This window comes from Marinobacter sp. F4218, assembly GCF_019443085.1.
Taxonomy (GTDB): Bacteria; Pseudomonadota; Gammaproteobacteria; order Pseudomonadales; family Oleiphilaceae; genus Marinobacter; species Marinobacter albus.
Map to the genome: position 1 here is coordinate 230,686 of NZ_JAHZIL010000004.1, position 56,519 is coordinate 287,204.

A 56,519-nucleotide genomic window follows, 5' to 3' on the forward strand; every position below is an offset into this window, starting at 1 on the left:
GCGCGCCGAATCCCATCCGGGCCAGTTCTTCCCCAACCACCACAGAAAACTGGAAAGGCGCACCGATTCCACCCCACTCCTCGGGCACATCCACACACAGCATTCCGGCGTTGCCCAGGGTGTTCCACAGCTCTCGGGGCACCAGCCCGGACTTTTCCCAGGTCTCGTAATGCGGCGTTACTTCCTTTTCCAGGACCTTGACTACCGAATCCCGGAACATCGCCAGTTCTTCTTTATCAACAGACACGGTCATGTATGTCTCCTGCAATTGAATGCTTCACTTGGGCGCCATGCGAAGCGCGCAGTCCAGACGAATCACTTCGCCATTCAGAATCGGATTACGCACCATCTGGTCCACCATCATGCCGAATTCCTCCGGCTTGCCGAGGCGTTTCGGAAACGGCAGGGTGGCAGCCAGGCTTTCCTGAACTTCCTCAGGCATACCTGCCATCATGGGGGTCATGAACAGGCCCGGTGCAATCGTATTTACACGGATGCCCTCTCGAGCCAGCTCGCGCGCCGACTGCAGGGTCAGCGAAACCACCCCGCCCTTGGATGCACTGTAGGCCGCCTGGCCGATCTGGCCTTCGTAGGCCGCCACTGACGCGGTATTGATGATCACGCCCCGCTCGCCGTCGGCGTTGGGTTCACGCTGGGCCATATCGGCCGCCACCAGTCTCAGGATGTTGAAGGTACCAATCAGATTGACCTGGATAACCTTGCTGAAGTTCTCCAGCGGCATAACGCCCTCACGACCCAGGATCTTGGAAGCCGGGGCGATGCCGGCGCAACTTACCGCCACACCGCAGCGGCCATGGGCTTCCCGCGCGGCATTAACCGCAGCTTCGGCACTGTCTGCGGAGGTTACGTCACAATGCAGGAAGATACCGCCAATCTCTGCGGCCACTTTTTCACCCTGCTCCTTCTGTACGTCAAGGATCGCCACTTTGCAGCCTGCTGCTGCCAGTGCACGGGCCGCACCTTCGCCCAGCCCCGATGCACCACCTGTTACTATGGCCGCCACATTTTTGAATTCCATCGTTTACTCCTGCTCTAAAGACACTTTTTGTTCGAAATCTGACCGTAAAAGCACTTTACGTTTACGTAAACTTTATCTAACCTAAGTCTAAAAAGGAAATCGCCATGGTGAAAAAAGAAACATACAGCATCAGCGAACTCGCCAAGGAGTTCGACGTGACGACCCGGAGCATCCGATTCTACGAGGATCAGGAGCTGCTCAAGCCGACACGGCGTGGGCAAACACGCATATTCAGTTCCAAGGATCGCGTTCGGCTGAAGCTGATCCTTCGGGGCAAACGCATGGGGTTCTCACTGGCAGAAACCAAAGAACTCTTCGACCTGTGGGACGAAACCCTCAGTGGCAACGAAAAACAGTTGCTGCTCATGCTGGAAACCCTGAGCCGGAAACGGGCCCAGCTGGAACAGCAGAAGAACGACATCGCACAGGCAGAGATGGAAATGGACACCGCCGAAGCGCGGTGCCGTGAAGCACTGGCAGACCTGCAGAAGAAAAAACGAGAACAGCAGATGCGGGCGAACAAAGAACCAACGACAACCGCCGAACAGCGCTAAGCCACAAGGGCACTCAACGTCGCCCTGCGCCATGGCTGTCCGGTTATGAATCCTCGTAAGTCAGAGAGCAAAATAAAAGGTAACCGACATGAAATCACAGTACTCAGAGCTCAACTTCGGCCTTGGTGAAACCCTCGATATGCTGCGTGAGCAAATCAACGGCTTCGCCGCGGCCGAAATCGCTCCGCGCGCCGAAGAGATTGATCGCAACAACGAGTTCCCCATGGATCTCTGGCGCAAAATGGGCGACATGGGCCTGCTGGGCATCACCGTTGCCGAGGAATACGGTGGCTCCGATATGGGTTACCTCGCCCACGTGATTGCCATGGAAGAAATCAGCCGCGCCTCGGCCTCCGTCGGTCTGTCCTACGGGGCCCACTCCAACCTGTGCGTGAACCAGATCCACCGCAACGGTACCGAAGAGCAGAAGCAGAAGTACCTGCCCAAGCTGGTAAGCGGTGAACACGTTGGCGCCCTGGCCATGTCCGAGCCCAACGCCGGCTCCGACGTCATCTCCATGAAGCTCTCTGCCCGGGACGAAGGCGACCACTTCGTTCTCAACGGCAGCAAGATGTGGATCACCAACGGCCCCGACGCCCACACCTACGTGATCTACGCCAAGACTGACACCCAGGCCGGCTCCAGAGGCGTAACCGCGTTCATCGTTGAGCGCGACTACCCGGGCTTCAGCCGTCACCAGAAGCTCGACAAACTCGGCATGCGCGGCTCCAACACCTGTGAGCTGGTGTTCGAGGACTGCAAGGTGCCCCGCGAAAACATCCTGGGCGGTGAAGGCAACGGCGCCAAGGTGCTGATGAGCGGCCTGGACTACGAGCGTCTGGTTCTGTCCGGTGGCCCGCTGGGCATCATGCAGGCGGCCCTCGACGTCACCGTGCCCTACATCCGTGAACGCAAGCAGTTCGGCCAGGCCATCGGCGAGTTCGAACTGGTCCAGGGCAAAGTGGCCGACATGTATACCTGGATGAACTCCGCCAAATCCTACGTCTACATGGTGGCCATGTCCGCCGACCGTGGGGAGACCACCCGTAAAGACGCCGCCGGCGCCATCCTCTACTCCGCGGAAATGGCCACCAAACTGGCCCTGGATGCCATCCAGCTGCTGGGCGGTAACGGCTACATCAACGAATACCCGACAGGTCGCCTGCTGCGCGACGCCAAGCTGTATGAGATCGGCGCGGGTACTTCAGAGATTCGACGCATGCTGATCGGTCGCGAGCTGTTCCTGAACAAATAACAAACACCCGACACGAACACGCGCGGGTAAAAGTACCAAGCACAACGCGGGGATGGCGGCCTGGCTTTCCGGGAATGTCGGAGGCCAGGGACGGCCGGAGACAAGCGCACAAGGATGTGCTCGTAGCGGTTCCCGGAAAGCCAGGCCGCCAGCCCCGATGCACGGACCCAAAAGCTATGACCATACTCCAGAGCAAAATCAATCCAAGGTCTGACGAATTCCAGGCCAACCAGGAATCCATGGCGCAAGCCGTCGCGGACCTGCGGGACAAAGTTTCCACCATCCAGCAAGGCGGCGGCCCCTCCTACCAGGAACGCCACATCGCCCGTGGCAAGCTGCTGCCCAGAGAGCGGATCAACCGCCTGCTGGACGACGGCTCCCCCTTTCTGGAAATCGGCCAGTTTGCCGCCTACAACGTCTACGGCGAAGAAGTCCCGGCCGCGGGCCTGATCGCCGGCGTGGGCCGGGTCTCCGGCACCGAGTGCATGATCATCGCCAACGACGCTACCGTTAAAGGCGGCAGTTACTACCCGCTGACCGTGAAAAAGCACCTGCGGGCCCAGGAAATTGCCCTGGAAAACCGTCTCCCGTGCATCTACCTGGTGGACTCCGGCGGCGCGAACCTGCCCCGCCAGGACGAAGTCTTCCCGGACCGGGACCACTTCGGCCGCATCTTCTACAACCAGGCGCGCATGTCCGCCGACGACATCCCGCAGATTGCGGTGGTGATGGGCCTGTGTACCGCCGGTGGCGCCTACGTGCCGGCCATGGCCGACGAATCCATCATCGTCCGAAACCAGGGCACCATCTTCCTGGCCGGCCCGCCGCTGGTTAAAGCCGCCACCGGTGAAGTGGTCAGCGCCGAAGACCTGGGCGGTGCCGACGTGCACTGCAAAATCTCCGGTGTTGCCGACCACTACGCGGAAAACGACGCCCACGCCCTGGAAATCGCCCGGCGCAGCATCTCCAACCTCAACCGCCGCAAGCCGGCCGATGTGGAGATCCGCAAGCCCAGGGCACCGCTGTACGACGCCGAAGAGATCTACGGCATCGTCGGCACCGACCTGCGCAAACAGTTCGATGTGCGTGACGTGATCGCCCGCATCGTCGACGGTTCCGAGTTCGACGAATTCAAACGCTATTACGGCCAGACCCTGGTAACCGGCTTTGCCCACATCCACGGCTACCCGGTCGGGATCATCGCCAACAACGGCATCCTGTTCAGTGAAGCCGCCCAGAAAGGCGCGCACTTCATCGAACTGTGCTGCCAGCGCAACATCCCGCTGCTGTTCCTGCAGAACATCACCGGCTTCATGGTCGGCCAGAAGTACGAGGCCGAGGGCATCGCCAAACACGGCGCCAAGATGGTCATGGCCGTGGCCTGCGCCAACGTGCCCAAGATTACCGTACTGATCGGCGGCAGCTTCGGCGCCGGCAACTACGGCATGTGTGGCCGAGCCTACAGCCCGGACTTCCTGTGGATGTGGCCGAACGCGCGCATCTCGGTGATGGGCGGTGAACAGGCCGCCGGCGTGCTGGCCCAGGTCAAACGCGAAGGCATGGAGCGCAAAGGCGAGGAGTGGAGTGCCGAGGAAGAGGCCGAGTTCAAGCAACCGGTGATCGACAAATACGAGGAACAGGGCCACCCCTACTACGCCAGCGCCCGGCTCTGGGACGACGGCGTAATCGACCCGGCCCAGACCCGGGAAGTGGTTGCCCTGAGCCTGTCCGCCACGCTCAACCGACCCGCGAAGCCCACGCGCTTCGGCGTGTTCCGCATGTAATCGGGAGACTATGCCATGACAGAACAAGAAAATGCGGTTCTGCTCAAGCGCCGCGCCGAGGGCATAACCGAAGTGGTGCTGAACCGCCCGGACAAACGCAACGCCTTTGACGACGTGATCATCCAGCAGCTGATCAACGCGCTGACCGAAGTCAACGACGACGCGAACACCAAGGTGGTGATCCTTCGCTCCGAAGGCAAGCACTTCTCCGCCGGCGCGGACCTTGGCTGGATGCGCCGCATGGCGGACAACACCCGCCAGGAAAATCTCGATGACTCCCGGGAACTGGCGCGGCTGATGAACGTGCTGAATCACCTCTCCAAGCCGGTCATCGGCCTGGTGCAGGGCGCGGCCTTCGGCGGTGCGGTGGGCCTTGCCGCCTGCTGCGACATTGTTATCGCCACCGAGAAATCCAGCTTCTGCCTGAGCGAAGTGAAGCTCGGGCTGATCCCGGCTGTAATCAGCCCCTATGTCGTGCGCGCCATTGGCGAACGCCAGGCCCGCCGGTACTTCATCTCCGCCGAGGTGTTCACTGCCCGGCAGGCCGAAGAATACGGCCTGGTGCACATCGTTTGCGACGATGTCGAGGCCATGGAGGCCCGTTGCAACGAGATGCTTGAGCAGCTCGCCCTGAACGGTCCGGAAGCCATGAAAGCTGCCAAGGATCTGGTGTTCGCGGTCAGCCACAAACCCATTGAAGACGCCGTGATTGACGACACCGCACACCGCATCGCCGACATTCGCGTGGGCGAAGAAGGGCAGGAAGGTTTGAGTGCCTTCCTGAACAAGCGCCGCGCCAACTGGATTCCGGAGAACAAGTGACATGTTCAGCAAAATACTGATCGCCAACCGGGGCGAAATCGCCTGCCGGATCATACAGACCGCCCACCGCATGGGCATCCGTTGCGTTGCGGTGTATTCCGACGCCGACGCCAACGCCCGCCATGTCGCCATGGCCGACGAGGCGTTTCACATTGGCCCCGCCCCCAGCTCCGAGAGCTACCTGCGGGCCGAGAAAATCATCGAGATCGCCAAGGAGAGCGGCGCCCAGGCCATCCACCCGGGCTACGGTTTCCTGTCCGAGAACACCGGATTTTCCGAGGCCTGCGAGGCCAACGACCTGGTCTTTATCGGACCGCCCTCCTCCGCCATCGCGGCCATGGGTTCCAAGTCCGCCGCCAAAGCGATCATGGAGAAGGCCGGCGTGCCGCTGGTGCCCGGCTATCACGGCGACGACCAGTCGCCGGAAACCCTGCGCGCCGAAGCGGAGAAATGCGGCTTCCCACTACTGCTGAAAGCCGTGGCCGGTGGCGGCGGCAAAGGCATGCGCGTAGTCGAGAACATGGGCGAATTTGACGACGCCCTGGCCGCGGCCAAGCGCGAAGCCAAGAATGCCTTCGGCAACCCGGACATGCTCATCGAACGCTACCTGACCCAGCCGCGCCATGTGGAAATCCAGGTCTTCTGCGATCAGGACGGCAAAGGCGTGTATCTGGCCGAGCGCGACTGTTCCGTGCAGCGCCGTCACCAGAAGGTGCTGGAAGAGGCACCGGCCCCCGGCCTGAGCGAGGATACCCGCAAGGCCATGGGTGAGGCCGCGGTGCGGGCTGCCCAGGCCATCGACTACGTGGGCGCCGGCACCGTCGAGTTCCTGTACGACGTGGACGGCTCGTTCTTCTTCATGGAGATGAACACCCGTCTGCAGGTGGAGCACCCGGTCACCGAAATGGTCACCGGCCAGGACCTGGTGGAATGGCAGCTGAAGATCGCCTGGGGCGAGCCACTGCCGCTGGCCCAGTCCGAGGTAAAAACCCGGGGCCACGCCCTGGAAGCCCGTATCTATGCGGAAGATCCGGATCACGATTTTCTGCCGGCCACCGGCCACCTGCGTTACCTGAGCACCCCCGATGAGAGCGCCCATGTGCGCGTCGACACCGGCGTGACCGAGGGTGACGATATCAGCATCCATTACGACCCCATGATCGCCAAGCTGATCGTGTGGGACGAGACCCGGGACCAGGCCATCAACCGCATGGTGCAGGCGCTGGAGAACTACCGCATTGCCGGGGTGAAGACCAACATCCGTTTCCTGCACGCGCTGGCCGATGCCCAGCCGTTCCGGGAGGAGGACCTGACCACCGGCTTTATCGACACCCATCGGGACCTGCTGTTCCCGAAATCCAAGCTGGATACCCACAAGGCCCTGGTTCTGGCCGCCGGCTTTGTGCTGGAAGAGCGCAAATCCAGCGAGCCGGCCTCCACCGATCCCTGGTCCCCGTTCGGCCGCCGCAACAGCTGGCGCATGAACTCGGAATACGCCCAGCCGCTGCAACTGCAGGTGGGCGAGGAGATTCACGACCTCAAGATTCTCGAGCGGGATGACCGGTATCAGGTGTTCGTCGGCGACAGTGTCTACAACCTGACCGCCCGGCTGGACGACGATTACCTCCAGGCCGTGATCAACGGCCACCGGATCAGCGTGCACGGCAACCTGTACAAAGACCAGCTGGTGCTGTTCTACGAAGGCGACACCTTCCAGTGCAGCGTCTACCGCGAGACCTACGGTTTCGAGGACATGTCCGGCGAAGGCAGCCTGGAAGCGCCAATGAACGGCGCCATCGTCGCGGTGCAGGCCAAGGTGGGTGACAAGGTCACCGCCGGCCAGACCCTGGTGATCATGGAAGCCATGAAGATGGAACACGCCATCAAGGCCCCGGCCGACGGCGTGGTGAGCGAGATCTTCTTCGGCGAAGGTGACCAGGTCTCCGAAGGTGCCGAGCTGATCGCCATCGAGGTGAGCGAAGAGGAGGCAGAGTAATGGCCTTTCCCAAGCAGGTTCGCCTGGTCGAGATGAGCCCGCGGGACGGGCTGCAGAACGAGCCGGGCCCGGTCATCGCGACCCGCATCAAGACCGGACTGATCGACCGGCTGGCCGACTGCGGCCTGACCCACATCGAGTCCGCCAGCTTCGTGTCACCCAAGTGGGTGCCCCAGATGGGCGACGCCGCCAAGGTCATGGCCGGCATCAACCGCAAGGCCGGCGTACGCTATTCGGTGCTGACGCCGAACCTCCGGGGCTTCGAGAACGCCCTGGAAGCCGGGGTGGACGAAGTCGCGGTGTTCGGTGCCGCCTCCGAGTCGTTCAGCCAGAAGAACATCAACTGCTCCATCGCCGAAAGCCTTGAGCGCTTCCTGCCGGTGATGGAAGCGGCGAACAAGCACAACATTCCCGTGCGGGGGTATGTCTCGACGGTTCTGGGCTGCCCCTACGAGGGCGACATCGCCCCGGAACAGGTGGCCAAAGTCGCCAAAGACCTGGCCGACATGGGCTGCTACGAGATCTCCCTGGGCGACACCATCGGCGTGGGTACGCCGCTGAAAGCCAAGCGCATGCTGGAGGCGGTCGCCAAGCACGTTCCGGTTGAACGCCTGGCCGCCCACTTCCACGACACCTACGGCCAGGCCCTGGCCAACCTCTACGCGGTACTGGAGGAAGGTGTCGCGGTGATTGACGCCTCGGTCGCCGGCCTCGGGGGTTGCCCGTACGCCAAGGGCGCCTCCGGCAACGTTGCCACGGAAGACGTGCTATACCTGCTTAACGGCCTCGGCATCGACACCGGCGTGGACCTGAACCGGCTCGTCGCCACCGGCGACTGGATCAGCGGCCAGCTCAAACGTCACAACGGCTCCAAAGTGGGCCAGGCTCTCGGCGGCAACTGCTGAAACGAAAAGGATTCGACATGAACCAGAACAAGAACGTCGTTGCCCTGGATCTTCCGATCCCCGGGATTTCCGACATGCCGGAAGATACCAAGAAGTACTTCCAGATCTGTCAGGAAAAGCTGGGCATGATCCCGAACGTGCTCACGGCTTACAGCCAGAACCTGAAACAACTCGAAGGCTTCACCCGCCTGTACAACGAGCTGATGCTGGGCGAAGGCGAGCTCAGCAAGCTGGAGCGGGAAATGGTCGCCGTGGTGGTCTCGTCCGAGAACAAGTGCTTCTACTGCCTGGTGGCGCACGGTGCCGCCGTGCGGGTACTCAGCGGCGATCCAACACTGGGCGAGCACATGGTGATGAACTACCGCAGCGCCAAACTGGACAAGCGCCAGCGCGCGATGCTGGATTTCGCATCCCACCTCACCCGCTCACCGGCAACGGTCACGGAAGAGGACATCCAGGCCCTGCGCGACGCCGGTCTCAGTGACCGCGCGATCTGGGACCTGAGCAACCTGGTCGGGTTCTACAACATGTCCAATCGCGTCGCGATTGCCAGCGATATGCAACCAAACCCTGAATATCACAGCCAGAGTCGCTAGCGGGGTTAGCCCTGCTTGCCCTCGACTACAAAAACAATGGAGGCAGAGACAATGAGCATGACTCTTCCAAGCTACACCAGCGGCACTTCAGAGACACCGCTGCTGGGCATGACCATCGGCGAGATGCTGGACCGCACCGCCGAGAAGTACCCGGACACCGAAGCCCTGGTGTGTCTGCACCAGGACATTCGCTGGACGTACAAGGAATTCGTCGAGAAAGTGAACGAAGCTGCCCGTGCCTTCATGGCCATTGGCGTGAAGCGTGGCGACCGGGTCGGCATCTGGTCCCCGAACCGCTATGAGTGGACGGTGACCCAGTTCGCCACCGCCAAAGTCGGCGCCATCCTGGTGAACATCAACCCGGCCTACGGCATGCACGAACTCGAATACGCCATGAATCTGGCGGGCATCAGCGTGCTGGTGACCGCGGACAGCTTCAAGGCGTCTGATTACCGCCAGACCCTCTACGACCTGGCGCCGGAACTGAAAGCCAGCCAGCCCGGCGAACTCAAGGCCCGGCGCCTGCAGGACCTGCGTGCGGTGATCAACCTGGATACCGAAAAACACGACGGCATGTGGACCTGGAACGAGTTCGTCAAATTCGGCAGCGACGTCAGCCAGGACGAACTGGACAAGATTCAGGCCAAACTGCAGTTCGATGACCCAATCAACATCCAGTTCACCTCAGGCACTACCGGCAACCCCAAGGGCGCCACCCTCACCCACCACAACATCCTGAACAACGGGTATTTTGTGGCCGAGAGCCAGCTTTTCACCGAGAAAGATCGCCTGGTGATTCCGGTGCCGCTGTACCACTGCTTCGGCATGGTGATGGGCAACCTGGGCTGCATCACCCACGGCTCCACCATGATCTATCCGGATGAAGGGTTTGAGCCCAAGTCTGTGCTGAAGGCGGTTCACCAGGAGAAGGCGACGGCGCTGTATGGCGTACCCACCATGTTCATTGCCGAACTGTCGGACCCGGAATTCGAAACCTACGACCTTTCGACCCTGCGCACCGGCATCATGGCCGGCTCCATCTGCCCGGCCGAGGTGATGAAGCAGGTTAACGGCAAGATGAACATGAAAGAGGTCCAGATCGCCTACGGCATGACCGAGACCAGCCCGGTGTCCACCCAGACCAGCTCCCTCGACCCGTTCGAGAAACAGGTCACCACCGTGGGCCGCACCCAGCCGCACCTGGAAACCAAGATCGTCGAGCCGGGTTCCGGAAATGTAGTGCCACGCGGCGAGATCGGCGAACTCTGCACCCGGGGCTACAGCGTGATGCTGAAGTACTGGAACAACGAAGAGAAAACCCGTGAGGCCATCGACGACGCCGGCTGGATGCACACCGGCGACCTGGCCACCATGGACGAGGACGGCTACATCCAGATCGTTGGCCGCATCAAGGACATGGTGATCCGGGGCGGTGAGAACATCTACCCGAAAGAGATCGAAGAGTTCCTGTACACCCACCCCTCCATCGAGGAAGTCCAGGTCACCGGCATTCCCGATGAGAAGTACGGCGAGGAACTGATCGCCTGGGTGAAACTGCGCCCGGACGCCGATCCGGTCGATGCCGACGATCTGATCGCCTTCTGCCAAGGCCAGATCGCCCACTTCAAGATCCCGAAGAACTACAAGTTCGTGGATGAATTCCCGATGACCGTCACCGGGAAAATCCAGAAGTTCAAGATGCGGGAGATCTCGATTGAGGAGATGGGGCTGAAGAAGTAAGCCCTGCCCTTTCCTCGTGAAACCCTCAAACCCCGGCAACTTGCCGGGGTTTGTTCTTTGTGTACGCGACGCACTCGACAAACATTATCGTACAAGACGAGGCATCACCCAGGACAATACCCCGGAATCAAACGACAGCCTGTCAGCACCCCGTCGCCATGCTTCACTCTCGGGAACCGCACCCACCGCTACCGGAGTCTACTTCATGCCCAACCCTGTCCGCCCAGGCGATCGGCTCGCTGGAGAACGAGCTGGTGGGTATCCGCCAGGACATGGATGAGCTGATCCGCAATATGGAGCAGTCAATCGCGGAGTCCGAAGCCTTTATTCGGCGCTTTCGTGAAGGCGGGTAACGTCTGGCCACACAGGGCCAAGAGGGCTACAGTCAAATCGAAGGTCGAATCAGTAGCCGGACCATCCGGGGCAAACAGGGAGTAAAAGCTATGGAGCACCAATACGCCGACCCTGAACTTGGGCCAGCCGTGATGCAGTTTGATGCGGCGCTGGCCGATTTCGCCCGCGCCCGTCGCTCAGATCCCCAGTCATCCAGCCTCGCCCTGCTTGAGCGGGCCCGGATGCTGATGACACTGCCGGATGGATTTGACGCCTTGTACAGACGAGTTCGCGGGCTGGAATCCGCCGGTATTTTCGGCACCAGTGATTGGTCAAAGCCGGCGATTCTGCAGCCGGCACTGGCGAAGCGCTCGCTGCGCGAAGCCGGCGCCGTGACAACGGTGGTTGAAGCCATCAGCGAGCTCCGGATGCTTGCGGTCACTCGCGGGGATTACTTCCATCCGGGCATTTCCGCGGAACAGGCCAGGCACTTCCTGACCCAGGTGATGGCGCTGAACCTGGACTTGCTGTCCGGTCAACTGACGGAAGCAGACCGGGAACGCCCCAAGCAACTCGGTGTCATCGTACACCAGCTGTACCAGTACCTGATTTCTCATCTGGGTTACGAAAGCCTGCTCGACAGCCTGGTTGCAGAAGTCTGGCGATTACTGGATCAGGGGCCGGTCCAGGTAGACAGCATCTGCGAGATGATTGGCCAGATTGCAAAGTGCCTCTATGACCCGGAAACGGTAACCATAGACAACGCCGACGCCGCCCGCCTTGTGCACTCGTTGTTCGCGCCCACCCCAGGCAGCATCGAAGACCCGGGCTTGGAGCTGTATGGCCAACGGCTGGCTCAGATGGACGATGCCGGCCTCAAATCCGAGGCGACTCATTTCGCCCGGAGCATGCATGACACCGGTCTTGCCTCGCCCTACCACGCGGTTATGCTGAGGTTCCTGCGCAAAACTGGCAAGGACGACCTGATCCCAACCACGCTTGGGCTCACCATGACGGGATTGGACGACCTTTACTGCTATACCGAGCTGGTCCACGCCCTGATCGACGAGGCCATCTACCCGGAAAGCTGCCAGGCCGTTTTCGGGCTTACCATGATGCTGGAGCGGGGTTCGCTGTTCACTCCGTCGGTTGCACAGGCACTGTGGCGTCATATCAAACTTGAGCTGTCGGAAGAGACGACATCGGCGCTCGAAGGCACGTTTGGAAATGCCCAGCCAGCCAAGGTGTTCCTGCTGGCCGGCGTTCTCAACCTCCTGGGCCAGCCGCTGGGTGTCGGCCAGGGCAATAACCCCAGCTGTCAGTCGGCCATTGGTCTGTCGATGTGGGCTGCGAACGAGGCCGACTACTTGCTTCAGGTTCTGGCCTGGGCCGCCCGGGATAACGAGGTTCTGGGGCGCTTCGAGGGTGCAGAAGTCTCGTCCAGGAATCTGGAACCGGGATTGGTCAAGGAGGCACCGGTGGATGTGGATCCGGTATCACTGATTCTGATTCCGCACCTGGACCGGATCTATGGTGAGATGTGGCGGCGCTGCCAAGGCCGGGATGATGACGCCCACCGCTGGATAAATCCGGAATTTTACGGGTGGTGGGTCAGCCACGGCTTTCGGGTGGTGGCCGACATTCATACCGGAGAGGTACACGACTACGACGGCTTCGTTCGCCATTTTTACGCCAGCTACCACCCGTTCTACAATGGCCAGATGCCCGTCATACATGCGCAGCCCGCTGGCATCGCCGTCACCGACAGCGCCGCCCGTTTTGTCGGCCGCCACGCCATCAACATCCTCAGGGTCGGGCTCAGCCCCGAAAACGAGACGCGGGTCTACTTTTTTAATCCCAACAATGACAGTGGCCAGGACTGGGGGCAGGGCATTACCTGTTCCACCCGCGACCACGGCGAATTCCGGGGGGAAGCCTCCTTACCCATTGCCGAGTTTGCCTCGCGACTGTACGCGTTCCATTACGACACGCTGGAACTCGGTGACGTGAATGAAGTACCGGATGAGGAAGTCGCCCGGGTCATGGAACTCGGCCACACTAGCTGGGCGGCCCCCCCAGACACGTCAACCCGCTCAGGAAATTAACCGAGGCCACTTTCCCGGCCTTAATTCCCGATGACCGTCACCGGGAAGATCCAGAAGTTCAAGATGCGGGAGATTTCGATTGAGGAGATGGGGCTGAAGAAATAAGCCCTGCCCTTTCCTCGAGGAAACCAACAAACCCCGGCAACTTGCCGGGGTTTGTTGTTTGTGTACTGTGTGGCTGCGCTCCAAGGGCGATGGAATCGTGAAGCGCGCTTCGTTATTGCGCAGTGATATTACAAAGATATCGAATGTCGGGACCTCAAGACTCTGATTCTTATATTCTTTTTATCGCCGAGTTTGGAGACTTAATCAGAGGTTACCTAAAACTACAAATTTCATGAAAACATTTAACCTATTTGAATCTTTTAAGCGCATAGTACCTGCCTCTCCTACCGTCTAAGGCCCGGTTCCAGACGGAATATTTTCAGTTTCAAAACCCTAATCATAATTTAGACGGCGATCTATCTTGTGACTCCACCGTAAGCCCCATGCAATAAAAAAGAACCCTCCGGTCAGAGCAAACCTCTTACCGCCATTAATCGCAGTATGTATTGATCTGCGGTTAAAACATGTAATGGATACAATAATGAATACGATAAAAAACTATGCAAGTCGAAGCGTATGGATCAGTGCGATCATGTTCACTGCTTTATTGGCAGGATGTGGTAGTGATAGCAACAACAGCAGCGACAACGGCTCCGTGGCAGCCGCGCTGACGGTTACGTCTACCGCCCCGGCCAAAGCTGCCGACCTGGTGCCACTCAACAGCAAAGTAGTCGCCTACTTTAGTGAAACGATGGACGCGGCAGCCATCGACGGCTTCAGTTTTACTTTGGCTGGTGACACCGGACCCGCACTCACAGGTGCTGTGTCTACCGACGCCAACAGCAGTAGCGTAACGTTTACACCCTCTGCTCCCGGTTTCACCGCCGATACGCCTTACACCGCCACCATTACCGCAGCGGCAAAAAGCCTATCCGGTAAGTCACTGGCAAACGACTATGTCTGGCAGTTCAGAAGCGGGATCACGGCTGACACTGACGCTCCCACGGTAGTCTCCACAGACCCGACTGATGCAGCGACAGGCTTTGCACTCAACCGAAACATCGATGCGGTGTTTAGCGAAACACTGGATCCTGCCAGCGTTAATTCAGAAAGCTTCACTCTGACCATGGGTGGAACAGCCGTACAAGGTAGCGTCAGTTACTCGAACAAGCTGGTGACCTTTAACCCTCTAAACAATCTTGCTGCCAGCACCACCTATACCGCGACATTGACAACGGCGGTAACGGATCTCGCAACCAATGCGCTTACAGCCGATTACAGCTGGACATTTGAGACCGGAGACACCATCGCGACTGGCCCGGAACCCGTCAATCTCAGAACCGCCGGAGATTTTGTCATACTGACTAAAACCGGTATTACCAATGTGTTTCAATCCGCTATCACTGGGAACATCGGTGCCAGCCCAATCACCGCGACGGCCATGAACAATGTTTCTTGCGATGAAATGACTGGCATCATCTACGGCGCTGATGACGCCTATGTCGCCAGTGCTGGTGGCAGAGCGTGCTTTGCCGGCACAGCACCAGACAACACGCTGGTTGCCAACGCGGTACTCGACATGGGAACGGCCTACAATGACGCAGCAGGCAGAACCACCCCTGACTTTACCGAACTGCACGCAGGTGATGTCAGCGGCAAGACACTGGTCCCAGGTCTTTATAAATGGGGTACCAACGTGTTGATCAATACGGATGTGACGCTTGCAGGCAGCGCCAACGATGTCTGGATCTTCCAGATAGCCGGCGATGTACTTCAGGCAAGTAATACCCAAGTGCTTTTATCAGGCGGGGCGGTGGCGGAGAATGTCTTCTGGCAGGTTGGCGGCGGCACCGGTGTGGTACTTGATACAGGTGCAAGTTTCAAAGGCATTGTGATCGCCGAGAAAGGCGTTACCGTTAAAACAGGCGCAACGGTTAACGGCAGGCTGCTATCACAGACTGCTGTGACCCTGGAAATGAACACCGTTACAGCGCCATAGAGTCAGGTATTGCCCGTTGCGGGCACTCATCAGCAGACAACTCGATCGACAGAAGGCAGCTCCGGCTGCCTTTTTTTATGGTTCATCGCGCAAGACAAAGAAACACGGCGATATCCAGCGGGAGCGCCGGCCTCTGCGGGCGGATCATCGGGCCGAATAACGTCGCCGTCGCGGAACGACTCCGGGAGTCGGGACTCCCGGCGCTCCAAAGCGTTGGCTCACCTTGTCATCAGGACAGAATCACCAGGTGATCGGGCAGTTCATTGCGCTCGTGGGTGGCGGGCACATGCTCTTTCAGCAATTTGCCGCAAGCGGCAATGCAGTCAAGAAACCCCTGCCGGGTCTGGCCCTGATGCACCTTTGCGGTGAAGTCTGCGACGATGCTTTCCCATACCGAGTTGTCCAGCACATCGGCAATGCCCTGATCCACCAGAATCTCCACATAGCGCTCCGCTTCCGAGACGAAGATCAGCATGCCGGTGGAGCCTTCGGTATGGTGCAGGTTCCGCTCCAGGAACTGCCGCCGCGCGAGGTTGGAAGCCCGCCAGTAACGCACCTGCTGGGGAATCAGGCGGGTGTTGATGCCGGGCACCCGGAACAGCAGGCTGAGCAGGATGAACGTACCCCACTGCGCCAGCATCAGCATGTCGGCACCGAACCAGTTACCGAAGTAATTGGCAATGCCCGGCACCAGCAACGCCAGGATGCCGGCCCAGAGCAGTGGAATATAGCTGTAGTTATCGGACTGGGCCGTCAGTACGGTGACCAGTTCGGCGTCGGTTTCCCGTTCCACGTCGTTGATGGCGGCGGTAACGGCTTCCTGATCGCTTTTGCTTAATAATGTCATGATTCTTTCATTCTCATTGTCAGGTGAAGGGATTCAGCGCGCTCGGCTATCGGTGCGGAGCTACCAGCCACCAGAGGCACCGCCGCCGCCGAAGCCGCCTCCACCGCCGCCAAAGCCACCACCGCCGAAGCCACCGCCCCGGCCGCCCATGGCGCCACCCAGCAAAGCCGCGCCTAACAGGGCTGCGCCACCGCGACCACCGCGGCCACCGCGACTGCCGATAAAGAACACCACGGCCATCATGATGAAGAAGACCAGCGCCACCATGCCGGCTTTGGGCTTTTCCTGGACGGCACCGGACTGCTGGCCCTGGGCAACTGCCATGGGCTCGCCGCCGAGCACCTGGATCATGGCCGCGGCGCCGTTAACAATGCCGGCCTGAAAATCCCCCTGACGGAACGCCGGGGAAATAATGCGATTGATGATGACCGAGGAGTCAGCATCCGTGAGCCGGCCTTCAAGGCCATAGCCCACCTCAATGCGGATTTTGCGTTCTTCCTTCGCCACGATCAGCAGGGCGCCGTTATCCTCGCCCTCCTGACCGATACCCCAGTGCCTGCCCAGCTGGTAGCCAAAATCCTCAATCGGGAACCCCTGAAGGTCCGGCAAGGTAACCACCACCACCTGTTCGGTGCTGGCCTGCTCGTGAGCCTGGAGCATCTGGCTCAGGCGCGTTTCCACCTCAGGAGACAGCATCTCCGCGCGGTCCACCACCCGGCCAGTCAGCTCGGGAAATTCCGGCGTGGACTGGGCCCAGACGGTGGCCGGCAGCAAGACCAGTAACACCAACAGCATGCTTTTGTGGAACTGAGCAACCATCAGAATTCCACCGCGGGCGCTTCATCCGCATTTTCCGTGGTGGCTTCAAAGTTGGCGCGGGGCTCCAGATCGCTGTACAGGATGCTGTGCCAGATCTTGCCCGGGAAGGTTCGCAGTTCGGTGTTGTAGCGCTCCACCGCCTGAATGAAATCCCGGCGCGCGACGGCAATACGGTTTTCCGTGCCTTCAAGCTGAGACTGCAAGGCCAGGAAGTTCTGATTCGACTTCAGATCCGGATACCGTTCCGACACCGCCATCAGCCGGCTCAGGGCACTGCTAAGCTCCCCCTGGGCCTGCTGGAACTGCTGTAGCTTCTTGGGGTTGTCGAGAATGCTCTCGTCCACCTGAATTGATGTGGCCTTGGAACGCGCCTCAATCACCGCGGTCAGGGTTTCCTGCTCCTGGGCCGCGAAGCCCTTGACGGTTTCCACCAGGTTGGGAATCAGATCGGCCCGGCGCTGGTACTGGTTTTCCACCTGGGACCAGGCAGCGGTGACTTTCTCATCGTAAGTGGGAATGTTGTTGATCCCACAGCCACTCAATAACAGAACCAGTGCCATCAGCGGTGCCAGCTTCCAGACAGTCCACTGTTGAAAGGGTTTATGAACGATTCCCATAGTGCGTTTCCCGGTGGTGAATGCATGAAAAAGGGAGGATGCCTGACCCTCAGGCCGAGGCATCGAACTAACCTCTAAGTGGGGACAAAGCCAGTGTTTTCAAGGTGGCCAGGGTATTCCGGCCCCACATCCTTTATGGAACAGGGCCGTTCCCGAGCGTTAAAAATCCGAAGGCGCGGTGCCCGGTCAAACCCCCGCAGCCTGTTGGTAACCCCGGAGCTAAACGAACGCGTTCGCAAAACTCCCCAAAATCCCATGGGAAATGGAGGTAACCATCTGATAGGGTTGGAAAGTTGGAGTACGAAGGGCGGAGTTTTAAGCCCATAGCTGGGACCGGGAGTGGCTCGGGAGCGGGCGTGTAACTTCGGCGGCAGCCATGAAAGCTGGTGCTCAAGGTACTCTTTTAAAAGAAGAATCAGGCTCCTGTTTGGGAAAACTGGGCGGAGTTTTAAGAACGGGTGATATACGAACGCGTTCGCATAATTGGCTGTTAGCCATTAGATATTAGGACTCTAGGAATGAACGAGATTCTAAATAATATTAGCTCCATCTCATGGTGGTTTGGGGTAGTATTTGTTGGGGTTATTGTTAGCTTAACTGCTAGTTATATAAAACCACGTTTGGATACTTGGCTGGCGAATTTTTCGAAAGCTAAGAGAGAGAAAAATGAAAGAGCAAAGAGAGCCTGGGCTGCTGAAATTGGAAGGCTGCAATCAGACGAATTGTATCGAGCCTTCTTTGCCTCAAGAATTAGCCATGAGCATGCTAAGGCCACCTTTATAACGGTTTTGGGGGTGGCAATGTTCCTGATGAGTGGCGCATTTTCGCTGATCTTTCAATTTCCTGAGGTTGCAGATCCAAATAGTGAGAAAGCAATTAGTGAATTTTTAACAAATCTGCCTAAAGAAGAGATAATATTTGTAATAAAACTATTCCTTTCCTTTGTTGGTAGCATCAGCCTGTTGTTAGGAATGGCGTTTTTTAAAAGTGCGGAAAAACTACAAGCCCAATTCGAGGAATCTGTTGAAGAATTGGCTAACAAGCAAAAGCAGCCGGACGCATAAATGCGCCGCTGTTTTGGGCGTTAGACGAAAGAGCTAAATTGAGAATGTATGGAATTATTCAGACCTAGATTAACTGACTATCACGGAATTCATAAATCTCAATCAGATTTGGATTTTGCCATTCAATTTTTTGATGAGGATATCCCCCTATACATTGACCCATTTCTTTTATGGAAGTCACCATCACAACAAGATCAAGCGTTACACACAGCTATTACAAATTCATTTAATCATTTAAACTTTCTTGTTAAAAAAAACCGCGAAGATGATGCTGTTGAAACGCTTATCAATCTATCTGAATGTTCAGAGGTAGGTCTCGGTTTATCAAAAACGAGAAAGGGGGTAAAGATTGGTGCAAAACAGGCCAATGAAATACTCAGTCTCTTTAAAGATATACCTGAATATAGTCAGTTTGGTTTTACACATTTTGAAATCATACAGCTATATGTTTCTGGAATTTCTAAAGACAGAATCAGTGATATAGCTTGCAACTACATAAAATCCTTCTTAATCGATTACACAGTTGAGCAGTGTGAACTAAATAACATTCCAATAGAAGGTGTAATTCTTGATTCTGTGTATAACTATCAAAAAAATTCACTTGATTTTAACCAGAAATTGTATTTGCCTGTCAACCCAGTAACGAAGGAACCAATAATATTTACACCCAAACGCTGGTTAAGATTCAATCCCTGGATTAATTTTGAAGATTACTTTAAATCTCATTGCCCTAGGGACGAAATATTCAACCCAGAAGAGCCAGAAGAACGAGTGAAGGTTCTAAATTTCAATAGAGAAAATTACGGAGTTATCGAAGAATACGTAAAGTATAAAGATAAGAATTCAAAGGATTGCAAAAATGATCCGCTATTCAGTCAAATTCCAGTTTTGTCTGCAAAACGAAAGCTGAATGAAATACTAAAGCTAGGTACAGGAAAGGAAGACGGCGCTGACATGAAGTATGAAGATCTATCTGCTGACCTTTTAGCTTCTCTTTTCTATCCCCATCTAGATTTTGCTCAGACACAAAGTAGGACCGATTCTGGAAGGCACATCAGAGATTTAATATTCTATAACAATCGTGACGTAGATTTCTTAGATGAAATATTCACTGATTATGATAACCGCCAACTTGTTATTGAGATGAAGAATGTAAATAAAATAGATCGAGATCATATTAATCAGCTCAATAGATACCTTCAAGCCAATATAGGTAGATTCGGGGTATTCCTGACGCGAAACCCCCTGCCTAAGGCAATGTTTACAAACACTATTAATTTATGGTCTTCTCAGAGGAAGTGCATAATCGCAATTACCGATGAAGATTTAAAGTTAATGGTTGATGTTTATGAGAGTAAGCAACGCGCGCCGATAGAGGTATTAAAGAAGAAGTATATTGAGTTTAGACGAGCCTGCCCGTCCTAATGGAGAAAACATGAACAGAAGTAACGTAGATATATTTGAGAAGGTGTCAGGTCAACTATTGAGCCTTTATGAAGAGATATCACTGCTCTCAAAGAAAAGCCCAAATGATGCCGTTAACAAGTTCAAGCTTAATTTTGTGAACAAACTGCTAGCGCAAAGTAATGATTATTTAGCTGACAAATACAAGCCATTCGATGACTTTGAAGCGTTTGATGAAGATGATATCCCCCAAAATAGTGATGTTGTATTTATTCTATCCCAATATTTACAATGCTTTGAGAAGTTAAGATCGGATAATGTGGTTATTAGAAATGGAGCTTGGTTTTGGCGTGTCGAAGGTGGCGAAAATGACAAAGTGGATGATGACGGCATGATTTTAATTCGAACAGTTAAGCCTAAGAAGTTAAAGGATTAAAATGAGTACTAATAAGACAACTATAGATCGTGCAAATACACATGACACTACTATGCCACTATTGAATTCAATGTATACCGAATTCAAAGAGCTATCTAAGAAGAAGCCTGAAGCAGTCATAAGTAAAAATAAGATTAAAATCGTCAACAGGCTACTTGAAAAGGTAAGGGAAGTTTTAGTTGAAGAGGAGTCAATTGAGTTCTTGGATCTACTAGATGAAGATGACGTCCCTCAAACAAGTGATGTAACTCTTATACTTTCACAGTATGTGGCTGCCATGAATGGCTTTCATTCTAAATACTATGGCTATGTATCCGGAGAAGGACATATATGGCATGTTTAATGTCAAAAAATTTCGGGTCGGGCAATACGTCTAACAAAGCACTGCTGTCGGACAAATTTTCCGCTGCGCTCCAAATTTGCCGCAGAGCGCAGCGTTATTATGTGTTACTGCCAAGGAGCAAGTTCTTTTGCCTGAATTGAAAACCGTTGGCCTTTTCCTCGTTACCGCGTTGGCGGAAATTGTCGGCTGTTATTTACCTTACCTTTGGCTTCGCGAGGGCAAAACGATCTGGCTTCTGGTGCCTGGTGCGCTCAGTCTCGCGGCGTTTGCGTGGTTGCTGTCACTGCACCCTACCGCTGCCGGCAGGGTCTATGCTGCGTATGGTGGCGTGTATATCTTCATGGCAATACTCTGGCTATGGGCAGTCGACGGTATTCGCCCAACCGCCTGGGACTTGATTGGCTCAGCCGTCGCTTTGGTGGGCATGGCCATCATCATGTTTGCCCCGCGCACCACATAACCAGGGCTTTTTCTCCGCATAGCTATGTAAAAGTCGCCGTTTATGCGGGCGTCATGTGTACCTGCAGGATCCCTGGCGGTAATGGCTTACTGGTGGCTGAGTAACCTGACAGGTTAGGAGCTATAAAAATGCTCTACCCGCCTCAGAATCTGGTGATATATTAATCAAATCCAGCCAAATCCCATTCTGGTGGTGGTGAGACCAAGCGTGCCGACAGGATGCGTGTTTCCTGCTGTCAGCCCCGCCTGCCACTTGTGATCTCCTTTGCGTTAGCCCGATGGGCGATGGTTCCCGAACCATGCCGGCCGTCGATGTGTGCGAACGGCAACCGTTATTGAGGAGAGATGCCATGAAACCTGCCCTTATTCCGTTCCGCCCTGCCGGTTCCATCGGCTTGTCGGCACTGCTGGTTCTTTCGGGCGTAGCGATCGCCGCCGAACCCCAGGTTTTTACGGGGGAACCCGTGGTGGTCGGAAACGGCTCCGCGCGCGTGGTGATGGCGCTAAACGCCGAGAACGAGCCTGAATCCGTATCGGTGCTAATGACCAGGGACGCCCTGGAAGGACTGCCGGAAGCCAGCGCCGAGCAAGAGTTTTGGGAGTTCTCATTGCCCATGCCGGATGGCGCCCCGGTGACGGGATACGACCATGTCGTTCTTGACTGGAATCCAGTCGGGCACCCTCCCGAGGGTGTTTATGACCTTCCCCATTTTGATGTGCATTTTTACCTGATCGGAACGGACGAGCAGGAGGCGATCACGTTCCACGGCGAGGGCCGTGAACTGGCGATGGCGGCACCGGATCCTCAACTCGTGCCCGAGGGCTATGTGATCCCGCCTGATGCCGCTGTCGAGAGAATGGGGATGCACGGCCTGGATCCGGCCGGTGCCGAATTCCAGGGGGAACTGTTCAGCCACAACTTCATTTATGGTTACTACAAGGGTGAGTTGATGTTTGTGGAACCGATGGTGTCCCTGGCTTACCTCCAGTCACTGCCGGAGATGTCGTCACCGGTTAAAAAGCCACAGCGGTACAGCTATCCGGGCTGGTATCCGGGGACTTACCAGATCGGTTACGACGCCGGCAAAGGCGAGTACCGGATCGCGATCCGGGATTTGCAGAGGTATGACTGAAGCAAAGCGCATTAACGAAGGAGGAGATGGGGCTGAAGAAGTAAGCCCGGCACTTTGCGAGTGGAATCCAACAAACCCCGGCCTAATGCAGGGGTTTGTTGGTTATGTACCGCGCCTCTGCGCACCGTGCGGTGACACATCCTCGATACCGGGTGGAACTTAACGTGCTTTTGAGATGTCTGAATATTGTAAGCCCACGGCGCGTGGGCGTCGGTTAGTAGTCCGACTTTGCTTGATTGATCAGAGAGGGCTACAAGATGAAAAGAATAATGAATGTACTGCTTCTGGCTGCCGTCGTTAATGGGCTGGCAGCCTGCGCGGCGTTTCGCGAACCGACCTACGGTGAGCAGATTGAGGACGAAGGCATGGCGTTGAGGGAAGTTGGAGCGCAGTGGTCAAAGGGCGAGTCGTTGGTGGAAAAGGGCGAGGAGCGGATCAGGAGTGGTCAGGAACGGATTCGTGAGGGCGAACGTATGGTCGAGGAAGGACGCGAGATGACCCGCGAGGGTACCGAGCTCATGCGCGCTTCCAAACTTCGCTACGAAGAGGGCGGTGGCGATTCCGCGTACTGATTCTTGTTTCCTAGACCAAGGTTATGCCGGGGTATGAGTGAAGCGAAGCGCATTAACGACGATTAAAAGCAAAAACCCCGGTCTAGGCCGGGGTTTTTGCTTTGCGTTACGAGTCGGGCACCAATCAGGCCTTCCTACGCAACCGCCGCCAGATGACCAACGGGGCCAGCAATCCCAGGACAACCCCGAAGGAGCCACCGCCGCCACTTCCGCTGCCACTGCCACTGCCACTGCCACTGCCACTGCCACTGCCACTGCCAGAAGAACTTTCCGCTACCTTGAGCGCAAACGTTGTGCTCGCAGAGGCTCCATAGGTGTCTGACGCGGTGACGGTGATCGCGTAGTCACCCACAACCTCTACGGAACCGGAAATGACACCACTGGTCGCATCAATAACGACACCCTCCGGCTCACCATCGATCGCGTAACTTAGCTGGTAGCCCTCCGGATCGCTGAAGGCCTCGCTCGCATCCACAGAGAAAGGCACACCAGCGGCTACTTCAAGAGCGTCTATAGCGGAGGCAACCGGCGACCGATTCCCCGACTCCACAGCACCAATATCGATTACGCCATTGAGAACACGGGCACTGCCTCGCTGATCCGTTTCTGGCTCACCGATGATATTAGGGTTACCCGCCTCTAGCAGCGGGGAATCGGCCATGGGGAAACGGGTCTTTGTTAGACCACCGTTGTCAGCCAACTCTCCCAGCCCCGGGTTCACTTCATCCAGGATGTTGGAGGTATCAGCAACCGGAGGGGTACAGCTGGTATCGTAATTGGTCGTGTTGTCCCAAAAGCTGTAATCTAGGACCGCCTGAACCGCCGTTGAAGATTCCCCGACACATATATTGCCAGTGCCTTCTCCACCTTGGGTATTACCGGCAATGACCGTGTGACTTATTTCAATACTGGCCGCACCGTCCGCGTTCAAAGCACCCGCGCTATAACCGGCTGGCCCCGCCGACTGATTGTCTGTAATGGTGCTATGGTTGATGGCAATATCGGGAGAGGAGGCGGACCCGATGACAAAAATGCCGCCCGCAGTAGTCTGAGCCGCATTCCCATGAACTGTAGAGCTTTCAACGACCAATCCGGGTTGCGGTATACTCGCGTACACCCCACCGCCGGAGGCACCAGCGCTGTTGTTAGCAAACGTAGTCTTACTCAGAGACACGGGCGAGCCGAGGCTGCCATTGCTGACGTAGACTGCGCCTCCGTTCGCGTCAGCCTGGTTCTGCTCGAACACGCTGTCTTGAATATCCAAATCAACAGAGGAGCTTTGAGAAATGGCTCCGCCTGACCCGGTCGACTGGTTACCCCGAAATTCACTTCGCAAGACAGCCAAGGTTCCGGAACTCTCTCCCACCTGATTGATTGCGCCTCCTGAGCCCACCTGCGACTGGTTGCCATCAAACACAGAGTCTTCGATGGTCAGCTCAACCGTATTGCCGCTAATAGCACCGCCGCTTGAAGCTGCGACGTTGCCACGGAATTCACTACCAGTAATGGTCACCTGACCAGTTGGCGCCGATATCGCGCCCCCAGCGCCGGCAGACGAGTTGGCCTCAAAAACACTGTCTGCAATGTTCAATGTTCCTGATGAGCTAATGACGCCTCCAGACGGACTGCTGGCATCAAATCCCACAAACTCCGCACGATCAAGGGAAAGTGAACTGGCACTATCCACAAAGACCAAGGTGCTTACTCGAAGGCTGTCGGGGTTCGGTACGAATTTCAGGTCGGAGATGGCGAGCGACGAATTCTCTGAAAATGCTGAGACTGTTGGACTGACCGCAATGGTTGCTGCCCCAACCGAAGGGCCAGTGATCGTTACCGTCCTTCCGCTCAGGCCAAGGCTAGTACTTGCCCAATCTAACGTCTGCCCAGCCAGCGAGTTATCAATACTAATCGAGCCACAGTTTTCCGGATCGGCAAGTACGGTGCCAATCGCCTCATCGAAGGTAACCGTCTGGTCTGTATCGCTCGATGCGGTAGCCGCCGTCACCACCACATCCGCACACCCAAACGCCATCTGCGCATTCGCCAATGCAATCATTGCGACCAGCGGCTTCAGTACCGGCTTGGCCTTGCTGAGGTCAGTCATTGCTTGTCCCTAATGCTATTGGTTTATCGTCCTGATTCCTGACCAGCCGCTTCGGTAAATCGCCTGTTCCACTGGCAATCGTAAGAAAGGTAGGCTTAGAATCCTTTATTCGCTGGGCAAATATTACCCCGCTTCTTTATTCCTATCTTGTAAATTAATGTGAAATAGTCATGAAAGCTGAGAACCGTCACCATTTCGGTGTCCCCATTCTTGAAGTCCAGCTTCCCGAAGTTCGGGCCCGGTCCGAAGAGATTCGACAGTATTTGGAGAAAATGCGGGACGAAGATACCGATGGCATCCAGCGGTCAAACCAGCGCGGATGGCATTCCGGCGACTCGCTGCATCAATCGAAAGACTCAGTCATGCAATGGCTTACGGAGCAGATCTTTCAGGTGGGCAGCCGGCTGGCACTGCACGCCGAGCGTAAGCCACCGGAAACCGAGATTTACCTGTCGTCACTCTGGGCAAACATCAACGATTTCGGTGCCTGGAACGCGCCCCACGCCCACCTGCCCTGCGAGTGGAGCGGCTGTCTGTATATTGATGTTGATGAGAACCCGACCGAAGAAAATGCGGGCATATGCCCGGGCGATATCATGTTCTTTGACCCGATCCCGGTGGGTGCGCCCTACCGCCCGGCACCCACGGTGAGCTATACCCCGAAGATCGGCACCATGTATGTGTTTCCGGGTTACCTGCTGCACATGGTCGCGCCCCACTACAACGAACGCTCCCGCATCAGCATGGCGTTCAACTTTCGGTTCGGAGAAAACCTGACCCAAATTGCCCGCTGACCCGGGACCAGAGAACAGCCACCAGTGCCCCCATAATGAAGCCAAGATGGTGGGCCTGGTGGACCACCCGGAAGTCATGCATCGGCTCGCTGCCCACAACGGGCCACCCCGACGCATCGCCCACCAGTTTGATCACCACGAGCGCCAGCCCAGCGAGAGCGAGCCAACGGTGAGTGCTGATCATAAACACCGAACCGGCCGCAAACAGGCCATACAAAACGCCGGAAAAGCCTTTGTACCAGAGGATATTGGGGTAAAAGAGAAACAGCCCGCCGGTCACGGCCAGGCCACAAGCCAGCGTCACCACCAGCCACTTGAGTTGAGACAGCGCACTGCCGAACCACCAGGCCATCAGCCACAGCCCGGCCAGATTAAATAGCAGGTGGGAGCCGTCAATGTGAGCCAGGTTGGCAGTCAGTAGCCGCCACAACTGCCCCTGCCCGATAAGCGCCCGGTGGTATTCAAGCCACTGATCAACAGGCAACAGCCAGACCAGCACGATCAAGGCACTGATTGAGATGGGAACCAGAGGCAGGTTTCGAAACATGGACAGCAAGAACAGCACCCTTGAATTCATTCAGATGCCATCATATATCGATCACCCGCCGCCGGTCAGGCTTACCGTGAGTGCAATTCAAGAAGTGTGTACCAGCGCCGCATCAAAACCGTTTTGAGCAAGCCGTTGAGCCTGATTGTCCGTCATGCCCAAATCCTTCCGCAATGCCTCGAAGTTTTCCGTCATGTAGCCCCCGAAGTAGGCAGGGTCGTCGGAATTGACGGTCACCTTCAGCCCGCCCTCCAGCAGGTCCAGGATCGGGTGCTGCTTGAGGCTGTCGTATACCTTCAGGCGGATGTTGGACAGCGGACAAACTGTGAGCGGAATCTGGTCTTTGCGCAGGCGTTCGATCAGGGCCGGGTCTTCGGTTGCGCGAACACCATGATCGACCCGCACGACACCGAGTTCGTCCAGCGCCTGCCAGATGTACTCGGGCGGGCCTTCCTCACCGGCGTGGGCCACGGGAAGCAGGCCCAGTTCACGAGCCCGGGCGAACACGTGCTTGAACTTGGAGGGCGGGTGGCCCATTTCACTGCTGTCGAGCCCCACCCCGATAAAGTGGTCCCGGAATGGCAGCGCCGCATCCAGGGTTCGCTCGGCCTCATCCTCGCTGAGGTGCCGCAGAAAGCACAGGATCAGTCCATAACTCAGCCCCCACTCGGCATTCGCCTCTTTCAGGGCCCGGGTGATTCCGATTACCACCGTCGCCATATCAACGTCCCTGTCCGTGTGGGTCTGGGGATCGAAGAATGGCTCAACATGGGTCACGCTCTGTTCGCGGCACTTCTCAAGGTAGGCACGGGTCAGGTCGTAGAAGTCCTCTTCCCGCAGTAGCACCTGCGCGCCACTGTAATACAGGTCCAGGAAGTCCTGAAGGTTGCCAAAATCATAGGCCTTGCGCAGAGCCTCGACACTGCCATAGCGAAGCTTGATGCCATTGCGTTCAGCAAGACGGAACATCAGCTCCGGCTCGAGGCTGCCTTCCAGATGAATATGCAGTTCGGCTTTTTTCAGGGCGTTAAGGTCAAGAAACATAGCGGTCACTGTCACTTTCGGAGGGTGTGATTTCACCTTAGCTGATTATCCTTCCCGCAGCCTCGAACGTAACGAAGAAAATATGGGTATTGACACCCAACATCCCTTCGTGATGTTATCGCTGTTAACATTGTTATCAGCGTTAACTCTATGAACGAGACAAACACAACCCGGCCAGCGCCTTACCACCACGGCGACCTTCGGCAAGAGGCCCATCAACAGGCCTTGGAGATCGTTCGTGAGCATGGCGATACCGCCATCAGTCTCCGCGCCCTCGCCAAGCAGCTGGGGGTCAGCGCACCGGCCCTCTACCGGCATTTCATTGATCGCGAAAGTCTGCTCGCCGAGCTCGCGGTCACCGGTTTCGAGGCGCTGCGCGAGCGACTGCTGGCGATAGACTCATCCAACCCGCGGCAGGCATTGATTGATATCGGCCTGGTGTACGTATCCTTTGCCCAGGACGAACCCAACCTGTATCGGCTGATGTTTGGCGGGCGGGTATTGCCCCGGGGCGTTCATCCGCGCCTGGACGCAGCCGGAAAGGGCGCGTTCCAGGTACTGGAAGACACCATCGCCCGGGCTCAGCACGTCGGTTACCTGAAGCCTATGCCGCTGGCACTGATGACGGCCGCGGCCTGGTCGCTGGTGCATGGGCTGTCCCAACTCACGATCGATGGCCATTTACCGGTGGCCGAGGCGGAACCGCAATTGGCTGAGGGGGTCCTCACCCTCCTGCTGGACGGTTCCAGAAACAGCGCCCAACAATAAACACGCAAGGACCCGCACTATGAGCAGCCCCAAACCCAGCACCATCCGAGTCGGTCGCCGTTATCGCGCCAATCGCCTCGATGGCCCCTACGACGCCATTGTCATCGGCTCAGGCATTGGCGGCCTCACCGCCGCAGCCTGCATGAGCAAGCTCGGCAAGAAAGTGGTGGTGTTCGAGCAGCACTACACGGCCGGCGGATTCACCCACAGTTACGATCGCAATGGCTACGAATGGGATGTGGGCGTGCACTACATCGGCGACATGGGCGCGGACCACACCCTAAGCAAGCGGCTGTTCGACCACATCACCGATGGCCAGCTCAAATGGGCCCCGATGGACGACCATTACGACCGGATCTTTCTCGGCGACCGCCACGTCGATCTGGTGGCCGGGCCGGACGCTTTCAAGGCGGAACTGAAGCAGGCGTTCCCCGGCGAGGAACAGGCCATCGACACCTACCTGGATTATCTGCGCCAGGTTGCCAAGGCCATGCCCGGCTTGGTGGTGGGCAAGGTGTTACCGGACCTTGCCGCCGGCCCCTTACGGAAACTGGTCGGCAAGGCCGCACCGGATTTTCTCAACAAGCCGACCCGGGAAGTTCTGGAAAGCCTGACCAGCAACCAGGAACTGATTGCCGTGCTGGCCGGCCAGTGGGGCGACAACGGCCTGCCACCGGCTGAATCCAGCTTCATCATCCACGCCCTGATCGCCCGGCACTACCTGTATGGCGGTTACTACCCCATTGGTGGGGCGTCGGAGATGGCGAAGACCATCATTCCGGTCATCCAGCACGGTGGCGGGGAAGTGTTCACCTACGCGGATGTCACGGAAATCCTGATCGACAAGGGCAAGGCCGTGGGCGTTCGCATGGCGGATGGCGAAGAGGTGCGGGCGCCACTGGTGATCAGCAACGCCGGCGTGTTCAATACCTTCGGAAAGCTGCTGCCGGACTCGGCGCCGGAGAAAGACTACTACCAGCAGAAGCTGCAAACGGTCGAGCGCTCCATGGCCAGCAATTGCCTGTACATCGGCCTGAAGGATACGGCGGAGAACCTGAAACTGCCCAGGACCAACTACTGGATTTACCCCGGCCCGGACTACGAGAAAAACCTCAGCGACTTCATGGCCTCACCCGAGACCGCCGACATTCCGCTGACCTACATCTCGTTCCCCTCGGCCAAGGACCCGAGCTTTGAAGAGCGCTATCCCGGACGCGCGACCATCGAAATCGTCGCTCCCGGACCCTACGAGTGGTACGCACAATGGGCCGACAAACCCTGGGGCAAGCGGGGTGAGGATTACGAGGCCGAGAAAGAGGCCTATGCCCAGCGTCTGCTGAAGAAACTGTACGAGAAATTCCCGCACCTGGAAGGCAAGGTGGATTACTACGAGTTGTCGACGCCCCTGTCCACCGACTACTTCTGCCGCTACAGCGCGGGCGAGATCTATGGTCTCAACCACACTCCGGACCGTTTCGAGCAGGACTGGCTGAAGCCGAAGACCCGCATTCCCGGCCTCTACCTGACTGGTCAGGATGTGATGACCTGCGGCGTGGTAGGCGCCATGATCGGCGGCCTGCTGACCACCATTGCCGTCAGTGGCCTGAAAGGGCTGCCACTGGCCAAGAGGATGTTTGTCGGCTAGGAGGCTCGTGACCGCCGGTCCCGCAACGACTGGATCCATTTGTAGAAAACCGGGACAAGGAGTGTACCGAGGATGGTCGCCATCACCATGCCGCTCAGCACGGTAATACCGAGGCTGATGCGGCTGGCCGCCCCTGCCCCGCTGGCCAGCACCAGCGGCAGCACGCCGAGCACGAAAGACAACGCCGTCATCAGCACCGCCCGGAAACGCAGGACGGCGGCCTTGTTGGCGGCTTCTTCGGCACTCAGCCCCGACTGCCTGAGCTGCATGGCGAATTCCACGATCAGGATCGCGGTCTTGGTCGACAGCCCCACCAGCAGGACCAGCCCGACCTGGGCGTAGATGTTGTTGGCAAGTCCCACCAGCCAGAGCCCCGCCAGGGCGCCAAAGATGGCCATGGGCACGGCGCCGATGACCGCGATCGGTAGACTCCAGCTTTCATACTGGGCCACCAGGAACAGGTAGACGAAGACGATGGCCAGCAGGAAGATGACCAGGGCCAGGTTCCCGGCCTGGATTTCCTGCAGACTCTGCCCGGCCCAGCTGAACTCGTACCCCTGTGGCAGGCTCGACGCGAGCGCCTCCATGGTGCCGATGGCATCGCCACTGGCAAAGCCGGCGGCGGCCTCACCGGATATCGTTACCGACCGTTTCAGGTTGAAATGCTGGATGCTGGAAGGCCCGAGTACCGGCCGCAGCGACGCCAGCGTGGTCAGGGGCACCATATCTCCGTCACGGTTGCGAACGTAATAGAAGGACAGGTCCTCAGGCCGCTGCCGGAACTCCCCCTCCGCCTGCAACAGCACCCGGTAGTTCTTGCCGAAGCGGGTAAAGTCGTTCACATACAGCGACCCCAATTGGGTCTGCAGGGTCGAGAAAATATCCGACAACTGGATGCCCAGCGCCTTGGCCTTGTTGCGGTCCACTTCCAACAGGTACTGGGGAATATTCGCGCGATAGGTGCTGTAAACCCGCGAAAGCTCATTGCGCTGGTTGGCCTCGAAGATCAGCCCGTTCATCACCTGCGCCAGTTCAGACACATCCCGCCCAAGGTTATCCTGCAGCCGGAAATCGAAGCCCGATGAGGTTCCCAGACCTGGGATCGGGGGCGGATTGAATACCATGACCTGGGCCTCGGAGACCGCCCAGAGCCCCGAATACAGACGGGGCACGATCGCCCGGAGCCCGAGCTCCGGGGCCTCACGTTCTTCCCAGTCCTTGAGCATCGCGATGCCGAGACCGTTGTTGGAGCCGCTGCCACCCAGCAGAGAAAACCCGGAGACCGAAATGAAATCGGTGACGGCGGGATCCTCCAGCACCATGTCGGTTACCTTGGCCAGCACCGCATCGGTCCGCTCCAGGGACGATGCATCCGGCAGCTGCACGTCGACAAACAGGAAGCCCTGATCCTCCGGCGGCACGAACGCCGATGGTACCGACTTGAACAGGCCCACCGTGCCCGCAAGAACCACAACCAGCGCGACACCCACCAGGGCACTCTTGCGCAGCAGGCGGCCGACCACCTTCGAATAGCCCCGCGTGCCCAGCGTAATCGCCTGTTCAAAAGGCCGGAGCCAGCGAATGGACTGATTGCCCCCGCCCAGCAGCGAGACACAGAGCGCGGGGCTCAGCGTCAGGGCATTCACGGACGAGATGATCACAGCCACGGAAATGGTCACCGAGAACTGCTGGTATAGCTTGCCGGTAATGCCAGGCATAAAGCCCACGGGCACGAACACCGCCAGCAGCACCAGAGTGGTTGCGATCACCGGCCCGGTTACTTCCTCCATGGCCTTGGTGACCGCGTCCCGTATCGGCAACTGCTCTTCCTGCAGAATGCGCTCGACATTCTCAATGACCACGATGGCGTCGTCGACCACGATACCGATCGCCAGCACCAGGCCGAACAGAGTGATGGTGTTGATGGAGTAGCCGAACACCGCCATCACGGCGAAGGTACCAATCAGGGAGACGGGAATCGCGATGGATGGGATGAGCGTGGCCCTCCAGTTCTGCAGAAACAGGAAGACCACCAGGATCACCAGGCCGACTGCCTGAAAGAGCGTGACGATGACTTCGTCAATGGACCGGGTAATGAATTCCGTGGTGTCGTACAGGATGGCGTGGGAGACACCGTCCGGGAAGGTGGTGGCCGCCTCATTCACCACCTGCTTCACCTGCTCCGCGACATCCAGGGCATTAGCGTCCGGTAGCTGGTAGATCACCACGAAGGCGGTATCCTGATTGTTCAGTTTCGCAGTGGATGTGTAGGAGCGGGACCCCAGCTCTATTCGCCCGACATCCCGCAGCCGCAGGAAACCGCCACCCGGCCTCGCCCGGATAATCATCTGGCCGAATTCCTCGGGGTCCGACAGCCGCTCCTTGCTCTGGATGGTGTAGACAAACTGCTGCCCCTCGGGCACCGGCGCCTGCCCCAGCTTGCCCGCCGCCACGATCTGGTTCTGCTCCTGGATCGCAGCGGCCACCTCGGTCACCGTGACATCCAGTGAGGCCATGCGCCGGGGATCAAGCCAGATCCGCATGCTGTAGTCCTTGGCGCCCATGACCTCCGCTGACGCCACGCCGGGTACTCGTCCCAGGGTTTCCACCAGGTTATTGGAGGCGTAGTTGCTGAGGAAAATGCCGTCCAGGTCCGGCCGCTCGGACGTCAGGTTTATCCCCAGCAACATGTTGCCGGACTGCTTGCTGACCACGACGCCCTGTCGCCGGACCTCATCGGGCAGAAAGGGTTCCGCCAGCGCGACCCGGTTCTGCACGTTGACCTGGGCGATATCCGTGTCGGTGCCGCTCTCGAAGGTCAGCGTGATGGTCGCCGCGCCTTCGCTCGAGGCCGTGGACTCGATGTAGATCATGTCCTCCACGCCGTTGAGCTGCTGCTCGATGGGGCGGGTCACGGCCTCTTCCACCACTTGGGCACTGGCGCCCGGCAACGTGGCGGTCACCTGGATCTGCGGCGGCGCCATGTCCGGGTACATATTGACGGGGAGTAGCCGCAGCGCCAGCAAGCCTGCCAGGGTAATGAGAATCGAGATGACAAACGCGAATTTCGGACGCTGGATGAAGACGCTGCTGATCATTGTTCAGCCTCTTCGGTCTCCCTGAGCGCGCCGGTTTGCGGATCGATCCATTTCTGGACCGGATTCACGGTGATTCCCGACCGGACCTTCTGCAGTCCCTCCACGATCACCCGGTCTCCGGCCTCCAGGCCACTTTCCACCACCATCATCGCGCCCCGCCGGGGGCCGGTTGTCACAAAGCGCTGGGCAACCTGCTGCTCGTCGCTCACCAACAGCACGAACTTGCCCTCAATGGTCTCCTGGATCGCCATCTGGGGGACGAGAGCCTGAACTTCACCAGACTGGCCTTCAATCAACAGGGTCACATACAAACCGGGGAGCAGGATCGCGCCCGGATTCGGGAAAACGGCGCGCATGGCTACCGTGCCGGTGCTGTTGTCGGTCCGGACATCGGCAAAATCCAGAACCCCGTTCTGGCCATAGCTTTCACCATCAGGCAGTGTGAGTGACAACGACAACTGACTGGCAATGTCCCGCGTCGAGCCGGAGTTGGCCCGGCGGTACGAGACATAATCCGCCTCATTAACCTCGAACTGAACGTAGATGGGATCGGTGACCAACACTTCGGTGATCGGCCCGCTCGAGGGATTCACCACCGCACCCACGTCAAAGTTGAGCTTGCCGATCCAGCCATCAAAAGGCGCGCGGATTTCTGCGTAATCGAGATTGGTTCTGGCTTTGTCTACCGCAGCTTCCGCCGACTGAAGCTGGCTCTGGGCGGCATTGAACCGATCCTTCAGCTTATCCAGGTCCGCATCGGACAGAAATCCCTTGCCGGCCACCTCCTCGCCGCGCCGGAGGTTCTTGGTGGCCGATTCCACCTCTGCCCTGGCGGCAGCCAACTCCGCCTCCGCCTGCTTGAGACTGGCGCTGGCCGTGGTGTCCTCGAGACGGAACAGCACCTGGCCCCGACTGACCCTGGCGCCCTCCTCAAACAGAATCTCGCGGATTTCGGCTTCAATACGAGCGGTGATGTCGGCTTTCGCGGAGGCGGCGGTTCTCGCCACGAATTCACGGGAAGGCCGCACTTCCGAATCCTCGACCACCACCACGGATACTGACGGCGGCTCGGCCTGCGGTGGCTCGGAGGGCTCAGAGCATCCCACAATCAGGCTCAAGGCCAGGACAAAAACCGGAAGATGCTGAACGTGTTCCTTTCGAGCAAAAGAGCTGGACATCGATTCCCTTCCCTCTTTGATGCAGTCACATGCCGCGAGAACTCACAGAATTACCCCTAGATTAGTCGATAGGCCCGAAAAAGCGTGGATGTTGGGATAAGACGCCAGTTTTATCTGGCCTGAGGAAACATCGTCCAGTTCACTTCCGGCTTTCATCCATGTTTTTCAGGTACCACCTGCCCTCGTCATTCCGGCAAATCTGCAGATCCTGGTGCCTTAGCAGTTCACCTTTCCTGAAACTATTGAGCGCGACCATCCGGCAGGATTCGCCGCCCTCGAACGAATCCGAAACCAATTCAAATCGACCGGTGATCGAACCATCGGAGGTCACAAACTCCTCCGAATTGCCAACCTCTGCCGTATTCAGAAAGGTCTGCAGCCGACTCTCAAGCCTGGCGCGATCTTCGTCCGACAGCCTGACGTCCGAAGGTACCAACATCTGGGCCGCATTTCCGAGCAGGTTGATCGGTGCCTTGATTATGCCGGTAATGACGTTGGTAAACGTTTTTTCGCCGGCACTGGAGGCAATCTCGTTCGCATCCGCCACTATCTTTTCGACCCGGTCGAGGGTCGGGGGAATGGTCCGGCGGATATTCTGGCTTTCCTCCAGCACGGACGGAATGATGGCCCTGTAGGCTTCGAGTTCCGCGAGGACTTGGGGCATGAGGGACCTAACTGCGGCCACCTCAGAGCGAATATTTATCGATTCCTGCCTCAACAGGTCTGCCTGTTGGATAACCTGGGGCAGAGTGTTCCGGATCGCCTCGGATTCCTTCAACACGGAGGGCACCAGCAATCGAACCGCCTCCGTTTCTTTGAGGGCATCCCGGGCCAGGAATCTCAATTGTTCCGACTCGTTGAGAAATTCCGGCGCCAGCTCAACCGCGGGCTTAAGCGACTCGGCAATCCCGGATGCCTTTTGAAGGCCCTCGGATATCCGGTCGGCGCTTCGGAGCACGGCGTAGCCAAAATAGAAAATAGACGCCGCCAGCACCAGTATGCTCAGCGTTCGAAAGGATTCGGATAACGTCTTCACGGAGCGGCCTCCCCGACCCTGGGGCCCCACAAGAGGTATGAAAAGATTAGACCAGCCGTTGCCGGGCGTCCACGACCTGAAAACGCCCCCAAACTTGGCCTGCCGGCTGATCAAAGATGACTATACTCATTGGAATCGGCAGGGAGCGGACAAAAAATGAGCTACCAGGCATGGTTGGACTCACTTTCAATCGGGGAAATCTTTATCGTTTTCGTGCTGGGTGGCGCCGTGATTGCCGAGTGCGGCTACCGGATCGGTCGCTGGTGGCAGTTTCGTACTCCCGGAAACAAGGAGGGCCCCACCCAAATGCTCGTCGGTTCGCTCCTTGGCCTGCTTGCCTTCCTGCTTGCGGTCACCATGGGCATGGCCTCGGATCGTTTCGACACCCGCCGGGGCATGATTGTTACCGAAGCGAACATGATCGGAACCGCCTATCTGCGGGCCGGCTTCCTGCCTGACGCGGAGGCTGCGAAAAGCCGGAGCCTGCTTCGTGAATACGCCCCACTCCGGGTCCTTGCGGACCACCCGCAGGATGTTCCGCAAAGGATCGCGCGGTCACTGGAACTGCACGAGGAACTCTGGACCATTGCCGAGACACTTGCCCATTCAATGCCCGAATCCGTGGTTCTGTCACTCTATATTGATGCGCTGAACGAGATGATAGACATACATGAATCACGGGTGACAGCCGGTATCTACGGGCGGCTCCCCGCGACTATCTTTATACTCCTGCTGATCAGTTCGGTGCTGACCCTCAGCATGGTCGGTTACAGTGCCGGCCTGACCGGTCGCCGCAGCCCACCCACCGCTGTCGTGATGATTGTTGTGCTGGGCGCCGTTATTACCCTGCTCCTCGATCTAGACCGCGGCCGTGGCGGTTTGATCACCATAAACCAGCAACCACTGATTGATCTGCAGCAGAGCATGGATGCCGATTTCGAGAGGAATACACTCCAGGACGACTGACAGGCACCGGAATTCCCATAAAAAAAGCCGCTACGAATAGCGGCTTTCTCGGTGGTCGGAGCCCAGCTCCTAGCCCAGATTCTTCTTCACGAACTTCTGGATCTCGCCAACGATACCACTGCGGAACGCGAGCACCGTAAGAATGAAGATTCCGCCGAGGATCGGATCAACCCAATCCCTCAACGCGCCTTGGGACAGCTGGTACTCGACGTTCACCACAAAGGTGGCGCCAACCACAGGCCCGAGCAATGTTCCCATACCACCGACCAGGGTCATCAGGATCACTTCACCCGACATGTGCCAATGGGCATCGTTCAGCGACGCCAACTGGAACACCACCGATTTCATTGACCCGGCCAGGCCCGCCAGGGCGGCAGAGATCACAAAGGCCAGCACCTTGTAACGGTTCACGTTGTAGCCCAGAGATATGGCGCGGGGCTCGTTCTGCTTGATCGACTTGAGTACCTGACCGTAAGGACTGCTGACAATGCGTTGAACCAGCAGGTAACACCCGAGGAAAACCGCCAGCACGAAGTAGTACATGTTCAGGTTGTTCTCGAGGTTGATCAGGCCGAACAGGTGGCCACGGGGGATGCCGTGCATGCCATCCTCGCCGCCGGTGAACTCCGACTGCACGAAGAAGAAGAACACCAGTTGGGCCAGCGCCAGGGTGACCATGGCGAAGTAGATGCCCTGACGACGGATCGACAGCAGGGCAAACGCCAGGCCCAGCAAGGTGGCAAGGGCCGTACCCGCGAGAATCCCCATTTCTGTGGTCAGACCGGAAAAGTTACTCAGCAGGTACCCGGTGGTGTACCCCCCGGTTGCCAGGAACGCCGCGTGGCCGAAGGACAGCAGGCCAGTGAAGCCGAATAGAAGGTTGAAGGCCACCGCGAACAGCGCGAAGCACAGGATCTTCATCAGGAAGACCGGGTACATGACAAACGGCGCCGCCACCAGAAGCAGGACCAGTACGCCATTGAGCATCATTTTCTTGCGATCTTCGATCTTCTGCTGTTCCAGAATAGCTTTTTGAATGTCGGCCGGATTGAATGACTGGCTCATGGTTACGCCTCCTTACCAAACAGGCCTGCAGGCCGGAACATCAGAACCACCACCATGACCAGGAAGATCACCGCGGACGAGGCAGGCGGATAGAAGGTTTTCGTGAGCCCTTCGATAACCCCCATCAGGATACCGGTAATGATCGCGCCCCCGATGGAGCCCATGCCGCCGATGACGACAACCGCAAACACGGTAATCAGGATGTGGGAGCCCATTACTGGCGTGACCGAGTAGATCGGTGCCGCCAGAACCCCGGCGAACGCAGCCAGCATGACGCCAAAGCCGTATGTGAGGCTCACCAGCAGCGGCACGTTGATCCCGAAGCCCTGCATGAGCTGGGCGTCTTCGGTGCCCGCACGCAGGTAGGCACCAAGCTTGGTCTTTTCAATCATGAACCAGGTGCCAAAGCAGACCAGCAGGGCAATCACGATGACCCAGGCCCGATAATACGGCAGGAACATGAAGCCGAGGTTCATCCCGCCCTTGAACAGGTCCGGCATAGAGTAGCGCATGCCGGACACGCCATAGATGTTGGTCAGCACGCCCTGAATCAGCAGGGCAATACCGAAGGTCAGCAACAGACTGTAGATATGATCCTGGCCCGCTATGCGGCGGAGCAGGAAATACTCGATGATCACCCCGACCACACCAACCAATAGTGGCGCCAGGAGCAGCGCGACCCAGTAGTTGACCCCCAGAACGTCGAACAGGATGACGGTGGCCATTGCACCGAGCATGTACATCGCCCCGTGGGCAAAGTTAATAATCTTGAGCAGACCGAAAATAACCGCCAACCCGAGACTCAACAGCGCGTAGAAAGCGCCGTTAATGACCCCGATCAGAAGCTGACCAGACAGCACCGCAAGGGGGACATCGAAAATCATGGACATGTTGCTAACTCCAAAAGCAGCGCGGACGGTTTACCTGACACCGTCGTTGCAGATTCCTGGGGCTAGCCCGGCCAAAACGGCCGGGTAGCTCCCTGGGGTTACGCTCTTACTTGCTGGTTACCAGCGGGCACTTGCTCTCGGAGAGCGGACGGTAGGCTTCATCTGCGGGAATGGTGCGCAGAATCTTGTACAGGTCCCACTCGTTCTCGGACTCGTCCGGAGTTTTCACCTCGGCCAGGTACATGTCGTGCACCATCCGGCCGTCTTCGCGGATCTGGCCGTTGGTCGCGAACATGTCGTTGATCGGCGTATCCATCATCTGCTTGCGCACGGTCTGTGCATCGTCAGAACCGGTTGCTTCAACAGCTTTCAGGTACTGCATGGTGCTGGAGTAGACGCCGGCGTGAACCATGGTCGGACGCACGCCGGTCTCTTCCATGAAGCGGTCGGACCACTCACGGGTGTCGTCGTTCATGTCCCAGTACCAGCCGGTGGTGAGCTGGATACCCTGTGCGGCCTCAACACCCAGTGCGTTTACATCGGTCAGGAACAGCAGCAGTGCGGCAAGGGTCTGGCCGGACTGGGTCACACCAAACTCACTGGCGGTGTTGATCGCGTTGGTGGTGTCGGCACCGGCGTTTGCCAGGGCGACCACGTCAGCACCAGACGCCTGGGCCTGCAGGATGAATGAAGAGAAATCAGGTGTCGGGAACGGGTGACGCAGTGTGCCGATCACTTCCCCACCGTTTTCCTCGACCACGCGGGAGACATCGCCCTCAAGGGCATGGCCGAAGGCGTAGTCGGCAGTCAGGATGTACCAGGTCTTGCCACCCTCTTTTACCACGGCGCTCGCCGTACCGTTGGCCAGCGGATAGGTGTCATACACGTAGTGGATATGGTTCGGCGTGCAGTGTTCGTTGGTGATGCTGGAGGCGGCGGAACCGGAAATGATACCCAGCTTGTCGTTCTCTTCGAGAATGTCACTGACGGCAATCGAAACCGACGAGGCAACAAGCCCGGCTACCAGATCAACGTCTTCGTTCTCGACCCAGCGACGCACGGTGGAAGAGGCTACGTCTGCACTGTTGCGGTCGTCGGCGCTGACGACTTCGATCTTGGCGCCATTCACTTTGCCGCCGAAGTCGGCGATCGCCATTTCCATCGCTTTCAGGCCGTTTGGACCTGCCAGATCCCGGTAGGTACCAGACATATCCGCCAGATAGCCGATCTTGACGGTATCGTTTGAAATGGCGGCCTGGGCACCGCTGGCCATCATGGCTGAGGCAACGGCTGTGGTCAGAAGCTTTTTCATCATTGTCATTGTTGTATCTCCGCTACTGTGTTGCGTTGGTTCGGGTTTATTTTTGCTTTTGTTGCTTTCGCTCTTACCTATCCGGGATCACACACCCAAATAGCGATCCAGCACCGACTGTTTGGCACTCAACTCATCGGCACCGATTTCTTCCACAATCTGCCCATGCTCAACCACGTAATGGCGATCGGCCAGGGGCGCTGCGAAGTGGAAATTCTGTTCGACCAATACAATGGTCAGACCCTTGTCCTTGAGCTTGATCAGCACTTCGCCCAACTTCTCGACGATGACCGGCGCAAGACCTTCGGTAATCTCGTCCAGCAACAGCATGTTGGCTCCGGTGCGCAGGATGCGGGCCATGGCCAGCATCTGCTGCTCACCGCCCGAGAGCTTGGTGCCCTGGCTGAAGCGACGTTCGTAGAGGTTGGGGAACATGGTGTAAATCTCTTCCAGGCCCATGCCACCGCTGCGCACCACCGGTGGCAGGGTGAGGTTTTCCTGGACGCTGAGTGCCGAAAAAATGCCCCGATGCTCGGGGCAATACCCGACACCCAACCTGGCAATATGGTGCGGGGCGCAGGACATCGTCTCTTCCCCGTTGATCATGATCGAGCCCGTGCGGCGACCGACCATGTTCATGATCGCCTTCAGGGTGGTGCTGCGGCCGGCACCGTTGCGGCCCAGCAACGTCACCAGTTCACCGCGATTAACCACCAGATCAATGCCATGCAGAATGTGGGACTCGCCATAAAAGGCGTGCAGCCCCGAAACGCGCAGCTGTTCGTATTCCCGGTCCAGACGCTGACTCATTGGGCCGCCTCCGCCTTGTTTTCCGGATTCTGGGAACCACGTTCACCGGTTTCGCTGCTGCCCATGTAGACCTCCCGAACACGCGGATCGGCCGACACGGTCTCGTAGTCGCCTTCAGTGAGCACCGCGCCCTGAGCCAGCACGGTAATCCGGTCACACAGCTTGCTGACGACACTGAGGTTGTGCTCAACCATCAGCACCGTGCGGCCCTGGGCAGCTTTGCGCACCAGCTCCACCACCCGGTCAACGTCTTCCGCACCCATGCCCTGGGTGGGCTCATCAAGCAGCAACAGTTGCGGCTCCATCGCCAGGGTTGTGGCGAGTTCCAGCGCCCGCTTGCGACCGTAGGCCAGCTCAACAGTGGTGGTGTTGGCGTATTCGGCAAGACCCACGGAGTCCAGCAGCTCCATGCAGCGTTCGTTCAGCTTGTTGAGGGAGAGCCCGGATTTCCAGAAACTGAACGACGAGCCTTCAAAGGATTGCAGCGCTACGCGGATATTCTCCAACGCCGTCATGTGCGGGAACACGGCCGAAATCTGGAAGGAACGCACCACCCCTTTGCGGGCGATGGCTGCAGACTTCATGGCGGTGATGTCCTGGCCGTTGAACAGGATCTGGCCACGGGTCGGAATCAGGAATTTGGTAAGCAGGTTAAAAACAGTGGTCTTACCTGCACCGTTGGGACCGATCAGGGCGTGGATGTGGCCTTTCTGAACCTTCAGATTCACGTCGTCGACCGCGACAAAGCCCTTGAACTCTTTGACAAGGTTGCGGGTCTCCAGAACGTACTGTTCACTCATGAGCCAGTCTACCTTTGTTATTGTTGTACATTTGAACTACTCTACAGATTAGATTGACGTATACGTAAACGTCAACAGGTATTTTGGGTTTTTCAAGCCAACGTCCTTAGCAAAAAGTCGCAGACCAGGTCGTGAACCTTGTCCGGCTTCTCGAGATGGGGAGAATGCCCGACCTCCGGTAAAAACACGGCTTCGGCGCTCGCCCCAATGCCTGCGACGATATCGGTTACCTGCTCAGGCACACCGTATTCGTCGTCCTGCCCCTGAATGATGATAGACGGACATTGGATTGCCGCCAGCCAGCGGTCGAAATCCATGTGATTCTGGAAGCCTTCATCCAGCCAGACCGTCTGCCACGCGTTGAACAGATCATCGGTGCGATCACCATGATAGCGCTGCAGCTTGTCGCGAATGTCGGTTTCCCGGTAGCGCGAGGCCATTTCCCGGATTCCGGCAATGGTCAGGTGGTCGGCGTAGATGTGCGCTGCCATGGTGACCAGCGCCCTCACCCGCGCGCCCAGTGCGCCCGCAGCAATAAGGGCTATAGAACCGCCATCGCTGTGACCGATGAGAACCACATCGTCGAGGCCGAGCGCGTCCAGCAGGGCCGGCAAAAGGACCTCACCTTCCTTCTCCTGGTAATCGTAGGGGCGCGGCAGGGGTTCGTCAGAGGAATGCCCGTACCCGAGACGGTTGTAGATCAGGGCATCGTATCCGGTGGCCTTTGCCAGGCGTTCGGGAAATCGCCGCCACAGGGCAATACTGCCCAGGGATTCGTGCAGGAAGACCAGTGTCGGCCTCCCCTCCTGGCCTTGCCCCTCGTGGCGGATTCGGCGAACTTCCACGGAAGCCCCCTCCCCCAACGACACCATCATATCCCGGACCTGCATGGCGCTAACGCTCAGGAGGAATGGAGTAGGTCATGGTGGAATGAGCAACCGGGTCCTCAGCGCCCTCGGAGTAGACAAATACCTCGCCGACTCCCATGGTGCGCCCGACTTTCAGCATCGTTGCCCTCGCCCAGATGGGCTGATGGGCCACGGGCTTGCGCAGAAAGTTGATATTGAGGTTGGTGGTCACCGCCAGCGGGACCAGGCCGATCTTGCTAAGCAACGCGGCGTAGAGGGTGACGTCCGCCAACCCCATCATCGCCGGTCCTGAGACCGTGCCACCCGGCCGCAGGTGCTCTTCGTCCACCTCCAGCTTCATTTCCGCCCAGCCGTCACCGAGTTTCTGCAGGGTGCCGAACGCGGCGCCCTGCGGAAACTGTTCGTCGAGAAACGCCTGCAGCTCTTCGAACGTGATGATCATGCGCCCTTTTCTTCCTGAGCCCGGTTGCGCAGGACAAAGCGCTGAATCTTGCCGCTCGGCGTCTTCGGCAGCTCATCCACAAACTCGATCTCCCGCGGGAAGGCGTGGGTGGACAGACGGCGGCGCACCAGATCCTGGAGCTCGTCCTTCAGGGCCTGGTCGTCTCCCGGCGCCTGGTCACTCTTGATCACAACGTAGGCCTTGATGATGGAGCCCCGCTTTTCATCCGGCTTACCGACGACGCCCGATTCGGCCACGGCAGCATGCTCCAGCAGTGTGCTCTCCACGTCGGCCGGTCCGACCCGGTAGCCTGCGGTGGTGATGATGTCGTCATCCCGACCACTGAAGGAGAAGCAACCGTCACCGTGGCAGACCACCATGTCACCGGTAAGGTAGTAGCCTTTCACAAACGGGTCCTTCTCACCCCAGGTGTAGCCATCGAAATGGAACAGTGGCGATGCCGCGACGTCCACCGCGAGCTGCCCTACTTCCCCGGCGCCCACCTCTTCGTTCTTCTCGTTCAGGGCGACCACCTTGTGGCCCGGCGAAGCGTAGCCCATGGAGCCTTCACGCACCGGGTGTTCCAGGCCGTGGAAGTTACAGCAGGTCATGCCGGTTTCCGTCTGGCCGTAGTGATCCTTGACCGGGCAGAAATGCCGATTCCTGATCCAGTTCACCACTTCCGGGTTCAGTGGCTCGCCAGCACTGCTGGCCACCCGGAGCCCCAGGTTCTCGCCTTCGGGCAACACATGATCGTTGGCCTTGAGCAGACGGTATGCCGTCGGCGCCGCCGCCAGGTTGGTGATCTTGTACTTGCGGATCATGTCGTAGGTGGATTCCGGCGTGAAGCCGCCGGGATTGAAATGTGTGGCGTGGCCCATCAGCAGCGGCCCGACCACGGCATAGTACAGCCCATAGGCCCAGCCCGGATCGGCCACGTTCCAGAATTTGTCGTCTTCGCGCAGGTCGATGGCGTACTTCATATACACATAGAACGCCAGCAGGGCCCGGGCCGGAACGGCGACGCCCTTGGACTTGCCCACCGTGCCTGAGGTGAACATCTGCAGGAACGGATCGTCTCCGGTCACCATCACCGGTTCGAATTCGCTGGACTGACTGGCGAGGGTGGCCCCGAAATCGGGGATGTCGGCCTCGATCGAACCGGCGTCCACGCCCATAACCGGCGGGCAGTCTTTGACCTCAGTCAGCTTGTGGTAGTTTTCCGGGTTGGTGACGACCAGTTTGGTGCTCGCCCGCTCAAAGCGGTACTCAATGGCACCGGACCCAAACGCCGTAAAGAGTGGCTGGTAAACGGCACCGGCGCGCAGCGTTCCGGCAATCACAATCAGCAGTTCGGGGGTACGCGGCAACAGGGCCGCCACCCGGTCACCTTTACCAATGCCCTGGGATTTCAGGTAGTTGGCAAAGCGGGCCGAGGCTTCCTTCAGTTCGGCAAAGGTCAGTGTGCCCTCACCTCCACCGTCCTTCTCGTAGTAGAGAGCGACTTTCTGCGGGTCACTCGCCCACTTGTCACAGATCTCGTGGCATACGTTCAGACCGCTGTCCAGGCGGCCATCCAGGACCTCGGCCTCCAGTGCGATCGGATCGAAATTGTTGTACACGGCGGTATATTCCGGAAGGCTCATTTTCGACTCCTGTTGTTGTTGTCGTTGAATCCACGACGTCAAGGTTTATCACAGGGTTCACCTTACGTAAAGGTAAACTTTAGACCAAAAAGGCAGAAAGCCGGACACTCTTATTAGGGAGGGGAAACGGCACGACCGGGGCGCCGTGCCACAGGGCAGGCAGGAGAACGGACCTCAGGAATCCGGTTCGTTTCAGGTGACGTGCCGGCTCGACAGGATATGGTGCAAGCTGTCGCATTCCACCATGGGATCGTCACAGTTCACAACGATATCCGAGCGGGCAATGACATAGCCTTTGCCGGTGATGTGATTTTTCACCACCTGGTACTCCCCTTCCTGTTCGACCGCACTGAACTGTCCGATGAAGCCGGTTTCCCGCAGCGAGATGGTTTCCAGCCGGTCGCCGGGCTTGATGATGCCCTGGTAGTTCATCAGGGCCAGCCGGGCCGAGGTGCCTGTTCCGGTGGTGCTGCGGCAAATCACGCCGGGATGCACGTAGGTGGCTGACCGGGAGCGATAGTAGCCTTCCGCCACATGCTCCACCGGCCCCATGAAATGGAGGAACGGCAAGGGCCCGACGTCTCCCAGGGTGTAGTGGGAAAACCCTCGCTCGGCCTGGATTGCCTCGACTATGGCATGAGCGGTTTCCGCCAGCCGGCGCTCTTCGTCCAGGGTAAGGTCGAAGCCCAGCTCCTTCGCATCCACCAGGGCGTAGAATCCACCACTGTAGGCAACGCTGTAGGTCACCGTGCCGAGGGACGGCACGTCGATGGCGGCCTGGTATGTGTGAATGTAACTGGGCAGCCCCTCACAGGTGATCGCTTCGACCACACCGTCGCGGACCTGCGCCTCGATCTGGACCAGCCCGGCCGGGGACTCCAGCATAAAGTGCTGCCGGCCTTCCCGCTTGGGCACAATCCCTGCCTCAAGCACGGCGGTGGCGGTGCAGATGGTATTGGAGCCGGAATAGATCGGGTAACCCATCACCTCCATGATGATGTACCCGGCCGCCGCCCGGGGATCTGTCGGCGGCACCAACAGGTCCACAGACATCTCCGGTATGCCATAGGGCTCTTCCAGCAACAGCCTGCGCAGACCGTCGGCATCATCCCGCAGGTATTCCATCTGGGCCCGAACGGTGTCACCGGGGAGGGGATCAATCCCGCCAGTAACAATACGGCTGACGTCACCGCCGGCGTGGGTGTCCATCAACTGGATGGTCAGTTCCGGTTTCATCAAACGTTCTCCAGTGACCAGGGTTTGCCGTGATCATCCCACTGGGCGTCGGGAACGATCACGATCTTGCCGAGATAATTGCTACCCCGGTTCACAAAATACTCCTCGGCGTGGTGCAGGTCCGAGAGCCGGAACGCGCCGTGCAGAACCGGCTTGAGCTGGCCTCCCCGGATCCAGGCCATCAGCTGGTCGGCTTCCTCGCGAGTGCCATGGGATACCCCGAAGATCTGCACCTGGTACAGGTAGATCCGGGTCCACAGTATCTCGCTGATGTTACCGCCGCTGGCCCCGGCAATGCTCAGGCGCGGGTAGGTGGCACGGGCATTCATGTCGAAGATCATGGTGTCGATGAAGATGTCGGTCACTTCCCCGCCAACCAGATCCATCACCGCATCAATGGGCCGGCCTCCGGTTTCGGCCTTCACCCGGTCCACGAAGCTGTCCATATCCGAGCGATCCAGCACCGCTTCGGCGCCGAGCTTGATCAGGGCATCCGCCTTGTCCTGCTTGCTCAGGGCATAAGGCACGGCACCGATAATGCGGCACAGCTGGATCAGCGCGGTACCGACACCGCCGCTGGCCCCCGTTACCAGCACGCGCTCGCCGGCTCGGATATTGGCGGAAGTCACCATGTGGTAAGCGGTCTGATAGGAACACATGCCCATGGACGCCACTTCAGCGTCCGACAGCTCCGGGTTCGGGATATGATGAAACTGATCGGAGGGCAGCGCGACGTACTCGGCATAACCGCCATCGGCTCCGTGGCCGTAGTAATCCGGGGTCAGGTTGATGTCAGGACGATTGTTGGCGTAAATGTTGAAATCCAGCAGGCCACGCTCGCCAATGCGCCCCTCATCCACGCCATCGCCGACGGCGACAACCCGGCCGGCAATATCGGCGCCCTGAATGCGGGGAAACAGCAGCGTCGGCTTGCCCCCCATCTGGAAGGATTTCATTTCCCCTTTTTTGGTGGGGTACAGCCCTTCCCTCGCCTTGCGATCGGTGTTGTTCTTGGCCGTCGCCGTCACCTGCACCAGCACCTGCCCGGGCCCGGGTGTCGGCGTCGGCACATCCTGATACTCAAGTTTGTCGACACCACCGTGTCCGGTCAGAACCATGGCTTTCATGGTAGTGGGTATCATGGGCGAGCGATCCTCCCTGTATCCTGAATGGTGGGTATCGATTCAGGATAGGTTAGATCGGCAGAGGTGTCAGTGGGTGTTGCGGGTATCCGTTATTCGCCTACCTCGCAATCACCCGATACACCGGCCGGAGCTTTGGAATCTGCTTGAGCACCGCCTGGATGACCGTCATCAGCGGCACCGCGAGTAACACGCCAACCGGCCCCCAGAGCCAGCCCCAGAAAAAGATCGAAACAAAGATGATGACCGGGTTAAGGGCCATTCGAAACCCATGGACCCAGGGCTCAATGAAGAAGCCGAGGAGCGTAGTAAGCGCCAGAAAGCCCAACGGAGCGATTGCCATCATCCACAGCACGTCCAGGCTGATGGCCGACACCACCGCCAACAGGGAAATGGTCAGAATCACGCCAAGATAGGGGATGAACCGGGCCAGACCGGCAATCAGCCCCCAGACGGCCGGGTCCGGCAGCCCTGCCGCCCAGCACATCAGGCCCGTTGCCAGGCCCACCGCCGTGTTACTCAGCGCCAGAACGCCGAGGTACTGCGCAATCTCGTGCTGGGAGTCGTGGGTAATGCGGAGCACGGTCTTTCGCTGTTCTTTCGGCAACTGGCGCACGAAATTCCTGACGATCCGATCACCGCCCACCAGCAGGAAATAGGTCAGCGCCATCGCCAGCAACAGGCCCGCGATACCGTTGCGGGCCCTGCTCATCAGCTGGCTTCGCCAGGACTCGGTTTGCAGCACAACCGTAGTAGGCTTGGCCTGGCTGCTCTCGGACAGTTCCTCCATGGATTTTTCGACCTTCTCGGCCGACTCCGTCACCTTGCTGATTTGCCGCTTGATCTCACTCTGGCCCACCAGCAACCGGGAAATCCCCTGGGGCGCTTCCTCCGCCCATTTAAGCACCGGGGTTGCGACCGCGTAGGTAACTCCGGCGATCCCCGCCAGCACCAGCAGCACCAGGAACAGGGCACTGACCATCCGAGGAATGCGCAGGGTCACGTAAAGCTTTTTCACGATGGGAGACAGCAGCAGGCTGGTCAGAATGGCCAGGATGATGGGCAGGACAATCTGGTGCGCAACGTACAGCGTGTACAGAATGCCAAGGGTAAACAGTCCGTAGATCGGCGTGGAAAGATCGGAGGAGATGAGGGGCCTTTTGCCACCCTCGGCTGGCTCGTTATTCGTTTGCTGGTCGTCCACGATGCGCGCGCTGTCCCTGTTCTGAACCTGATCCACTGGACTGCCGACACTGTGACATCGGCACCCCGGCACCTGAATAGCGCTACTCTAACCCGTTCAGGCACCGGACCGCATCCGCAAGACGTTACTGTCGGGTCACGTGTCGATACCCCGTGCCCTTTCCGGCGGCTGTGCAGACTGCCCGGTGCCACGGCCCGGCAAGTCGCAATATTGATCTGGGTCCAACTTTGTTCGATGGCGACGCTATAATCTAATCGTAGGCACTACCCATGATCTGGCTGCGCCTTCATGCGAGCAAACAACCCTGACGGTGCAAGGCGCGCCGCAGTACACCGTCGCATACCGCCACATAAAGGAGGTCCTCTCATGTCCACTGAAGAGGAAGTCCGTAAGGCATCAACGCAGTTCTACGCGGCACTGAACACCATGCTCAATGGTGATGCTGCCCCACTGTCTCAAATCTGGTCACACAGCTCGGATGTCACCACAATGCATCCGGTCGGTGGTCGGCAAGTCGGATGGAGCGAGGTTCAGAAAGCATGGGAGCAGGTAGCCAAGGCGACAACAGACGGGAAAGTTGAACTGAAGGATCAGCTTATCCGCATCGCTGGAGACGTCGCTTACGAACTCGGCACAGAGAGCGCCGAGTTTACTCTGGGCGGACAAAAGGTGTCGGGCGAAATTCGCGTGACCAACATCTATCAGCGAGAAGCCGGTGGGTGGAAGATTACACACCACCACACGGATGTGGTTCCGGCAATGGTGGAAGCCCTCAATCGCTTGTAGCCACCATCGGGAAATGCCTGACGACGGCATTAAGGCCGACGTTTAAACTTCCTCCTGGTTCGCGGGTCAAACCTGGAGATCGGGCGTTTGCGCCCGAGATCCGGAGATTTCCTGGGCAGGGAGTGAGAATGGTCTATTTTAAGAACCTGAATCAGATCGTTGAATCGCTCGAAACGGACGAATCAACCAAAAACGACCCGATCAAACGCGTATTTGTTTTCGATGGTAAGCATCTGACTGCGAATGTCGGAATTGTTCGTGACAGTGGAAATGCCCTCCACACGCAACCCGACCACGAGGAGATACTCGTAATCATTGAAGGCAACGTCGACTTCAAAGTGGGTAACGAAACAAAGAGAGTAAGCCCGGGCGATCTGGTATTCATTCCCCGGAACACACTCCACGGCCCTGTCCTCGAGCCCGGACAACGATTTGCCGCGCTTTCGGTATTCGCCCCATATTTTGACAGGTCGAGGAATAATCTCGTTTGGGATCGGGATTCCGCTTAGCAGACAGGTAGTATTAATGCTAAAGATAAATTCAAGTTGGTGAACCTTGAAATCATCGGGCCCGCCCGTCCAAAAACTGGCAAATGGAATCCCCCCCTGCAAGGAGCAGCGCCGTGAGATACTTCCTGTCTTCACTACTAAGCCTGGGTTTACTTGTCGCGTCTCACTCCGGGCTGGCAGCCGAAACCGCCGACACGGTCTTCCTTAACGGCAACATTTTAACCCTGGATGACAATCAACCCACGGCAGAAGCCGTTGCGGTTAGGAACGGAAAAATTCTCTCCGTGGGCACCCGGGGCGACATCATGGCCTTGGTCGGCAACAACACCAACCAGATCGACCTGGAAGGAAAAACACTGCTCCCAGGTTTTGTCGATTCCCACGGCCATGCCTGGATGATTGGCTTCCAGGCTCTCACCGCCAACCTCCTGCCGCCCCCCGATGGCGAAGGCAAGGACATCGATTCGTTGATCTCGTTACTTGAAGGCTGGGCGAAATCCAACGAACAGGCGGTGAAGGATGTTGGCTGGATTATTGGCTTTGGGTACGACAACTCGCAACTTGCGGAACAGCGCCACCCGACCCGCCACGATCTGGATCGGGTGTCAGAGGATATTCCCGTACTGATCATTCACCAGTCGGGGCACCTTGGCGTTGCCAATTCGAAGGCTCTGGAGATCGCGGGCATCGATGCTGAGACCCGGGATCCCGAAGGCGGCGTCTTCCAGCGCGAGGAGGGTGGAAACCAGCCCAATGGAGTCGCGGAAGAGTACGCCTTTTTCCAGCTGGCCTTTGCCTTTGGCAAGTCACTCGATCCGAAGACCATGGACACCTTTGCCCGTGAGGGCAGCAAGCTTCTCGCGTCGTTCGGGTACACAACCGCTCAGGAAGGCCGCGCCACGGGAGCCAGTCTGAACGCAATACGGCGGGTAGCGGAGGCGGGCGCGCTGAAAATCGACGTGGTCGTGTATCCGGATATTCTGGAAGTCGATGCGATTGAGCCGAGTTCTGAGTACACCAACCGCTTTCGGGTCGGCGGCGCCAAGCTGACGATTGACGGATCGCCCCAGGGCAAGACCGCGTGGCTGACCGAGCCCTATTACGTGGCTCCCCCAGGCAAGGATGAGGATTATGCAGGTTACCCCGCCATCACCGAAAAGCAGGCGATGGATGCCGTTGAAAAAGCCTACGCGAATAACTGGCAGATACTGACCCACACGAACGGTGACGCTGCGATTGACCTGCTGATCAAGGCCGTTTCCGCTGCAAAACAGAAGTATCCGGACGTCGAAAACCGGCCCGTAATGATTCACGGTCAGACCCTGCGCAAAGATCAGGTCGGCCCGCTGAAAGAACTCGGCATCTTTCCGTCCCTCTTCCCAATGCATACCTTCTACTGGGGGGACTACCACCGCGATTCGGTGCTGGGCCCTGAACGGGCCATGAACATCTCCCCCACCGGCTGGCTCATGCAACAAGACATGATGTTCGGATCCCATCACGATGCGCCGGTGGCCTTACCCGATTCCATGCGGGTTCTCTCGGCGACCGTCACCCGCCGCTCACGCAGCGGGGCGGTGATTGGAGAGAATCACCGGGTACCGATAGAGACTGCCCTCAAGGCAATGACCATCTGGCCGGCGTGGCAGCACTTTGAGGAGGACCGCAAGGGAACCATAACCGCGGGCAAGCTCGCAGATCTTGTGGTTCTCTCCGACGATCCGAAAAACGTTCCTGAAGATCAGTTGGACGACCTGCTGGTGCTGGAAACCTACAAGGAGGGCGTCTCTGTCTATAAACGATCCGAGACGACCGCAAACCGAGCCTCGCCAGCCCTCTTTGGCCTGGCACCCATCAAATCCCACGATGGGGATCACGAGTTCCTTGGCGAAAACCACCTGCATGGTGATGGCTGCTTCAATCCGGGTTTGAGCCTTCTTATCAATGCGGTAGTTAGCGGCAGAGCGGACTAGACGGTTTTTCATTGTGTCTGGGGGCCTAACATCAACCGCATAGCAAACGCTGTTGTTCGTGCTTGCTATGCGGTTGGATCTCTATTGCTCCGTGATCTTTAGCCGTCCTGGTGAACGGGATTTCTCTCAAATCCGCTCAAGCGTAACTGAAACAGGTCGGCACACCGTGTTGCATACAGGAGAGTGGTTCTTGGCGAACGACAGCAGATCATCCAGCTCTTCCTCACTGCAGTCAGCTTCGATGTCCATCAGGATGCGGATGCTCTCGTAACCAACCGTGGCGTCGTCGTTCAGCGCCAGCAATCCTTCCAGGTTGATATTGCCTGACAGTCTGGTCGACAAATTCCTGATCGTAATACCCCGCGCGGCTGCATGCAGAACGGTAGTGGTGGTGACGCAGCCAGCCAGCGCATGCAGCAGGAATTCCACCGGATTCGCTCCTTCGTTGTTGCCCAGCAGGACCGGTGGCTCACCGTTTGTGAAGACGAAGTCTTCAGCGCGGGAGTCGTCTTCGGCGCCAGCGCCGTAGAAGCCGCGAATCGTGGAGCGGTTTTCACCGCCGTTCACCCATTGGTTGCTTGCCCGAAACTCGAACTGCGCGAGGCTCGGATTGTTCTTGAGGGCTTCAACTGTCTGCCCCATCTGAACCAGGTCGAGGCCATTTCGGCTTTGGATATCTACTTGTGCGTTCATCATTCTCACCTTGCTTCATCGTCTACAGGGACCCGGGAACCGGGAGACGCTTTGTGTGGCGTCTGGGTATAAAGTAAGGCAAGACGGCGGACACTCTCAGATGGATATCTGACAAAAAGGGGGCATTCGTGCCACCAATTTAAGGGGGAATGAAATATGTCATGCCGGCAGAAAAAAGTTCTCATTCTGGCGCTGCCAGAAACGGCGGGGTCGGCGCTGTATGGAATGGTCGATGTGCTAATGTCGACAGGCAATATATGGCAAACGCTGGTGGGCGATGCGAGTCCATCCCAACCCTTTGATGTTCAGATTGTTTCCATCGAGACCAAGCCATTTTATTGCGGCCACGGGATACCGGTTCAGCCGGCTTATGCCATCACTGACGAGCCCGATGCGGATATCCTGATCCTCCCGGAGATCTGGCTCGGTCCCCATGAAGAGATTCGTGGTCGCTATGACGCGCTCATGGAGTGGGTCAACGTCAGGTTCCGCTCGGGTACCACGATCTATTCCGCCTGCTCCGGGTCGGTGTTATTGGCCGAGAGCGGATTACTGGATAACTGCGAGGCCACTTCTCACTGGGGATATCAAGAGCTGTTTCGCACTCACTATCCGAAGGTGCATTTCAGGCCGGAGACGAACCTGGTTTACGCCCATCCCGGTGGCCGGCTGGTGACGGCAGGCGGAACCACGTCGTGGCATGACCTGGCACTGCATATCATTGCCCGCCACGTGGGCATCGGCGAAGCACTGCGGATTGCCAAGGTCTACCTGCTCAAATGGCATGACGAGGGCCAGCTTCCATTCACGGGTCTGGTCCGACAGACGCATCATGCCGACTCGGCGGTGCGCAGGTGCGAGGAGTGGCTGAAGGAGCATTGCCGGGATCCCGCGGCCATTCCCCGGCTGATAGAGAGCTCCCCCCTGCCCGAGCGAACGCTCAAGCGGCGCTTCAAGGCTGCCACTGGCTCCTCGATGATCGAGTACCTGCAGAACCTTCGCATCGAAGCGGCCAAGCGGTTATTGGAGGAGGGAAAGCTGTCTGTAGAAGAAGTGAGCCTGGAGTCCGGCTATGAGGATGTGTCCTTCTTTCGCCGCTTGTTCAAGCGCCTGACGGGCCTGACGCCGGGCGAGTACCGACGCCTGTTTCGACCTCTGATCGAAGAGGCGGTTGGCCGCCTGATTTGACTGGCGCCCGGCACGGCGGACTTATCGTCGTGCTTCGAGTAACGCCGTTTCCATTTCACAGACCCCAATGGGAATGAGTATGCTGTGTGGTCAGACACATAGGCACAGGAAAGCTATCCATGAAAAAAGCAGCAGGTCTGGCCGCTTGTCTCGCCCTCGTCAGCCTCAATGGCTGGTCCGGGGAGATCGATTATGACAAGCGCAATATGCATATTTTCTGCGCATCCCACTTGTCGTTGATCAGCGAATCACTTGACGACAACGGCGATCAGCAGCAGGCGCTGATGATGTTGTCCAACCGGCACCGAAAGGAAGCGAGAAAACTGGGAGCCACCCGACAGCACTTTGACGATGTAGGCGGGTACCTGAACAAGGTGCGCCGCAACCACGAGCAGAAATGGAGCCGGCTTACCGCCCAGAGCAAGCGGGTTTGCCTGCCGAATTCCTGATGACGAAACCGATGAAGGACACGGAACACTGGTCGCAGAAGGTGACGCAATCCAGCGACGCGCTGGATCTTGAGCACGGGGTGTTTTCCCTGGAGGATCCCCGGGACATTGCCCGTTCGCTGAAACAGTCGGCGGAAAACAGCACCCGTCGCAAGTCTGATCCCTACCGCTCAGCGATGTCGATGCTGACGTTCTACATCAACCGTGCCGGCAAACAGCTCGCGCCCGAACAGCGCGAGCGTCTGGAAGCCGCCAAGGACGAGTTGCGGGCGCTGTTCGGGAAACCACGGAAACGTCAGTGACAATGGCCACTGGCGACAACCAGCCCCAACCAGATACTTAGTCCGGTCCAGGAATTGATGGTTGTCTGCACCTGATCAAGTGACATCCCTGACCTCCCGTTGAGTTCAGATTTGCCACCACAGCGTAGGAGGTAACAGCACTATCCGCCAACCCGCGGAGCTGATTCGAGGGCACGAACGGGCCGTGCCCTCTTGGTCTTACTCCGGCTTGTACAGCCGCTGGATGCTTGAGAAATCCAGGCCGCCGTTGCCCTGCCCCGCGTGAATCTCGAAGAGGTTGCGGGCCAGGGAGCCCATAGGAATCGAGGCGTGGTTTTTCACCGCGTTGTCAAAGGCCAGGCCGAGGTCCTTGTTCATCAGGTTCACCAGGAAGCCGCCCTCATAATTGCGGGATGCAGGCGCCGCTTCCATCACACCCGGCCACGGGTTGTAGACGTTCAGGGCCCAGTTGCCGCCAGAGCTCTGCTTCATGATTTCCGAAAGCACGGCCGGATCCAGGCCATTCTTCACGCCGAGGGCCAGGGCTTCACTCGTGCCCGCCATCAGGATCGCCAGCAGCATGTTGTTGCAGATCTTCGCGACCTGGCCGGAACCGTGGGGGCCAGCGTGGAAGATGTTCTTACCCATAGCATCCAGGATCGGCTTGGCCTTGTTGAAGGTTTCCTCCGCACCGCCGCAGATGAAGGTCAGGGTACCGGCCTTGGCGCCACCGACACCGCCGGAGACCGGCGCATCCAGGAATGGAATGTTCCGGGCGGTGGCTTCCTCAGCGACACCGCGGGCCGTTTCCGGCGCGATGGTGGAGGAATCAATCACCAGAGTGCCCTCGGGCAGCTTGGCCAGCAGGCCGTCTTCGCCGAGATAGACCGCTTCCACGTGTTGCCCCGCGGGCAGCATGGTGATCACACATTCCGCGCCCTTCGCGGCCTCATGGGCGGTCTCTGCCGTCTTCGCGCCTTCGGCTACCAGCGCCTGCACGGCGTCTTTAGACAGGTCGAACACGGTCACGTCGTGACCGGCCTTCACCAGGTTGCTGGCCATGGGACCGCCCATGTTGCCAAGGCCAATAAATGTAATCGTTGCCATATCTCTTCCCCTTATTGTTCTAATCGATTGAGTGGGCCACCGGTGCCGGTGGCCGTTTGGCTATGGTTTGAAAAAATCGTCGATCCAGGCACTGTCCATTTCCGCCAGGGAGGCGTAGCGCCACCGTGGCTGCTGGTCCTTATCGATCAGCAGCGCCCGGATACCCTCGGCGAACTCGCCCTTACTCAGGCACTTCTGTGACAACACCAGCTCCTTGTCGAGAACCTCCTTGAGGCCATCGTGCTTGCAGTTGTGCAGATGGTGCCAGACCAGGGTCAGAGAGGTTGGTGAAGCGGACGCCAGGGACTTTGTCGCCTTGGCCACCCAACCGTCACCACCGGATAGTTCCTTCAGCTGGCTGACCACGGCCACCAGCGAATCGGCGTCGGTTACCCGGTTGATCTCGTCAAAATGGGTACGAACCGGCGATTCCGGCATGGCCTCGGCGCTCTGCTGTTCAAACTGTCTCAGTACGCTTCCAACCACGGCGTGGGCATCCTCGCCCTGCCATTTGCGTTGCCGGAGTTCGGTGACCACACCAGCCTTGAGTTCATGCTTGATAAAGCGGTCCGCAAGCCCCGTGAACAGCGCATCGGCACCGTTCATCCGGGCGCCAGTCAAGCCCAGGAACAGGCCTGTTCGACCGGGGGTCCGGTTGAGGAACCAGCCCGCCGCCACATCCGGATACAGACCAATGGTGATCTCAGGCATGGCCAGCTTCGAGCTTTCGGTCACAACGCGGTGGGACGCGCCCTCGAGAATACCCATGCCGCCACCCATCACGATGCCATGTCCCCAGCACACAACAGGCTTTGGAAAGGTATGGATGAGGTAATCCAGCTCGTATTCCTCGGTGAAGAACGCTTCCCCCTCACTCGCGCCCTGAGGCTCGGTCATGCTGCGGTACAGGGCCACGATGTCGCCACCGGCACAGAACGCCTTGTCGCCTTCGGCTTCCAGCCAGACCGCGCGGATACGGTCATCCTCCGCCCAGCGTTTGAGCTGCGGCGTCAGCAGTCGGATCATTTCCAGCGAGAGGGAATTCAGGGCCTTGGGCGTATTCAATCGCGCCACGGCAATCAGCGCATCGTCGCCGGTTGTCCACTCTTCAAAAACGATGGGTTGGTCACTCATAACATTTCCTTCAACCGTTGCACTGCCTCGGGTTTCAGCGGTTTTTCCATTCCGGTGCGCGTTTGTCGAGGAACGCGTTGACGCCTTCCTTCTGATCTTCGGTGGAGAACAGTTCCACGAAGAGCTCACGCTCCATGCGCCAGCCATCTTCGTGGCTGCGGCCATCCCGCGCGCTCATCACCAGGGTCTTGCAGCGGGCGGTGGAAGACGGGCTCTGCTTGCAGGCCATTTCCGCCAGCTCCAGCGCTTTCTCAAGGCTCTTGCCGGAAGGCACAACCTCTTCCACCAGGCCAATCTGCAGGGCCTTGTCCGCCTTGACGCGCTCGCCACACAGGATCATGCGCTTGGCCCAGCCCTCACCCACCAGCCAGGGAAGGTTCTGGGTGCCACCCGCGCACGGCAGCAGGCCAACACCGGCTTCAGGCAGGGCCATCTGGGCGTGCTCTTCCGCGATACGGATATCGCACGCCATCGCACATTCCAGGCCGCCGCCCATCGCGTAGCCGTTCACCGCCGCGATCGACACGCCGCGGAAATCGCTGAGTGTGGCAAACGCCTCACCGAACAACTGGGCCATCTCATTGGCCCGGGCCTTGTCGCCGTCGGCAAAGGTTTTCAGGTCGGCGCCGGCGGAGAAGAATTTTTCACCCTGGCCGGTCACTACCAGCGCGAAGATGTTCCGGTCCGCGTTCAGTTCACGGATGGTCTCTCTCAGAGCCGGCAGGGATTCCGCCGTCCAGGTATTGGCCGGCGGATTATTGATGGTCAGTACCGCAATGTGTCCGCGTTTTTCGAGCTGAATCAGATCGCTCATGGTTTTTCTCCCGTTATCCTTGCGGTGTTCTTGAATTTGTTACTGGATCGCTTCGGCCACGCCGTCATCCAGCAGGCGACGAGCCACAATCAGGCGCATGATTTCGTTGGTTCCCTCGAGAA

56 protein-coding genes and 1 pseudogene (2 of these 57 only partly in view) are annotated in these 56,519 nt (G+C 58.1%); 29 read left to right on the top strand and 28 right to left on the bottom strand.

What is annotated here, in order from left to right; translation table 11 throughout:
* Positions 1–253: the 5' portion of an acyl-CoA dehydrogenase family protein gene (locus K0B93_RS16310; RefSeq protein WP_219868323.1), read on the bottom strand. It extends 899 nt beyond the left edge of the window; 253 of the gene's 1,152 nt are visible here — the first part of the coding sequence; its start codon is at positions 251–253; the stop codon falls past the left edge of the window.
* 24 nt (positions 254–277) lie between these two features.
* Positions 278–1,039, bottom strand: a complete 762-nt coding sequence (locus tag K0B93_RS16315; protein ID WP_219868324.1) for an SDR family NAD(P)-dependent oxidoreductase — start codon at positions 1,037–1,039, stop codon at positions 278–280.
* 104 nt (positions 1,040–1,143) lie between these two features.
* On the opposite strand from K0B93_RS16315, the gene K0B93_RS16320 reads away from it, so the two are divergent.
* From K0B93_RS16320 to K0B93_RS16370, 12 genes and pseudogenes are all read left to right on the top strand, one after another.
* The gene (locus K0B93_RS16320) at positions 1,144–1,593 is read left to right on the top strand and encodes a MerR family transcriptional regulator (RefSeq protein WP_219868325.1); all 450 of its coding nucleotides are present in this window, start codon (positions 1,144–1,146) and stop codon (positions 1,591–1,593) included.
* Between the two features lie 88 nt (positions 1,594–1,681).
* Positions 1,682–2,848: an isovaleryl-CoA dehydrogenase gene (locus K0B93_RS16325; protein WP_219868326.1), complete on the top strand. Its 1,167-nt coding sequence runs from the start codon at positions 1,682–1,684 to the stop codon at positions 2,846–2,848.
* Positions 2,849–3,024: 176 nt separating this feature from the next.
* Positions 3,025–4,632 (top strand): carboxyl transferase domain-containing protein, encoded by a 1,608-nt coding sequence (locus K0B93_RS16330; protein ID WP_219868327.1) that lies wholly within the window; start codon positions 3,025–3,027, stop codon positions 4,630–4,632.
* A gap of 15 nt (positions 4,633–4,647) precedes the next feature.
* Positions 4,648–5,454: an enoyl-CoA hydratase-related protein gene (locus tag K0B93_RS16335; RefSeq protein WP_219868328.1), complete on the top strand. Its 807-nt coding sequence runs from the start codon at positions 4,648–4,650 to the stop codon at positions 5,452–5,454.
* Between the two features lies 1 nt (position 5,455).
* The gene (locus K0B93_RS16340) at positions 5,456–7,450 is read left to right on the top strand and encodes an acetyl/propionyl/methylcrotonyl-CoA carboxylase subunit alpha (RefSeq protein WP_219868329.1); all 1,995 of its coding nucleotides are present in this window, start codon (positions 5,456–5,458) and stop codon (positions 7,448–7,450) included.
* Positions 7,450–8,355 (top strand): hydroxymethylglutaryl-CoA lyase, encoded by a 906-nt coding sequence (locus tag K0B93_RS16345; RefSeq protein WP_219868330.1) that lies wholly within the window; start codon positions 7,450–7,452, stop codon positions 8,353–8,355. Before K0B93_RS16340 ends, K0B93_RS16345 begins: the two co-directional genes overlap by 1 nt.
* A 17-nt stretch (positions 8,356–8,372) precedes the next feature.
* Positions 8,373–8,951, top strand: coding sequence for a peroxidase-related enzyme (locus tag K0B93_RS16350; protein WP_219868331.1), 579 nt, complete (start codon positions 8,373–8,375; stop codon positions 8,949–8,951).
* 57 nt (positions 8,952–9,008) lie between these two features.
* A complete protein-coding gene (locus K0B93_RS16355) occupies positions 9,009–10,691 on the top strand; it encodes an AMP-binding protein (protein WP_228743596.1) in 1,683 nt (560 codons plus the stop codon).
* Positions 10,692–10,849: 158 nt separating this feature from the next.
* Positions 10,850–11,044 (top strand): DUF2959 family protein, encoded by a 195-nt coding sequence (locus tag K0B93_RS16360; RefSeq protein ID WP_228743568.1) that lies wholly within the window; start codon positions 10,850–10,852, stop codon positions 11,042–11,044.
* 90 nt (positions 11,045–11,134) lie between these two features.
* Positions 11,135–13,129, top strand: coding sequence for a hypothetical protein (locus K0B93_RS16365; protein WP_219868333.1), 1,995 nt, complete (start codon positions 11,135–11,137; stop codon positions 13,127–13,129).
* Between the two features lie 24 nt (positions 13,130–13,153).
* Positions 13,154–13,234: pseudogene (locus tag K0B93_RS19485) on the top strand (AMP-binding protein); the annotation flags it as partial.
* A 481-nt stretch (positions 13,235–13,715) separates the two neighbouring features.
* The gene (locus K0B93_RS16370; protein ID WP_219868334.1) at positions 13,716–15,173 is read left to right on the top strand and encodes an ice-binding family protein; all 1,458 of its coding nucleotides are present in this window, start codon (positions 13,716–13,718) and stop codon (positions 15,171–15,173) included.
* 229 nt (positions 15,174–15,402) lie between these two features.
* On the opposite strand, the gene K0B93_RS16375 is transcribed toward K0B93_RS16370, so the two are convergent.
* Genes K0B93_RS16375 through K0B93_RS16385 form a run of 3 tightly spaced genes read right to left on the bottom strand, consistent with a single transcriptional unit; the run spans position 15,403 to position 17,399 of the window.
* Positions 15,403–16,020 (bottom strand): TPM domain-containing protein, encoded by a 618-nt coding sequence (locus K0B93_RS16375; protein ID WP_219868335.1) that lies wholly within the window; start codon positions 16,018–16,020, stop codon positions 15,403–15,405.
* Positions 16,021–16,080: 60 nt separating this feature from the next.
* Positions 16,081–16,839, bottom strand: a complete 759-nt coding sequence (locus K0B93_RS16380) for a TPM domain-containing protein (RefSeq protein WP_219868336.1) — start codon at positions 16,837–16,839, stop codon at positions 16,081–16,083.
* The gene (locus K0B93_RS16385) at positions 16,839–17,399 is read right to left on the bottom strand and encodes a LemA family protein (protein WP_228743597.1); all 561 of its coding nucleotides are present in this window, start codon (positions 17,397–17,399) and stop codon (positions 16,839–16,841) included. Before K0B93_RS16385 ends, K0B93_RS16380 begins: the two co-directional genes overlap by 1 nt.
* 575 nt (positions 17,400–17,974) lie before the next feature.
* Here K0B93_RS16385 and K0B93_RS16390 point away from each other — a divergent pair.
* The 7 genes from K0B93_RS16390 (at position 17,975) to K0B93_RS16420 (ending at position 22,867) form a co-directional block, all read left to right on the top strand.
* The gene (locus K0B93_RS16390; protein ID WP_219868338.1) at positions 17,975–18,520 is read left to right on the top strand and encodes a hypothetical protein; all 546 of its coding nucleotides are present in this window, start codon (positions 17,975–17,977) and stop codon (positions 18,518–18,520) included.
* Positions 18,521–18,568: 48 nt separating this feature from the next.
* On the top strand, positions 18,569–19,945 hold the full coding sequence (locus K0B93_RS16395) for a hypothetical protein (protein ID WP_219868339.1): 1,377 nt from the start codon (positions 18,569–18,571) through the stop codon (positions 19,943–19,945).
* Positions 19,946–19,955: 10 nt separating this feature from the next.
* Complete coding sequence (locus tag K0B93_RS16400) at positions 19,956–20,360, top strand: hypothetical protein (protein ID WP_219868340.1); 405 nt, start codon at positions 19,956–19,958, stop codon at positions 20,358–20,360.
* A gap of 1 nt (position 20,361) precedes the next feature.
* Positions 20,362–20,703, top strand: a complete 342-nt coding sequence (locus tag K0B93_RS16405) for a hypothetical protein (protein ID WP_219868341.1) — start codon at positions 20,362–20,364, stop codon at positions 20,701–20,703.
* A 127-nt stretch (positions 20,704–20,830) separates the two neighbouring features.
* Positions 20,831–21,163, top strand: a complete 333-nt coding sequence (locus K0B93_RS16410) for a YnfA family protein (protein WP_219868342.1) — start codon at positions 20,831–20,833, stop codon at positions 21,161–21,163.
* A gap of 349 nt (positions 21,164–21,512) precedes the next feature.
* On the top strand, positions 21,513–22,295 hold the full coding sequence (locus K0B93_RS16415; RefSeq protein ID WP_219868343.1) for a DUF5602 domain-containing protein: 783 nt from the start codon (positions 21,513–21,515) through the stop codon (positions 22,293–22,295).
* 269 nt (positions 22,296–22,564) lie between these two features.
* Positions 22,565–22,867 carry a hypothetical protein gene (locus K0B93_RS16420; protein ID WP_219868344.1) on the top strand — a complete coding sequence of 101 codons (303 nt, stop codon included), beginning with the start codon at positions 22,565–22,567 and terminating at the stop codon, positions 22,865–22,867.
* Between the two features lie 124 nt (positions 22,868–22,991).
* On the opposite strand, the gene K0B93_RS16425 is transcribed toward K0B93_RS16420, so the two are convergent.
* Positions 22,992–24,971 (bottom strand): choice-of-anchor Q domain-containing protein, encoded by a 1,980-nt coding sequence (locus K0B93_RS16425; protein WP_219868345.1) that lies wholly within the window; start codon positions 24,969–24,971, stop codon positions 22,992–22,994.
* Between the two features lie 170 nt (positions 24,972–25,141).
* Between K0B93_RS16425 and K0B93_RS16430 the strand changes: the two genes are divergently transcribed.
* Positions 25,142–25,765, top strand: coding sequence for a TIGR02466 family protein (locus tag K0B93_RS16430; protein WP_219868346.1), 624 nt, complete (start codon positions 25,142–25,144; stop codon positions 25,763–25,765).
* Here K0B93_RS16430 and rrtA read toward each other — a convergent pair.
* Both rrtA and K0B93_RS16440 read right to left on the bottom strand, forming a co-directional pair.
* Entirely contained in the window at positions 25,722–26,342 is a 621-nt protein-coding gene (rrtA, locus tag K0B93_RS16435; RefSeq protein ID WP_219868347.1) for a rhombosortase, read from the bottom strand. The two genes, K0B93_RS16430 and rrtA, sit on opposite strands and share 44 nt — an antisense overlap.
* A gap of 57 nt (positions 26,343–26,399) precedes the next feature.
* A complete protein-coding gene (locus K0B93_RS16440; RefSeq protein WP_219868348.1) occupies positions 26,400–27,356 on the bottom strand; it encodes an adenosine deaminase in 957 nt (318 codons plus the stop codon).
* A 150-nt stretch (positions 27,357–27,506) separates the two neighbouring features.
* Here K0B93_RS16440 and K0B93_RS16445 point away from each other — a divergent pair, with 150 nt between their 5' ends.
* A complete protein-coding gene (locus K0B93_RS16445) occupies positions 27,507–28,124 on the top strand; it encodes a TetR/AcrR family transcriptional regulator (RefSeq protein ID WP_219868349.1) in 618 nt (205 codons plus the stop codon).
* A gap of 19 nt (positions 28,125–28,143) precedes the next feature.
* Positions 28,144–29,769 (top strand): phytoene desaturase family protein, encoded by a 1,626-nt coding sequence (locus K0B93_RS16450; protein WP_219868350.1) that lies wholly within the window; start codon positions 28,144–28,146, stop codon positions 29,767–29,769.
* Here the strand turns inward: K0B93_RS16450 and K0B93_RS16455 are convergent.
* The 3 genes from K0B93_RS16455 to K0B93_RS16465 all read right to left on the bottom strand — a co-directional run bounded on the left by K0B93_RS16455 (position 29,766) and on the right by K0B93_RS16465 (position 35,081).
* On the bottom strand, positions 29,766–32,867 hold the full coding sequence (locus K0B93_RS16455) for an efflux RND transporter permease subunit (RefSeq protein ID WP_219868351.1): 3,102 nt from the start codon (positions 32,865–32,867) through the stop codon (positions 29,766–29,768). The genes K0B93_RS16450 and K0B93_RS16455 overlap by 4 nt on opposite strands.
* A complete protein-coding gene (locus K0B93_RS16460) occupies positions 32,864–34,045 on the bottom strand; it encodes an efflux RND transporter periplasmic adaptor subunit (RefSeq protein WP_219868352.1) in 1,182 nt (393 codons plus the stop codon). The genes K0B93_RS16455 and K0B93_RS16460 overlap by 4 nt, the downstream gene beginning before the upstream one ends.
* 139 nt (positions 34,046–34,184) lie before the next feature.
* Positions 34,185–35,081 carry a hypothetical protein gene (locus K0B93_RS16465; protein ID WP_219868353.1) on the bottom strand — a complete coding sequence of 299 codons (897 nt, stop codon included), beginning with the start codon at positions 35,079–35,081 and terminating at the stop codon, positions 34,185–34,187.
* Between the two features lie 156 nt (positions 35,082–35,237).
* On the opposite strand from K0B93_RS16465, the gene K0B93_RS16470 reads away from it, so the two are divergent.
* Entirely contained in the window at positions 35,238–36,047 is an 810-nt protein-coding gene (locus K0B93_RS16470; RefSeq protein WP_219868354.1) for a hypothetical protein, read from the top strand.
* A gap of 69 nt (positions 36,048–36,116) precedes the next feature.
* Here the strand turns inward: K0B93_RS16470 and K0B93_RS16475 are convergent, their stop codons facing one another.
* The 11 genes from K0B93_RS16475 to K0B93_RS16525 form a co-directional block, all read right to left on the bottom strand.
* Positions 36,117–37,112 (bottom strand): branched-chain amino acid ABC transporter permease, encoded by a 996-nt coding sequence (locus K0B93_RS16475; protein WP_218637394.1) that lies wholly within the window; start codon positions 37,110–37,112, stop codon positions 36,117–36,119.
* 2 nt (positions 37,113–37,114) lie between these two features.
* Complete coding sequence (locus tag K0B93_RS16480; protein WP_219868355.1) at positions 37,115–38,002, bottom strand: branched-chain amino acid ABC transporter permease; 888 nt, start codon at positions 38,000–38,002, stop codon at positions 37,115–37,117.
* A gap of 106 nt (positions 38,003–38,108) precedes the next feature.
* On the bottom strand, positions 38,109–39,323 hold the full coding sequence (locus K0B93_RS16485; protein ID WP_219868356.1) for an ABC transporter substrate-binding protein: 1,215 nt from the start codon (positions 39,321–39,323) through the stop codon (positions 38,109–38,111).
* Between the two features lie 78 nt (positions 39,324–39,401).
* The gene (locus tag K0B93_RS16490; RefSeq protein WP_219868357.1) at positions 39,402–40,124 is read right to left on the bottom strand and encodes an ABC transporter ATP-binding protein; all 723 of its coding nucleotides are present in this window, start codon (positions 40,122–40,124) and stop codon (positions 39,402–39,404) included.
* Complete coding sequence (locus K0B93_RS16495) at positions 40,121–40,924, bottom strand: ABC transporter ATP-binding protein (RefSeq protein ID WP_219868358.1); 804 nt, start codon at positions 40,922–40,924, stop codon at positions 40,121–40,123. The genes K0B93_RS16490 and K0B93_RS16495 overlap by 4 nt, the downstream gene beginning before the upstream one ends.
* 92 nt (positions 40,925–41,016) lie before the next feature.
* A complete protein-coding gene (locus K0B93_RS16500) occupies positions 41,017–41,814 on the bottom strand; it encodes an alpha/beta fold hydrolase (RefSeq protein ID WP_219868359.1) in 798 nt (265 codons plus the stop codon).
* A gap of 4 nt (positions 41,815–41,818) precedes the next feature.
* Positions 41,819–42,235, bottom strand: coding sequence for a PaaI family thioesterase (locus K0B93_RS16505; protein ID WP_219868360.1), 417 nt, complete (start codon positions 42,233–42,235; stop codon positions 41,819–41,821).
* Positions 42,232–43,881 carry an AMP-binding protein gene (locus K0B93_RS16510; protein ID WP_219868361.1) on the bottom strand — a complete coding sequence of 550 codons (1,650 nt, stop codon included), beginning with the start codon at positions 43,879–43,881 and terminating at the stop codon, positions 42,232–42,234. Before K0B93_RS16510 ends, K0B93_RS16505 begins: the two co-directional genes overlap by 4 nt.
* 192 nt (positions 43,882–44,073) lie before the next feature.
* Positions 44,074–45,117: a proline racemase family protein gene (locus tag K0B93_RS16515; RefSeq protein WP_219868362.1), complete on the bottom strand. Its 1,044-nt coding sequence runs from the start codon at positions 45,115–45,117 to the stop codon at positions 44,074–44,076.
* The gene (locus K0B93_RS16520; RefSeq protein ID WP_219868363.1) at positions 45,117–46,259 is read right to left on the bottom strand and encodes a zinc-binding dehydrogenase; all 1,143 of its coding nucleotides are present in this window, start codon (positions 46,257–46,259) and stop codon (positions 45,117–45,119) included. The genes K0B93_RS16515 and K0B93_RS16520 overlap by 1 nt, the downstream gene beginning before the upstream one ends.
* 100 nt (positions 46,260–46,359) lie before the next feature.
* Positions 46,360–47,499 (bottom strand): AI-2E family transporter, encoded by a 1,140-nt coding sequence (locus tag K0B93_RS16525; RefSeq protein WP_324125617.1) that lies wholly within the window; start codon positions 47,497–47,499, stop codon positions 46,360–46,362.
* A gap of 330 nt (positions 47,500–47,829) precedes the next feature.
* On the opposite strand from K0B93_RS16525, the gene K0B93_RS16530 reads away from it, so the two are divergent.
* Positions 47,830–48,249: a YybH family protein gene (locus K0B93_RS16530; RefSeq protein ID WP_219868364.1), complete on the top strand. Its 420-nt coding sequence runs from the start codon at positions 47,830–47,832 to the stop codon at positions 48,247–48,249.
* A gap of 182 nt (positions 48,250–48,431) precedes the next feature.
* Here K0B93_RS16530 and K0B93_RS19290 read toward each other — a convergent pair whose 3' ends face one another.
* Positions 48,432–48,653: a hypothetical protein gene (locus K0B93_RS19290; RefSeq protein ID WP_228743569.1), complete on the bottom strand. Its 222-nt coding sequence runs from the start codon at positions 48,651–48,653 to the stop codon at positions 48,432–48,434.
* Here K0B93_RS19290 and K0B93_RS19490 point away from each other — a divergent pair.
* The gene (locus K0B93_RS19490) at positions 48,564–48,758 is read left to right on the top strand and encodes a cupin domain-containing protein (protein WP_416383218.1); all 195 of its coding nucleotides are present in this window, start codon (positions 48,564–48,566) and stop codon (positions 48,756–48,758) included. The genes K0B93_RS19290 and K0B93_RS19490 overlap by 90 nt on opposite strands.
* A 113-nt stretch (positions 48,759–48,871) precedes the next feature.
* Positions 48,872–50,731, top strand: a complete 1,860-nt coding sequence (locus K0B93_RS16540; protein WP_285368842.1) for an amidohydrolase — start codon at positions 48,872–48,874, stop codon at positions 50,729–50,731.
* Between the two features lie 126 nt (positions 50,732–50,857).
* On the opposite strand, the gene K0B93_RS16545 is transcribed toward K0B93_RS16540, so the two are convergent.
* Positions 50,858–51,424 (bottom strand): OsmC family protein, encoded by a 567-nt coding sequence (locus K0B93_RS16545; protein WP_219868367.1) that lies wholly within the window; start codon positions 51,422–51,424, stop codon positions 50,858–50,860.
* A gap of 156 nt (positions 51,425–51,580) precedes the next feature.
* On the opposite strand from K0B93_RS16545, the gene K0B93_RS16550 reads away from it, so the two are divergent.
* The 3 genes from K0B93_RS16550 to K0B93_RS16560 all read left to right on the top strand — a co-directional run bounded on the left by K0B93_RS16550 (position 51,581) and on the right by K0B93_RS16560 (position 53,363).
* A complete protein-coding gene (locus K0B93_RS16550; protein ID WP_324125621.1) occupies positions 51,581–52,612 on the top strand; it encodes a GlxA family transcriptional regulator in 1,032 nt (343 codons plus the stop codon).
* 119 nt (positions 52,613–52,731) lie between these two features.
* A complete protein-coding gene (locus K0B93_RS16555) occupies positions 52,732–53,061 on the top strand; it encodes a hypothetical protein (protein WP_219868369.1) in 330 nt (109 codons plus the stop codon).
* Positions 53,061–53,363 carry a DUF3175 domain-containing protein gene (locus tag K0B93_RS16560; protein ID WP_228743570.1) on the top strand — a complete coding sequence of 101 codons (303 nt, stop codon included), beginning with the start codon at positions 53,061–53,063 and terminating at the stop codon, positions 53,361–53,363. The genes K0B93_RS16555 and K0B93_RS16560 overlap by 1 nt, the downstream gene beginning before the upstream one ends.
* Before the next feature lie 198 nt (positions 53,364–53,561).
* Here the strand turns inward: K0B93_RS16560 and mmsB are convergent, their stop codons facing one another.
* The 4 genes in view from mmsB to K0B93_RS16580 are tightly spaced (at most 60 nt apart) and all read right to left on the bottom strand, a layout consistent with a single transcriptional unit that may run on beyond the window.
* Positions 53,562–54,449 (bottom strand): 3-hydroxyisobutyrate dehydrogenase, encoded by an 888-nt coding sequence (gene mmsB / locus K0B93_RS16565; RefSeq protein WP_219868370.1) that lies wholly within the window; start codon positions 54,447–54,449, stop codon positions 53,562–53,564.
* Between the two features lie 60 nt (positions 54,450–54,509).
* Positions 54,510–55,583, bottom strand: coding sequence for an enoyl-CoA hydratase/isomerase family protein (locus K0B93_RS16570; RefSeq protein WP_219868371.1), 1,074 nt, complete (start codon positions 55,581–55,583; stop codon positions 54,510–54,512).
* Positions 55,584–55,617: 34 nt separating this feature from the next.
* Positions 55,618–56,397, bottom strand: coding sequence for an enoyl-CoA hydratase (locus K0B93_RS16575; protein ID WP_219868372.1), 780 nt, complete (start codon positions 56,395–56,397; stop codon positions 55,618–55,620).
* A gap of 39 nt (positions 56,398–56,436) precedes the next feature.
* A protein-coding gene (locus tag K0B93_RS16580) for an acyl-CoA dehydrogenase family protein (RefSeq protein WP_219868373.1) crosses the window boundary here: on the bottom strand, positions 56,437–56,519 show its end. The gene runs 1,084 nt beyond the window's last position; only the last 83 of its 1,167 coding nucleotides appear in the window; its start codon lies off the right edge, out of view; its stop codon occupies positions 56,437–56,439.

What these genes read in the sequence shown, in the direction of transcription:
- K0B93_RS16315 (WP_219868324.1), bottom strand. Translation starts at nt 1,039, where the DNA reads ATGGAATTCAAAAATGTGGCGGCCATAGTAACAGGTGGTGCATCGGGG.
- K0B93_RS16320 (WP_219868325.1), top strand. Translation starts at nt 1,144, where the DNA reads ATGGTGAAAAAAGAAACATACAGCATCAGCGAACTCGCCAAGGAGTTC.
- K0B93_RS16325 (WP_219868326.1), top strand. Translation starts at nt 1,682, where the DNA reads ATGAAATCACAGTACTCAGAGCTCAACTTCGGCCTTGGTGAAACCCTC.
- K0B93_RS16330 (WP_219868327.1), top strand. Translation starts at nt 3,025, where the DNA reads ATGACCATACTCCAGAGCAAAATCAATCCAAGGTCTGACGAATTCCAG.
- K0B93_RS16335 (WP_219868328.1), top strand. Translation starts at nt 4,648, where the DNA reads ATGACAGAACAAGAAAATGCGGTTCTGCTCAAGCGCCGCGCCGAGGGC.
- K0B93_RS16340 (WP_219868329.1), top strand. Translation starts at nt 5,456, where the DNA reads ATGTTCAGCAAAATACTGATCGCCAACCGGGGCGAAATCGCCTGCCGG.
- K0B93_RS16345 (WP_219868330.1), top strand. Translation starts at nt 7,450, where the DNA reads ATGGCCTTTCCCAAGCAGGTTCGCCTGGTCGAGATGAGCCCGCGGGAC.
- K0B93_RS16350 (WP_219868331.1), top strand. Translation starts at nt 8,373, where the DNA reads ATGAACCAGAACAAGAACGTCGTTGCCCTGGATCTTCCGATCCCCGGG.
- K0B93_RS16355 (WP_228743596.1), top strand. Translation starts at nt 9,009, where the DNA reads ATGACTCTTCCAAGCTACACCAGCGGCACTTCAGAGACACCGCTGCTG.
- K0B93_RS16360 (WP_228743568.1), top strand. Translation starts at nt 10,850, where the DNA reads ATGCTTCACTCTCGGGAACCGCACCCACCGCTACCGGAGTCTACTTCA.
- K0B93_RS16365 (WP_219868333.1), top strand. Translation starts at nt 11,135, where the DNA reads ATGGAGCACCAATACGCCGACCCTGAACTTGGGCCAGCCGTGATGCAG.
- K0B93_RS16370 (WP_219868334.1), top strand. Translation starts at nt 13,716, where the DNA reads ATGAATACGATAAAAAACTATGCAAGTCGAAGCGTATGGATCAGTGCG.
- K0B93_RS16375 (WP_219868335.1), bottom strand. Translation starts at nt 16,020, where the DNA reads ATGACATTATTAAGCAAAAGCGATCAGGAAGCCGTTACCGCCGCCATC.
- K0B93_RS16380 (WP_219868336.1), bottom strand. Translation starts at nt 16,839, where the DNA reads ATGGTTGCTCAGTTCCACAAAAGCATGCTGTTGGTGTTACTGGTCTTG.
- K0B93_RS16385 (WP_228743597.1), bottom strand. Translation starts at nt 17,399, where the DNA reads ATGGCACTGGTTCTGTTATTGAGTGGCTGTGGGATCAACAACATTCCC.
- K0B93_RS16390 (WP_219868338.1), top strand. Translation starts at nt 17,975, where the DNA reads ATGAACGAGATTCTAAATAATATTAGCTCCATCTCATGGTGGTTTGGG.
- K0B93_RS16395 (WP_219868339.1), top strand. Translation starts at nt 18,569, where the DNA reads ATGGAATTATTCAGACCTAGATTAACTGACTATCACGGAATTCATAAA.
- K0B93_RS16400 (WP_219868340.1), top strand. Translation starts at nt 19,956, where the DNA reads ATGAACAGAAGTAACGTAGATATATTTGAGAAGGTGTCAGGTCAACTA.
- K0B93_RS16405 (WP_219868341.1), top strand. Translation starts at nt 20,362, where the DNA reads ATGAGTACTAATAAGACAACTATAGATCGTGCAAATACACATGACACT.
- K0B93_RS16415 (WP_219868343.1), top strand. Translation starts at nt 21,513, where the DNA reads ATGAAACCTGCCCTTATTCCGTTCCGCCCTGCCGGTTCCATCGGCTTG.
- K0B93_RS16420 (WP_219868344.1), top strand. Translation starts at nt 22,565, where the DNA reads ATGAATGTACTGCTTCTGGCTGCCGTCGTTAATGGGCTGGCAGCCTGC.
- K0B93_RS16425 (WP_219868345.1), bottom strand. Translation starts at nt 24,971, where the DNA reads ATGACTGACCTCAGCAAGGCCAAGCCGGTACTGAAGCCGCTGGTCGCA.
- K0B93_RS16430 (WP_219868346.1), top strand. Translation starts at nt 25,142, where the DNA reads ATGAAAGCTGAGAACCGTCACCATTTCGGTGTCCCCATTCTTGAAGTC.
- rrtA (WP_219868347.1), bottom strand. Translation starts at nt 26,342, where the DNA reads ATGAATTCAAGGGTGCTGTTCTTGCTGTCCATGTTTCGAAACCTGCCT.
- K0B93_RS16440 (WP_219868348.1), bottom strand. Translation starts at nt 27,356, where the DNA reads ATGTTTCTTGACCTTAACGCCCTGAAAAAAGCCGAACTGCATATTCAT.
- K0B93_RS16445 (WP_219868349.1), top strand. Translation starts at nt 27,507, where the DNA reads ATGAACGAGACAAACACAACCCGGCCAGCGCCTTACCACCACGGCGAC.
- K0B93_RS16450 (WP_219868350.1), top strand. Translation starts at nt 28,144, where the DNA reads ATGAGCAGCCCCAAACCCAGCACCATCCGAGTCGGTCGCCGTTATCGC.
- K0B93_RS16455 (WP_219868351.1), bottom strand. Translation starts at nt 32,867, where the DNA reads ATGATCAGCAGCGTCTTCATCCAGCGTCCGAAATTCGCGTTTGTCATC.
- K0B93_RS16460 (WP_219868352.1), bottom strand. Translation starts at nt 34,045, where the DNA reads ATGTCCAGCTCTTTTGCTCGAAAGGAACACGTTCAGCATCTTCCGGTT.
- K0B93_RS16470 (WP_219868354.1), top strand. Translation starts at nt 35,238, where the DNA reads ATGAGCTACCAGGCATGGTTGGACTCACTTTCAATCGGGGAAATCTTT.
- K0B93_RS16475 (WP_218637394.1), bottom strand. Translation starts at nt 37,112, where the DNA reads ATGAGCCAGTCATTCAATCCGGCCGACATTCAAAAAGCTATTCTGGAA.
- K0B93_RS16480 (WP_219868355.1), bottom strand. Translation starts at nt 38,002, where the DNA reads ATGTCCATGATTTTCGATGTCCCCCTTGCGGTGCTGTCTGGTCAGCTT.
- K0B93_RS16485 (WP_219868356.1), bottom strand. Translation starts at nt 39,323, where the DNA reads ATGACAATGATGAAAAAGCTTCTGACCACAGCCGTTGCCTCAGCCATG.
- K0B93_RS16490 (WP_219868357.1), bottom strand. Translation starts at nt 40,124, where the DNA reads ATGAGTCAGCGTCTGGACCGGGAATACGAACAGCTGCGCGTTTCGGGG.
- K0B93_RS16495 (WP_219868358.1), bottom strand. Translation starts at nt 40,924, where the DNA reads ATGAGTGAACAGTACGTTCTGGAGACCCGCAACCTTGTCAAAGAGTTC.
- K0B93_RS16500 (WP_219868359.1), bottom strand. Translation starts at nt 41,814, where the DNA reads ATGCAGGTCCGGGATATGATGGTGTCGTTGGGGGAGGGGGCTTCCGTG.
- K0B93_RS16505 (WP_219868360.1), bottom strand. Translation starts at nt 42,235, where the DNA reads ATGATCATCACGTTCGAAGAGCTGCAGGCGTTTCTCGACGAACAGTTT.
- K0B93_RS16510 (WP_219868361.1), bottom strand. Translation starts at nt 43,881, where the DNA reads ATGAGCCTTCCGGAATATACCGCCGTGTACAACAATTTCGATCCGATC.
- K0B93_RS16515 (WP_219868362.1), bottom strand. Translation starts at nt 45,117, where the DNA reads ATGAAACCGGAACTGACCATCCAGTTGATGGACACCCACGCCGGCGGT.
- K0B93_RS16520 (WP_219868363.1), bottom strand. Translation starts at nt 46,259, where the DNA reads ATGATACCCACTACCATGAAAGCCATGGTTCTGACCGGACACGGTGGT.
- K0B93_RS16530 (WP_219868364.1), top strand. Translation starts at nt 47,830, where the DNA reads ATGTCCACTGAAGAGGAAGTCCGTAAGGCATCAACGCAGTTCTACGCG.
- K0B93_RS16545 (WP_219868367.1), bottom strand. Translation starts at nt 51,424, where the DNA reads ATGAACGCACAAGTAGATATCCAAAGCCGAAATGGCCTCGACCTGGTT.
- K0B93_RS16550 (WP_324125621.1), top strand. Translation starts at nt 51,581, where the DNA reads ATGTCATGCCGGCAGAAAAAAGTTCTCATTCTGGCGCTGCCAGAAACG.
- K0B93_RS16555 (WP_219868369.1), top strand. Translation starts at nt 52,732, where the DNA reads ATGAAAAAAGCAGCAGGTCTGGCCGCTTGTCTCGCCCTCGTCAGCCTC.
- K0B93_RS16560 (WP_228743570.1), top strand. Translation starts at nt 53,061, where the DNA reads ATGACGAAACCGATGAAGGACACGGAACACTGGTCGCAGAAGGTGACG.
- mmsB (WP_219868370.1), bottom strand. Translation starts at nt 54,449, where the DNA reads ATGGCAACGATTACATTTATTGGCCTTGGCAACATGGGCGGTCCCATG.
- K0B93_RS16570 (WP_219868371.1), bottom strand. Translation starts at nt 55,583, where the DNA reads ATGAGTGACCAACCCATCGTTTTTGAAGAGTGGACAACCGGCGACGAT.
- K0B93_RS16575 (WP_219868372.1), bottom strand. Translation starts at nt 56,397, where the DNA reads ATGAGCGATCTGATTCAGCTCGAAAAACGCGGACACATTGCGGTACTG.